43 protein-coding genes (2 of these 43 running past the window's edge) are annotated in these 57671 nt (G+C 58.0%); 18 read left to right on the top strand and 25 right to left on the bottom strand.

Features of this window, described 5'->3' with window-relative positions; translation table 11 throughout:
- Window positions 1–655, bottom strand: part of the annotated coding region (gene tssI / locus ACIF4X_RS01880; protein WP_397480700.1) for a type VI secretion system tip protein TssI/VgrG (this coding region is incomplete at its 3' end). 319 nt of the annotated region lie to the left of the window's left edge; 655 of its 974 annotated nt are in view.
- A 374-nt stretch (window positions 656–1029) separates the two neighbouring features.
- Between tssI and ACIF4X_RS01875 the strand changes: the two genes are divergently transcribed.
- A complete protein-coding gene (locus ACIF4X_RS01875) occupies window positions 1030–2331 on the top strand; it encodes an OprD family porin (protein ID WP_397480699.1) in 1302 nt (433 codons plus the stop codon).
- Between the two features lie 111 nt (window positions 2332–2442).
- Here ACIF4X_RS01875 and ACIF4X_RS01870 read toward each other — a convergent pair whose 3' ends face one another.
- The 13 genes from ACIF4X_RS01870 to ACIF4X_RS01810 all read right to left on the bottom strand — a co-directional run bounded on the left by ACIF4X_RS01870 (window position 2443) and on the right by ACIF4X_RS01810 (window position 19888).
- Window positions 2443–3063 (bottom strand): hypothetical protein, encoded by a 621-nt coding sequence (locus ACIF4X_RS01870; RefSeq protein ID WP_397480698.1) that lies wholly within the window; start codon window positions 3061–3063, stop codon window positions 2443–2445.
- Between the two features lie 45 nt (window positions 3064–3108).
- On the bottom strand, window positions 3109–4047 hold the full coding sequence (locus ACIF4X_RS01865) for a carbohydrate kinase (RefSeq protein ID WP_397480697.1): 939 nt from the start codon (window positions 4045–4047) through the stop codon (window positions 3109–3111).
- Between the two features lie 13 nt (window positions 4048–4060).
- Window positions 4061–5557, bottom strand: coding sequence for a xylulokinase (gene xylB / locus ACIF4X_RS01860; RefSeq protein WP_397480696.1), 1497 nt, complete (start codon window positions 5555–5557; stop codon window positions 4061–4063).
- Between the two features lie 248 nt (window positions 5558–5805).
- Complete coding sequence (locus ACIF4X_RS01855) at window positions 5806–7278, bottom strand: mannitol dehydrogenase family protein (RefSeq protein ID WP_397480695.1); 1473 nt, start codon at window positions 7276–7278, stop codon at window positions 5806–5808.
- 15 nt (window positions 7279–7293) lie between these two features.
- Window positions 7294–8397, bottom strand: a complete 1104-nt coding sequence (locus ACIF4X_RS01850) for an ABC transporter ATP-binding protein (protein ID WP_397480694.1) — start codon at window positions 8395–8397, stop codon at window positions 7294–7296.
- Between the two features lie 126 nt (window positions 8398–8523).
- Window positions 8524–9354 (bottom strand): carbohydrate ABC transporter permease, encoded by an 831-nt coding sequence (locus ACIF4X_RS01845; RefSeq protein ID WP_034154211.1) that lies wholly within the window; start codon window positions 9352–9354, stop codon window positions 8524–8526.
- An 8-nt stretch (window positions 9355–9362) separates the two neighbouring features.
- Window positions 9363–10289 (bottom strand): carbohydrate ABC transporter permease, encoded by a 927-nt coding sequence (locus tag ACIF4X_RS01840; RefSeq protein WP_397480693.1) that lies wholly within the window; start codon window positions 10287–10289, stop codon window positions 9363–9365.
- Between the two features lie 173 nt (window positions 10290–10462).
- Entirely contained in the window at window positions 10463–11773 is a 1311-nt protein-coding gene (locus tag ACIF4X_RS01835) for an ABC transporter substrate-binding protein (protein ID WP_397480692.1), read from the bottom strand.
- Between the two features lie 342 nt (window positions 11774–12115).
- Window positions 12116–13021 (bottom strand): AraC family transcriptional regulator, encoded by a 906-nt coding sequence (locus ACIF4X_RS01830; RefSeq protein WP_397480691.1) that lies wholly within the window; start codon window positions 13019–13021, stop codon window positions 12116–12118.
- Window positions 13022–13088: 67 nt separating this feature from the next.
- Complete coding sequence (locus ACIF4X_RS01825; RefSeq protein WP_397480690.1) at window positions 13089–13976, bottom strand: phospholipase; 888 nt, start codon at window positions 13974–13976, stop codon at window positions 13089–13091.
- Between the two features lie 117 nt (window positions 13977–14093).
- Window positions 14094–15404 (bottom strand): glycosyltransferase, encoded by a 1311-nt coding sequence (locus ACIF4X_RS01820; protein ID WP_397480716.1) that lies wholly within the window; start codon window positions 15402–15404, stop codon window positions 14094–14096.
- Window positions 15405–15530: 126 nt separating this feature from the next.
- Complete coding sequence (locus ACIF4X_RS01815; RefSeq protein ID WP_397480689.1) at window positions 15531–19355, bottom strand: hypothetical protein; 3825 nt, start codon at window positions 19353–19355, stop codon at window positions 15531–15533.
- Window positions 19356–19528: 173 nt separating this feature from the next.
- Entirely contained in the window at window positions 19529–19888 is a 360-nt protein-coding gene (locus tag ACIF4X_RS01810) for a response regulator (protein WP_397480688.1), read from the bottom strand.
- A 263-nt stretch (window positions 19889–20151) separates the two neighbouring features.
- Here ACIF4X_RS01810 and ACIF4X_RS01805 point away from each other — a divergent pair, with 263 nt between their 5' ends.
- From ACIF4X_RS01805 to ACIF4X_RS01785, 5 genes are read left to right on the top strand one after another with little or no spacing between them, the layout of a single operon-like run.
- The gene (locus ACIF4X_RS01805; RefSeq protein ID WP_397480687.1) at window positions 20152–23643 is read left to right on the top strand and encodes a response regulator; all 3492 of its coding nucleotides are present in this window, start codon (window positions 20152–20154) and stop codon (window positions 23641–23643) included.
- Entirely contained in the window at window positions 23643–24476 is an 834-nt protein-coding gene (locus ACIF4X_RS01800) for a CheR family methyltransferase (RefSeq protein WP_397480686.1), read from the top strand. The genes ACIF4X_RS01805 and ACIF4X_RS01800 overlap by 1 nt, the downstream gene beginning before the upstream one ends.
- Entirely contained in the window at window positions 24473–25066 is a 594-nt protein-coding gene (locus tag ACIF4X_RS01795) for a chemotaxis protein CheB (protein ID WP_397480685.1), read from the top strand. Before ACIF4X_RS01800 ends, ACIF4X_RS01795 begins: the two co-directional genes overlap by 4 nt.
- Window positions 25060–26274, top strand: a complete 1215-nt coding sequence (locus tag ACIF4X_RS01790) for an ATP-binding protein (protein ID WP_397480684.1) — start codon at window positions 25060–25062, stop codon at window positions 26272–26274. Before ACIF4X_RS01795 ends, ACIF4X_RS01790 begins: the two co-directional genes overlap by 7 nt.
- Window positions 26275–26318: 44 nt before the next feature.
- Complete coding sequence (locus ACIF4X_RS01785) at window positions 26319–26696, top strand: response regulator (protein ID WP_003225116.1); 378 nt, start codon at window positions 26319–26321, stop codon at window positions 26694–26696.
- Window positions 26697–26798: 102 nt separating this feature from the next.
- Here ACIF4X_RS01785 and ACIF4X_RS01780 read toward each other — a convergent pair whose 3' ends face one another.
- From ACIF4X_RS01780 to ACIF4X_RS01770, 3 genes are all read right to left on the bottom strand, one after another.
- On the bottom strand, window positions 26799–28469 hold the full coding sequence (locus ACIF4X_RS01780) for an ATP-binding protein (RefSeq protein ID WP_397480683.1): 1671 nt from the start codon (window positions 28467–28469) through the stop codon (window positions 26799–26801).
- Window positions 28466–29968, bottom strand: coding sequence for an ATPase domain-containing protein (locus tag ACIF4X_RS01775; protein WP_397480682.1), 1503 nt, complete (start codon window positions 29966–29968; stop codon window positions 28466–28468). The genes ACIF4X_RS01780 and ACIF4X_RS01775 overlap by 4 nt, the downstream gene beginning before the upstream one ends.
- A gap of 132 nt (window positions 29969–30100) precedes the next feature.
- Complete coding sequence (locus ACIF4X_RS01770; RefSeq protein WP_397480681.1) at window positions 30101–31156, bottom strand: tetratricopeptide repeat protein; 1056 nt, start codon at window positions 31154–31156, stop codon at window positions 30101–30103.
- A gap of 171 nt (window positions 31157–31327) precedes the next feature.
- Here ACIF4X_RS01770 and ACIF4X_RS01765 point away from each other — a divergent pair, with 171 nt between their 5' ends.
- The 3 genes from ACIF4X_RS01765 to ACIF4X_RS01755 are packed head-to-tail and all read left to right on the top strand — an operon-like array spanning window position 31328 to window position 34602.
- Entirely contained in the window at window positions 31328–33463 is a 2136-nt protein-coding gene (locus ACIF4X_RS01765; protein WP_397480680.1) for an FUSC family protein, read from the top strand.
- Complete coding sequence (locus ACIF4X_RS01760; protein ID WP_397480679.1) at window positions 33453–33653, top strand: DUF1656 domain-containing protein; 201 nt, start codon at window positions 33453–33455, stop codon at window positions 33651–33653. The genes ACIF4X_RS01765 and ACIF4X_RS01760 overlap by 11 nt, the downstream gene beginning before the upstream one ends.
- 10 nt (window positions 33654–33663) lie before the next feature.
- The gene (locus tag ACIF4X_RS01755) at window positions 33664–34602 is read left to right on the top strand and encodes a biotin/lipoyl-binding protein (RefSeq protein ID WP_397480715.1); all 939 of its coding nucleotides are present in this window, start codon (window positions 33664–33666) and stop codon (window positions 34600–34602) included.
- A gap of 117 nt (window positions 34603–34719) precedes the next feature.
- Here the strand turns inward: ACIF4X_RS01755 and ACIF4X_RS01750 are convergent, their stop codons facing one another.
- The 5 genes from ACIF4X_RS01750 to ACIF4X_RS01730 all read right to left on the bottom strand — a co-directional run bounded on the left by ACIF4X_RS01750 (window position 34720) and on the right by ACIF4X_RS01730 (window position 43360).
- Window positions 34720–36141 carry an efflux transporter outer membrane subunit gene (locus tag ACIF4X_RS01750; protein WP_397480678.1) on the bottom strand — a complete coding sequence of 474 codons (1422 nt, stop codon included), beginning with the start codon at window positions 36139–36141 and terminating at the stop codon, window positions 34720–34722.
- Window positions 36138–39317, bottom strand: a complete 3180-nt coding sequence (locus ACIF4X_RS01745; RefSeq protein WP_397480677.1) for an efflux RND transporter permease subunit — start codon at window positions 39315–39317, stop codon at window positions 36138–36140. The genes ACIF4X_RS01750 and ACIF4X_RS01745 overlap by 4 nt, the downstream gene beginning before the upstream one ends.
- Before the next feature lie 15 nt (window positions 39318–39332).
- A complete protein-coding gene (mexE, locus tag ACIF4X_RS01740; protein ID WP_122600450.1) occupies window positions 39333–40586 on the bottom strand; it encodes a multidrug efflux RND transporter periplasmic adaptor subunit MexE in 1254 nt (417 codons plus the stop codon).
- Between the two features lie 272 nt (window positions 40587–40858).
- Window positions 40859–42598 (bottom strand): dipeptidase, encoded by a 1740-nt coding sequence (locus ACIF4X_RS01735; protein ID WP_397480676.1) that lies wholly within the window; start codon window positions 42596–42598, stop codon window positions 40859–40861.
- Window positions 42599–42844: 246 nt separating this feature from the next.
- Complete coding sequence (locus ACIF4X_RS01730) at window positions 42845–43360, bottom strand: hypothetical protein (RefSeq protein ID WP_397480675.1); 516 nt, start codon at window positions 43358–43360, stop codon at window positions 42845–42847.
- Between the two features lie 215 nt (window positions 43361–43575).
- On the opposite strand from ACIF4X_RS01730, the gene ACIF4X_RS01725 reads away from it, so the two are divergent.
- Together ACIF4X_RS01725 and ACIF4X_RS01720 are read left to right on the top strand one after the other, a co-directional pair.
- The gene (locus tag ACIF4X_RS01725) at window positions 43576–43893 is read left to right on the top strand and encodes a helix-turn-helix domain-containing protein (protein ID WP_083182810.1); all 318 of its coding nucleotides are present in this window, start codon (window positions 43576–43578) and stop codon (window positions 43891–43893) included.
- Window positions 43886–45172, top strand: coding sequence for a type II toxin-antitoxin system HipA family toxin (locus ACIF4X_RS01720; protein ID WP_397480674.1), 1287 nt, complete (start codon window positions 43886–43888; stop codon window positions 45170–45172). The genes ACIF4X_RS01725 and ACIF4X_RS01720 overlap by 8 nt, the downstream gene beginning before the upstream one ends.
- Before the next feature lie 56 nt (window positions 45173–45228).
- Here ACIF4X_RS01720 and ACIF4X_RS01715 read toward each other — a convergent pair whose 3' ends face one another.
- The gene (locus ACIF4X_RS01715) at window positions 45229–46143 is read right to left on the bottom strand and encodes a LysR family transcriptional regulator (protein WP_007914920.1); all 915 of its coding nucleotides are present in this window, start codon (window positions 46141–46143) and stop codon (window positions 45229–45231) included.
- Between the two features lie 269 nt (window positions 46144–46412).
- Between ACIF4X_RS01715 and ACIF4X_RS01710 the strand changes: the two genes are divergently transcribed.
- The 4 genes from ACIF4X_RS01710 (at window position 46413) to pgm (ending at window position 52635) form a co-directional block, all read left to right on the top strand.
- Entirely contained in the window at window positions 46413–47435 is a 1023-nt protein-coding gene (locus tag ACIF4X_RS01710) for a zinc-dependent alcohol dehydrogenase family protein (protein WP_016983050.1), read from the top strand.
- Window positions 47436–47984: 549 nt separating this feature from the next.
- Window positions 47985–49436: a hypothetical protein gene (locus tag ACIF4X_RS01705; protein ID WP_397480673.1), complete on the top strand. Its 1452-nt coding sequence runs from the start codon at window positions 47985–47987 to the stop codon at window positions 49434–49436.
- Window positions 49437–49485: 49 nt separating this feature from the next.
- Window positions 49486–50883 (top strand): PLP-dependent aminotransferase family protein, encoded by a 1398-nt coding sequence (locus tag ACIF4X_RS01700; protein WP_397480672.1) that lies wholly within the window; start codon window positions 49486–49488, stop codon window positions 50881–50883.
- A gap of 105 nt (window positions 50884–50988) precedes the next feature.
- Window positions 50989–52635, top strand: a complete 1647-nt coding sequence (gene pgm / locus ACIF4X_RS01695) for a phosphoglucomutase (alpha-D-glucose-1,6-bisphosphate-dependent) (RefSeq protein ID WP_397480671.1) — start codon at window positions 50989–50991, stop codon at window positions 52633–52635.
- A 69-nt stretch (window positions 52636–52704) separates the two neighbouring features.
- On the opposite strand, the gene ACIF4X_RS01690 is transcribed toward pgm, so the two are convergent.
- Window positions 52705–53400, bottom strand: a complete 696-nt coding sequence (locus ACIF4X_RS01690; RefSeq protein ID WP_397480670.1) for a pirin family protein — start codon at window positions 53398–53400, stop codon at window positions 52705–52707.
- A gap of 279 nt (window positions 53401–53679) precedes the next feature.
- On the opposite strand from ACIF4X_RS01690, the gene ACIF4X_RS01685 reads away from it, so the two are divergent.
- Window positions 53680–56154, top strand: a complete 2475-nt coding sequence (locus ACIF4X_RS01685) for a UvrD-helicase domain-containing protein (protein ID WP_397480669.1) — start codon at window positions 53680–53682, stop codon at window positions 56152–56154.
- Between the two features lie 50 nt (window positions 56155–56204).
- On the opposite strand, the gene ACIF4X_RS01680 is transcribed toward ACIF4X_RS01685, so the two are convergent.
- Window positions 56205–56477, bottom strand: coding sequence for a DUF1652 domain-containing protein (locus ACIF4X_RS01680; RefSeq protein WP_034154176.1), 273 nt, complete (start codon window positions 56475–56477; stop codon window positions 56205–56207).
- Between the two features lie 263 nt (window positions 56478–56740).
- On the opposite strand from ACIF4X_RS01680, the gene ACIF4X_RS01675 reads away from it, so the two are divergent.
- Complete coding sequence (locus ACIF4X_RS01675) at window positions 56741–57556, top strand: helix-turn-helix domain-containing protein (protein WP_397480668.1); 816 nt, start codon at window positions 56741–56743, stop codon at window positions 57554–57556.
- A gap of 52 nt (window positions 57557–57608) precedes the next feature.
- On the top strand, window positions 57609–57671 hold the 5' portion of the coding sequence (locus ACIF4X_RS01670) for an NAD(P)/FAD-dependent oxidoreductase (RefSeq protein ID WP_397480667.1). Its footprint extends 1344 nt past the window's final position; 63 of the gene's 1407 nt are visible here — the first part of the coding sequence; the start codon lies at window positions 57609–57611; its stop codon lies beyond the right edge, outside the window.

Here is a 57671-nt window from a genome sequence, read left to right as displayed (position 1 = left end):
GGGTTTCCAGACGCAGGTTGAAACGCTTGATCACCGGTTTGTCGGCGGCCATGCCGGAGTCTTGCTGGTAGCTCACCGGTTTTAGCTTGCGGAACACGGTCTGGTCGTCGCCGAACACCAGTTTGTGGCCGCTGCTGCTGTGCTGGAAGTGGAAGTGAATGCCTTCTTCCTCGCACAGGCGCTGGATGAAATGCAGGTCGGATTCGTCGTACTGCACGCAGTAGTCGCGTTCCGGATATTCGGCGTTGAGCTGGAAGCTGTAGGCGTCGGCAAGAATGCCGCGATCTTCCAGCACCTGAGCGATGATCTTCGGCACGGTCAGTTGCTGGAAAATCTGCTGATCGTGGTTGTGCCGCAGGTAGGCCAGTTGTGGCACCAGGCTGAGGCTGTAACGGGTCAGGGTCTTGCCGGAGTCGCCTTGCTCGATGCGATAGACCAGACCGTGGATCTTGCCTTCGCCGGTCGGGCCGAAAGTCAGGACGCCGGGCTTGTGCAGCAGCTCTTCGAGCTTGAGGTCGGGGCGCGCGCTGACGAGTTCGAGGTCGAAACGGAACGGTTGGTTGAGGGCTTCGCGACCGGTGAAGCTGAGGACTTGCAGGTCGGCGTTGGCGCCTTCAAGCGTGAGGGTAATGTGGGTTGCGTTGGCGTCCAGCATGCCTTGAATTCCGTCCGTTGAAAAAGCAGGTGACGGATGATGGAGGATTCAGCGGCCTCGTTCAAGGCACAAAAGCCGTAGGTCTGGCAGGTTTGCGGTATAGGGAAAACCCTTAGGTGAGGTGTTTGGCTCAGTGAAACCGGGCATTTGTTGCGAATTGGCGTTGATTGCCGGCAACTTTTCCCACGACCCAGCGTTGAAGAATCCTCAGTCAGATTCAGACTAAAGTCGCCTGTAGCCCGTCAAAGCCATCTGCCATCATTGCCGCTCACCCCTGCGTGTTCACTTTCTCCTGGTTCAATCTGACCCGGGACGGGAGCTATTTTTCTGGCTTGTTGCGCACTTGCGCAAACGCTGCATTGTTGGAGTTTTTCATGCGTCCCCCATTTCCCCTCATCACCCCGCGCCAGTCGTTTGGCTTCGGAGCCTTTGTGCTGTGCGCAGGTTTTACCGCACAGGTTCAGGCCAGCGGATTCCTTGAAGACACCACGGCGAAAATCGAATCGCGCACGGTGTACTTCAACCGCGATTTCCGTGATGGGCACACCGCGAACGATCAGGGCGCGTCCAAGCGTGAAGAGTCGGCACAGGGCTTTATTCTCAACCTGCAATCGGGCTACACCGAAGGTACCGTGGGTTTTGGTATTGATGCGCTGGGCATGCTCGGCTTTCAACTCGATTCCAGCCCGGACCGCAGCAACAGCGGCTTGCTGCCATCGAGCGGCAACGACCCGCGCGGCTCGAAAGGTCAGTACGCGAAAATGGGCCTGACCGCCAAGGTCAAGGTCTCGGACACGGTGCTGAAGTACGGCGCGCTGCTGCCGGATCTGCCGTTGCTGAAATACAACGACGGACGTTTGCTGCCGACCATGTTCAATGGCGCCATGCTCACCTCTAAAGAGGTGAAAGACCTGACCTTCATGGCCGCGCGCCTGGACAAGTACACCGCGCGGGATTCCACCGATTCGCAAGACATCCGTGTGCACTGCAAGAACAAACGCTACGCGTGCAACACCACCGCCGACCATTTCGACATGTACGGCTTCGACTACAAGATCAACGATCGCCTGACCGCGCAGTATCACTACGCCGAACTGGAAGACATCTATCGTCAGCACTTCGTCGGGCTGTTGGGAAATCAGCCGTTAGCTGGCGGTGTACTTAAAGCGGATCTGCGCGTGCTGAAAAGTGCCGACAGCGGTGATGCCAAGACCGGTTCCATCGATAACCGCGCCTTGAGCGGCATGCTGTCGTATGCGCACAGCGGTCACACGTTCAGCGCCGGTTGGCAGCGCATGAACGGCGACAACTCGATGCCGTACCTCGATGGCAGCAATCCGTATCTGGTCAACTATGTACAGGTCAACGACTTCGCTGCCGCGCAGGAGCGTTCCTGGCAGTTGCGTTATGACTATGACTTCAAGGCCATTGGCATTAATGGTTTGAGTTTCCTGACCCGTTATGTGAACGGTGACCACATCAAGGTGTTGGGCAGTGATCAGGAAGGCAAGGAGTGGGAACGCGACAGCGAGTTGAAGTATGTGATTCAGACGGGCACGTTCAAGGATGTGAGTCTGCGTTTGCGTAATGCGACGTATCGCACCAACTATGAGAAGTTTGCCCGGGATGTGGATGAGACACGGTTGATTGTGAGTTATAGCTTTTCCGTTCTGTAACGGCTCCCAATGTAGGAGCTGCCGCAGGCTGCGATCTTTTGACGTTGATTGTTAAAAACAAGATCAAAATATCGCAGCCTTCGGCAGCTCCTACACGGGACCCCGGAACTACTACAACCAATGCCAGAACCGGCTCCAGAACCCCCGATTCAAATCTTCCTTACACCCGGCATATTGCCGCGCATACACATCCGAGCGGTTCTGCACTTTGCGCGCCGTCGGCATCAGCCAGGCTTTGCTCGCGTAGGTCTTGTTGCGAAAGCCGCCCCAGCCTTCGTGATAGTTGAGGTACTGGTTGTAGGCGTCGTACTTGTACACGCCGTTGATCGAGTAGGTCTTGTCCATGTACCAGCCGACAAAGTCGATGGCGTCGTCGAAGTCTTCGCGATCGGCTCCGCCGCGGCCAGTACTTTTCTGATAGTCGGCCCAGACTTCATCTTTGGCTTGCGCATAACCCGAGGCGGTCGAGACGCGGCCCCACGGGATCACCCACAGCAGGTATTTGCGCGGGGTTTTGGCATCGTAGCGGTAGCCGGATTCCTGATACATGATCGCGAAGGGCACCTGAATCGGCACGCCCCAGCGTTTTTGCGTGACTTGAGCAGCGTCGTACCAGTCGCTTTTTTCGCGGAAGATTTCGCAGATGTCTTCCGGCGAGCGGGGCGGCGAGGTGCCGCACCCGCTCAGTAGCGTTGCCAGTGTCAGTAGTCCAAGCGTCTGCCTGTAATTCAAAAGCGGTTATCCCGTCGTGCGCAAAAAGGCCGACAGTCTACGCGCTCAGCTCAATTGATGACGATAGGGCAGATCCGGGCCGGTCTTGCTGCAGGTCAGCGCGGCGGCTTGCACGGCGAACCTGAGCATGGCGTCGATCTGCTCGCGAGCGAGTTGCTGCACGCCTTCGACCGAATCCAGACCGTGCTCGGTCAGCCAAGTGATCAACGCGGCCTGGAAGGTGTCGCCCGCGCCAACGGTGTCGGCGATCTTTACCGAGGCGGCCGGGACTGACCATGTGCCGTGTTGGCGGCTGAACACTGTAGCGCCATCGCCGCCACGGGTGAGGAAGACGATCTGGCAGCGATGTTCAAGCCAGCCCTCGATCACGCGTTGCGGGTCCTGTTCGGGGTAGAGCAGGCTCAAGTCTTCGTCACTGACCTTGATCAGATCGGCCAGTGGCACCAGCGTCGCGATGCGCTCGCGCCACAGGTCGATGTTCGGCTCGGGATTGAGGCGCACGTTCGGGTCGAGGGTGATCAGGCGTTTACCGCTTTCGCGCTGTACCAATGTCAGCAAGGTGTCGCCGATCGGCTGCACCACCAGCGAGAACGAGCCAATGTGCAAGCCGCGCACTTCAGGACCCAGCGCCGGCAGATGCGCCAGACTCAACTGCCGGTCCGCGCAGCCTTCACCACGAAAGCTGTAGTGCGGCGAGCCATTGGCGCCGACGGCGACCATGGCCAACGTGGTCGGCGCGGCGAAGTCCACCAGATAGTCCGGGCACACACCTTCATCCCGCAGCACTTGCTGCAAGCGGCGGCCGAGGTAGTCGGTGGACAGCCCGCCAAACAAGGCTGAATCCACGCCTAACCGGCGCAAACCCACGGCGACGTTGAACGGCGAGCCGCCGGCAATCGCCTTGAAGTTCACTTTCGAGGCCAGACCACTGGCGTCGTCTTCACTGAAAAAATCGAACAGGGCTTCGCCACACACCAAATACATAATTGTTTGCTCTTTATAGGGTTGCGACATGCTGTTGATAGCGTTCATAGGCCTGCTGAAACGCCGCGACGTTGGCGGCGATCGGCAGGGTTTCACTGCTTGAATCGAGTTTCACGCAGCGCTCGCATAGATCGGCGAGGCTGTCCTCGTGGCCGTTCGACCAGGATTTGCACCACGCCGTTTGAATCGCTGCGCCCAAGGCTGCGGCTTCACTTTGTTCGGTGCAGATCACCGGGGTGTTCATGATGTCGGCAACGATCTGCCGCCACACCGCGCTTTTCGAACCGCCGCCGATCAGGCAAATGCTGCGGCTTTGTAAACCATTGTGGCGGAGCAAATCCAGCCCGTAACGCAAACCGAAGGTGGTGCCTTCGACGGCGGCGCGGCACAGATTGGCCTGGGTGAGGTTATCCAGGGTCAAGCCGTGCAGACTGCCGGTGACATGGGGCAGGGCGGGGACGCGTTCGCCGTTGAGAAACGGCAGCATGCTCACGCCGTCGGCGCCGATGGGAGCCTCGGCGATGAGGTCGTTGAACTGCTGCAGATCGAGGTTGAACAACTCGCGAATCGCGCCGGTGGCGTTGGTCAGGTTCATGGTGCAGATCAGCGGCAACCATCCGCCGCTGGACGAGCAGAACGTCGCGACCGAGGCGTCCGGGCTGACTTTCGGCACCTCGGAATAGGCGTACACCGTGCCAGAGGAACCGAGGCTCATGGTGATCGCGCCGGGCTGAATATTGCCGGTGCCGATGGCGCCCATCATGTTGTCGCCGCCGCCGCTCGATACCAACGCTTCGGGGTTGATGCCGAGGTGTTCGGCAATCGCCGGGAGGATTGTGCCGACAGATTGATGTGCATCGATCAGCTCAGGCAATGCGGCTTGCAGGCGTCCGCTGGCGTCGATGTCGCGCAGCAGTTGCAAGTCCCATTGGCGGGTGCGCACGTTGAAATAGCCGGTGCCGGAAGCGTCGCCGTATTCGCTGCAGGCGCGGCCGGTGAGCCAGAAGTTCAGGTAGTCGTGGGGTAATAGAATGCGTGCGATGCGCGAAAAGACCACGGGGTGCTGCTCTTTGGTCCAGAGCAGTTTCGACACGGTGTAGCCCGGCGCGATGACTACGCCGAGGCGCTCCAGCGAGCCTTTTTCACCGCCCAGATGAGTGAGCAGGCGGTCGTTTTCGGCGCTGGTTTCAGTGTCGCACCAGAGCTTGGCCGGGCGCAGGACTTCGCCTTGATCATCGAGCAGGACCAGGCCGTGTTGCTGGCCGGATACGCCAATGCCGAGGATTGACTGGCCATCGACATTCGCTGCCAGCAATGCCTGGCGGGTGGCGAGAGTGAAGGCTTCCAGCCATTGTTGGGTGTCTTGCTCGCGGCGACCGTTGGCGCCGCTGATCATCGTGTGGGCGGCGGCGCCTTGGCCGAGGACTTGACCGCTGGCGGCGTCGAGGATGATGGCTTTGGTGCCTTGGGTGCCGCAGTCGATGCCTAGGAACAGTTGTTGTGTTGTCATGTGTGAACCCGTTGGGTTGCGGTGAAGATCAAGAGCTTACCCCCTCACCCCAGCCCTCTCCCCCAAGGGGGCGAGGGGGAAAGGGAGCCGATCGGGGGATGTTCAAAACCTGAGTTCGACTGCGGTTATCGAAATCAGGGGTTGTTCAAATCCTGAGTTCGACTCCGGACGTTCAGGTCGATGTATTCCGAAAGAACAACTCGGTCAGTTCCCTCTCCCTCCGGGAGAGGGCTAGGGTGAGGGGCTTTTCAGGCAAGAATCCGCTCCAGAGTCCGCGTCACACCCTCTTCACGCAAACTGTTACAGCACCACTCAAACGCCGCGACAAACTCCGCCGAACGCGGTATCGCCGTGCCGAAAACCTCCTCAACCGCCAACAACCGCTGGGTCATTAAAGCATCGTCCGCCACCAATGCTTGAAAAAACGCCGCGCGTGGATCAGGAATCGAATAGGTATCACCATTCTCATCCACCCCCTTCAAATACAACGCCCACGCCGCCACCACCAACGCCGCACGCTTGGTCTCCTGCCCATCAGCAATCAACCTGTTGATCGTCGGAATGGTGAACTTGGGAAACTTCGACGAGCCGTCCGAACACACCCGCTCCAGCTGATCGGCAATCGCCTGATTGGAGAAGCGCGCAACCAGTGTGTCCTTGTAATCCCGCAGATCAATGCCTGGCACCGGCGCCAGTTGCGGTGTCACGTCCAGGTCCATATAAGCACGCATATAGCGCACGAACAGCGGGTCATTCATGGTTTCGTGAACAAACCGATAACCCTTCAAAAAGCCCAGATACGTCAGCGCCAAATGGCTGCCATTGAGCAGTTTGATCTTCATCTCTTCATACGGCGAAACATCGTCGGTGAACTGCACGCCGACCTTTTCCCAGGCCGGGCGACCGTTGACGAATTTGTCTTCCAGCACCCACTGCACAAACGGTTCGCAGACCACCGGCCAGGCGTCGTCGACGTCGTGTTTGTCGGCCAGTTGCAAGCGATGCGCGGTGCTGGTCATCGGTGTGATGCGGTCGACCATGGCGTTGGGGAAACTGACGTTGGCGTCGATCCAGCTGCACAAATTGCTGTTACGCAGCGTGGCAAACGCCAGCAGCGCCTTGCGCGTCACGGCGCCGTTGTGCGGCAGGTTATCGCAAGACATCACGGTAAACGCCGGGATGCCCGCCGCCCGGCGTTTTTCCAGGGCTGCGCACAAGAAGCCGAACACGGTTTTCGGGTCCTCTGGGTGGGCCAGATCATGCTGAATCTGTGGCAGGTGCGCCATGAATTCGCCGTTGCTGTCGTCAATGCAATAACCGCCCTCGGTGATGGTCAGCGAGACGATGCGGATCTGTGGGTCGGCGAGTTTATCGATCAACGCCTGAGCGCCGTCCTCGGCCAGCAGCATGTCGCGGATCGCACCAATCACGCGCACTTCGGTGTCGTCGCTGTCACCCAGTTCGAACAGAGTGAACAGGTAATCCTGCTCCTTGAGATCGTCGCGGGCGCGGCGGTCTTCAGCGCGCAGGCCGACGCCGCAAATCGCCCAGTCGAGGGCTTCGCCGGTGTTCATCAGCGCATCGGTGTAATACGCCTGATGCGCGCGGTGAAAGCCGCCGACGCCAATGTGGGCGATGCCTTGGCGGGTATCGCTGAGGCTGTAGGCCGGCAGTTGTACTTCGCTGGCCAGACGATGGAGATTTTGTTGATTGAGTTTCATCGGGAGTTCTCGAAATCAGGCCGCAGCGCGCAGCGGGCGGGTTAACGCGACACCTTCGGCATCGAATAAATGGCAGTGCACCGGGTCGAGGTGCAGGCTCAGTTGTTCGCCGTAACGGCTGGCCAGATCACCGCGTACGCGCATGGTCAGCGCTTCGCCGGCGTTGGTGGTGACGTGGCAGAAGGTGTCGCTGCCCAAGCGTTCACTAACGTCGGCGGTGACTTGCAGGGTGCAGTCGCCCGCTTGCGCCAGTTCCAGATGTTCCGGGCGAATGCCAAGGGTTACGGCGCTGCCGACACTCAGGTTCGCGGCGTTGAACGGCAGGGTGATGCGCGTGCCAGCGTCCAGTGACACTTCGCAGCTCTGGCCATCGACGCGGGCGATCTTGCCCTTGAGGAAACCCATTTTCGGTGTGCCAAGGAAACCGGCGACGAACAGGTTGGCCGGCTGGTGATACAGATCCAGCGGTGAGCCGACCTGTTCGATCTTGCCGCCATTGAGCACTACGACTTTGTCGGCCATGGTCATTGCTTCGACCTGATCGTGGGTCACGTAAATCATCGTCGCTTGCAGGTCCTTGTGCAGGCGCAGCAACTCCAGACGCATCTGCACGCGCAGCGCGGCGTCGAGGTTGGACAGCGGTTCGTCGAACAGGAAGATTTTCGGGTTGCGCACGATGGCGCGGCCAATCGCTACACGCTGGCGCTGACCGCCGGAGAGCTGTTTTGGCTTGCGCTCAAGCATCGGGCCGAGCTCGAGGATGCGCGCTGCCTCGCCGACTTTCTTCTCGACTTCGGCTTTCGGCACGCCGGCCAGATCGAGGGCGAACGACATGTTTTTCTTCACGGTCATGTGCGGGTACAGCGCGTAGGTCTGGAACACCATCGCCAGATCGCGTTTGGCCGGGCTGACTTCGGTGATGTCGCGACCATCGAGTTCGATGGTGCCGTCGCTGACTTCTTCGAGGCCCGCGATCAGGCGCAACAGGGTGGATTTGCCGCAGCCCGACGGGCCGACGAAGACCACGAATTCCTTGTCGTTCACCTCAAGGTCGATGCCTTTGATGATGGAAAAGCCTTCGAAGCCTTTTTGCAGATTCTTGATTTTCAGGTTGGCCATGATGATGGGCCTCCGCATTGTTGTTTTTTTAAGATCAAAAGATCGCAGCCTGCGGCAGCTCCTACAGGGGGACGGCATGCTTTATGTAAGAGCTGCCAAAGGCTGCGATCTTTTGCTTTTCAATCTTCATTTCACGGCGCCGAACGAGAGGCCGCGCACCAGTTGCTTCTGGCTGATCCAGCCGAAGATCAGAATCGGCGCACACGCCAGGGTCGAGACCGCCGACAACTTGGCCCAGAACAAGCCTTCGGGGCTCGAATACGAGGCGATCAACGCGGTCAGTGGCGCCGCTTTCGACGAGGTCAGGTTCAGCGACCAGAACGCTTCGTTCCAGCACAGGATCAGCGACAGCAACACGGTCGAGGCGAGGCCACCCTTGGCGATCGGCAGCAGCACGCGAACCATTTCCTGCCACAGCGTGGCGCCATCGAGGCGAGCGGCTTCGAGGATGTCTTTGGGGATGTCCTTGAAGTAGGTGTAAACCATCCAGACCACGATCGGCAGGTTGATCAACGTGTAGATCACGATCAGTGCGATGCGCGTGTCGAGCAGGCCGAAACTCTTCGCCAGCAGGTAGATCGGCATCAGCACGCCCACCGGTGGCAGCATCTTGGTCGAGAGCATCCACAGCAGCGTGCCTTTGGTGCGCTGGGTTTCGTAGAACGCCATCGAGTAGGCGGCGGGCACCGCGATCAACAGGCACAAAGCTGTGGCACTGAAGGAAATCACCACCGAGTTCCAGGCGAAGCTGAAGTAGTCGCTGCGCTCGTTGATGTGCAGGTAGTTCTCCAGCGTCGGTGTGAAGATGAACTGCGGCGGCGTGGCAAATGCATCGATTTCGGTTTTGAAACTGGTCATCACCATCCAGAAAATCGGGAAGAAAATCACGATCGCGATGGCCCAGGCCAGGGTGCCGAGCAGCAGGCTTTGCAGCCGGCGGGATTGTTGGAGAGTCATGGCAGGCCTCAGGCTTTGTCAGTCAGGTTTTTGCCGATCATCCGCACCAGAATGATCGCGGCGATGTTGGCGATGACCACGGCAATCAAGCCGCCCGCCGAAGCCATGCCGACGTCGAACTGCACCAGCGCCTGGTTGTAGATCAGGTAGGCGAGGTTGGTCGAGGCGTAGCCGGGGCCGCCGTTGGTGGTGGTGAAAATCTCGGCGAACACCGACAGCAGGAAGATCGTCTCGATCATCACCACCACGGCAATCGGACGCGCCAGATGCGGCAGGGTCAGGTGCCAGAAGATCGCGATCGGGCCTGCACCGTCGAGGCGCGCCGCTTCTTTTTGTTCCTGGTCGAGGGACTGCATGGCGGTCATCAGAATCAGGATCGCGAAGGGCAGCCATTGCCACGAGACAATGATGATGATCGACAGCAACGGATAGTGGGCGAGCCAGTCCACCGGTTGCGCGCCGAACAGTTTCCAGACGTAGGCGAGAATCCCCGAGACCGGATGGAAGATCAGGTTCTTCCAGATCAATGCGCCGACCGTGGGCATGATGAAGAACGGCGAAATCAGCATGACCCGGACGATGCCGCGCCCGAGAAACTCACTGGCCTCCAGCAAGGCACTGATCAACACGCCAAGGACCACGCTGATCAGCAACACGCTACCGACCAGCAACAGCGTGTTGGTCGCGCCGGGCATGAAGCCTGAGTCGGTCAGAAAGTAAGTGAAGTTTTCCAGCCCGACGAATTCGTTTTCACCGGGGTAGAGCAGGTTGTAGCGGATCATCGAAAAGTAGATGGTCATGCCCAGCGGCACGATCATCCACAGCAGCAACAGGGCCACCGAAGGGCTGACCAGAAACCAGCCGGGGTTGCGTACGCGGACTTTGCGCGCAGGTTGCGACAAGTCGAGGAGGGCTTTGGCAGTTGAAGTATTCATGGCGATCACAACCCATTGGGTGCAGAAACATGTTCAGGAAAGACAACATTCCTGACATCGGCGCGGACCCTGTGGGAGCTGGCTTGCCAGCGATAGCGATAGTTCAGCCGACAGCAATGTCGAAGGTGCCGGCCTCATCGCTGGCAAGCCAGCTCCCACAGGTTTAGAGGCGGTTACTTGGGATAACCGGCGCGCTTCATCTCGCGTTCAGTGGTTTGCTGCGCGGCAGCCAAAGCTTGATCCACGGTGGTCTGGCCGATCAGCGCCGCCGAGAACAGCTTGCCGACCTGCGTACCCACGGCCTGGAACTCAGGAATGGTCACCAGTTGAATTCCAATGTACGGCACCGGTTTCAGCGTCGGTTTGCTCGGGTCAGCCGCTTTCAACGATTCCAGGGTGACCTTGGCGAACGGCGCCGCGCTCATGTAGGCGTCGCTGTAGGTCGAGGCGCGAGTACCCGGCGGTACGTTGGCGATGCCGTCAGTTTTGGCCACCAGCTCGCCGTACTCTTTGGAGGTTGCCCAGGCGCTGAATTCCTTGGCGGCGTCTTTGGCTTTGGAACTGGTCGGAATCGCCAGTGCCCACGAGTACAGCCAGGCCGAACCTTTGTCAGTCACCTGATGCGGGGCGAAGGTGAAGCCGACGTGATCGGCGACTTTGCTCTGAGTCTTGTCGGTGACGAACGAGCCGGCGACGCTGGCATCGACCCACATTGCGCATTTGCCGCTGTTGAACAGTGCGAGGTTTTCGTTGAAACCGTTGCTGGAGGCACCCGGCGGCCCGGATTTCTTCATGGTGTCGACGTAGAAGTTCAGCGCGTTTTTCCACTCAGGCCCGCTGAATTCCGGTTTCCACTGCTCATCGAACCAGCGCGCGCCGTAAGCATTGGCGACGGTGGTGATCAGCGCCATGTTTTCGCCCCAGCCAGCCTTGCCGCGCAGGCAGATGCCGTATTGCTCTTTGTCTTTGTGGGTGAGTTTTTCGGCGAACCCGGCGATCTGCTCCCAAGTCGGCCGTTCCGGCATGGTCAGGCCGGCATCCTTGAACAGGTCGGTGCGGTAATAAGTGATCGAGCTTTCCGCGTAGAACGGCAGGGCGTACAGCGAACCCTTGACTGACAGGCCTTCACGCACCGACGGGAATACGTCGTCGAGGGCGTAACGGGCCGGCAGATCCTTCATCGGTTCCAGCCAGCCCTTGGCGCCCCACAGTGCCGCTTCGTACATGCCGATGGTCAACACGTCGAACTGACCGCCCTGAGTGGCGATGTCGGTGGTCAGGCGTTGGCGCAGGACGTTTTCTTCGAGCACCACCCAATTGAGCTTGATGTCCGGATGCTCGGTCTCGAAGGTTTTCGAGAGCTTTTGCATGCGGATCATGTCGCTGTTGTTGACGGTGGCGATGGTCAGGGTCTGGGCGCCAAGGCTGACGCTGCTGAGGGTCATGCAGGTGAGGGCAAGCAGAGCTTTTGCAGTGGGTTGCATCGTGCACTCCTTTTCTGCACCCGGTGCGAGGCAGAAGGACAGTTATTGTTTTTGTGTCTTCCTGTGCAGGAAGAATGTGCACTGATTACAGCCTTCAATCGCAGGGCTGACAAATCATCCCTAGCACTTTTATCGATACTTTTTTGCACTGGTGTTTGACGGCGAAAACGCAAGGAAGGGGTTTTCAGCGGTGCTTGGCTTTCGGTTGCGTATTGGTTTCAGCAGCAAATGCGCAAACCTGTGGGAGCTGGCTTGCCAGCGATAGCGGTGGGGCAGTCAATGAAGATGTCGGCAGTGAGGGCCGCATCGCTGGCAAGCCAGCTCCCACATTAGTCCGGAGTGTCAGTGGTGGTTCTGTTCAGTCAGGCGCTGCACCGCGAGCCTCCGGTAGTGCGACGGCGTCATGCCCTTGAGCTGCTGAAAGCGCCGATTGAAATTGGAAATATTGTTGAAGCCCGATTCGAAACACACCTCGGTCACCGGTTTGTCGCCATCGGCCAGCAGTTCGCAGGATTTGCTGATACGCAAGCGGTTGACGAACTCGATGAAATTGCGCCCGGTGGCCTGTTTGAACACCCGGCTGAAATAGGTCGGCGTCATGCCCAGGTGCTCGGCGACTTCCTCCAGTGAAATATCGCGGGCGTAGTGGCTGAAGATGTAGTCGACGGCCCGGTTGGTGCGATCGATATTGTGCTCGTCGGCCAGTTGCGGGGTGGTGGCGCCAGACAACAACTGGAAATCATCACTGGCCGCCAGCAGCTCCATCAGGATGAAAAAGTGCCCGAGGCGGGTGATGCCCTGGCTGTCGGCGATGCGCTGCATCAGCGTCATGGCCTGGCGAATGGTGCGCTTGCAGCGGAACTCGATGCCGTACTGCGCACGTTCCAGCAGGGGCGCCAGGGTCTTCAGTTCGGCAAACACCTGGTGGCCACTCTCGAACAACTCGTCGGTGAAGTTGACCAGCATGTCGCGCTTTTCAACGACCTCGTCCTCGGCCACCTGGCTGATCCAGTTGTGCGGCAGGTTGGGGCCGGTGAGGAACAGGGTTTCGGGATAAAAGTTGCCGATGTAGTCGCCGATGAACACCTTGCCGGAGCTGGCGACGATCAGGTGCAGTTCGTATTCCTTGTGAAAATGCCAGCGCACCAGCGGGCACGGAAAACCGTGCTGGCGGTAGATGATGGACAAGCCGTTATGGTCATCCATCAACTCGTACGAGGGGTCGGTCACGCGGGCGGTTCGGGTCATGGCGAGCTACTTTTTTATTATCGCCTGCCGATCATGCCTCGTTTTCCGTGGCTTGCGCCAGCTTCACTCAAACGGCCTGAGCGTCGACAGTGCTTCGCGACTTTTCGATGGCTTTTTCCAGATTGACCTTTTGGCAGAAAAGCACAATGTCCGAATTTTTAATAAAGTCGAAATTGATGATGTTGCACTTTTTTGCCCAATCCGATCTGGCCGGGTCAAACCAGTCGTCGAGTTCATCCAGAATTCGCTGTGGGCCACCAATCGAAAAACTGGTTGCCGACAGCGACCACGGGCGAAGTGTGCTGGTGGGTGTACTCAGTACTTCTTTGATGTAACTCTGCAGATCAAGAGAACTGACAAGCTGCTTACCGATCCACTTGTGGAGGATTTTTCCATAAATACGGTAGTCCTGAGTGTCCCAGGTCATGGGGGCTGCCACCATGATCCGTTGCAACGGGCTGATCGCTTTGAGTTGGCCGAGCGTCAGGTGCAGATTGCGGGTCGGGATCATTCGTTCGCCCAAGTGTTCCAGGATCAACGCCAGAAACTCCGAATGATCGAATGCGTCCTTGCCGCTGCCCAATTCATGAAAGTCCAGAATGATGAATTCATTGATGTTTCTTTCATAAAAAGCTTTTACATCACGCACAAGATCTTCAAACGTACGGGAAGAAAGGTAACCGTTGTGGTGGAAGCGGAACTTTGCCAGTCCTTGCGCTTTATTATCGTAAGTCAGGCGTACGTCGAGTGCTCGAGCACCACGATTCAGTTGTGAATAAAATGATACATCCTGGCAGGCGAGCCAGTTTTTGCCTGGTATAAGTGCATACCCCGCTTGCCAGTCACAGCCAGCATTATGGGCGCCCGGCAAACTCAGTTCGAAAAGCGACAAGTTGTCGATTTGTGGTGAGTCAGTCATCCATTGGTAAGTCTGGAAGTTATCAAGATTATTCATGTTGTACATCCTGCGGTTGAAAATTAAAGTTATTGGAGTTGCGCGCAGGATGTTTATAGCGGGTGTCGGGTTGTCCGCAAAGTTGGCTTTTAATGCAAGTCGTGTAGAAGGGTTTGGTTATATGTCTGGTATTTGCTGGGCGTGTCGGTTTTTAACTTCGATCCATTGAGCCATGTATTGAGTGCTTTTGTGCGAGTGATGACGAAGCATGCTGCCAATGAAGTTTTTGGCTCTGAGGTTTTGTAAGTCTTGTTGGCAATAACGCAGTTTTTCTATCAATGCCAAACCATGTACTGACTGTGAGTAGCGTTGACTCAGCAGCGTATATCCCGCCAGACGCGCCTCCTGCCAACGCGTCTCCTCCTGGTAAAGCGCAACGGCATTGTTGGCGAACTCGACTGCGCTGCTCGTCACAAAGCCCGGCCAGGTCTGATCGCCGTGCATGCCTTCGGCGCCAACCGGTGTGGTGACGCTGGGGGTGCCGCACAGCATGGCATCGACCAGTTTCCCCTTGATCCCGGCCCCAAAGCGCAAAGGTGCCAGGCACACTCGCGCGGCAGACATGACCTGCAACGCATCTTCGGCCCAGTTCATGATGTGGAAACCTTCGCTGGCGTTATGCAGCGCCGTGGCTTTCGGCGGCGTGTAGGCGCCGTAGATGTGCAGTTGTGCCCGGGGCAATTGTTGGCGAATCAGCGGCCAGATCGTGGTTTTCATCCATAGCACGGCATCCCAGTTAGGCGCATGACGGAAGTTGCCGATGCTCAAGAAGTTTGCCCTGTCTGCAAATGTGCCAGGTGCGGGCGCAGGCGGATCGATCATTAACGGACACCAGTGCAGCAACTGCTGAGGCAGGCCGAACTGTTCGATCAACAATTGAATTTCCACTTCGGAGATCATCAGGTTCAGATCGCATCGAAACAGCGCGGCAATTTCGCGTTTGGCCAGATCGGTTTCGGCCATCAGTTCGAACTCGTCGCGCAGGGCGGGGGCAAAAACATCACTGAAATCATTCTGGTCCGGATTGACCTTGAGGCGAGACTTGAGTCGCTGATGACGCGCATGCCGCAGACTTTGCAAGTCGGACGTTTCCAGTACGCGCAGGGCCTGAGGGCAGTGTTTTTCAACGCGCCAGCCGAACTGCTCCTCCATCATGAACTGGTCGAACAAAACGATGTCCGGGGCCAGTTCGCTGATGAAGTGATCAAAGCTGCTGTTGTTGAGTTCGATAGCGACTTCGCGGATGCCGAGTGCGGCAAGATCCGCCTTGTGCTCGCCTGGGCCGGCCGGGCTACTGAAAGTAATTTCCCAGCCTTGTTGAAGGAATGTTTCGAGGATCTGCATGACGTGCCCGCTCGCCGCTGAGGAGCGCGGCTCTGGCCAGACGTATCCGATGACCAGGACTTTGGTGGCGGCGGGTTGAATCATGGACAACATTCCTTCACAGCGACGAGGGGTAAAAAAGGGCGCAATTAAACCACAGGGGTGGGGTGTGCGCCCGATTGTGAACACTATCCCTCAATACCGCGGCTCGGCATCCTGCGCAAACCGACGTTAGCGTTTCGGGTGTGCCAGATTGAGCAAGAGCGGCCTTTCCAGAAACTTGCCCGCGTCTGTACCGTCTATGGCATGTCGAAGAGTGGCAAGGTTAGACACAAATATGTCCGGATGAGTCCGGTACTGATCGATCAGTGAAACGGCCACTGAATAGGATTCGGCATTGAGCAATGCGGGGTGGTCTTGCACGAGTTTCGGCCACTTGTTGAGGTTTGCCTCAAACTCTTCGAAGTCTGCAAGGTTCGCAAATGCGTGGTGAGGGTTGGCCAGGTTCTTTGGGTGTGCCTTGCGAGCGTTTCGCGCGAACTCCATCAAGCCTGACGCATCGTATTCTGCGGGTGTGATGCCGGCTCGGACTTCTCCGTAGTAGAAATCAAGTGTGCCTGGCGTGCCATGGGATATTTCGTGGACGAGAACATCGCCAATTCGGGCATCGTCATACTTGGCTACCTGGTACCACTCATCCAGGTTGTCAGGATAGATCGCCAGGAATTTCGTCGCGCTGTCATCCACCTGTGTGCCCGCATCAAGACTGGCTTTCCAGTGTTTATAAGTTGTGGTTTTCAACGCGGCGAGTGTATCGGTGCCACGTTGGCGGAAAGACATATGGTGTGGGCCCAGCGATCCGAGATCCTTGCGCATTGCCCGCAAATTCCTGCTCACGTAATTGATGGCTTCGTCCGCATTCGTGCCGAAAACGTATTTGACGATGGACCGAACGTCGTCATTGTCGATCTCTGACAGTAACTGGAGTGTGTTGTCCAGTTTGCTCTGAGCAAGGGGCGTGGCTTTTTTCAAGTACGCTTTTGTATAACTGAAAGGCGTCGCTCGTTTGAATAACCTGAAGAATGAGAATTTTTCTCGCGGCTTGATGTTTTTCAACGCCGGTCCCCAGGCCTGACCGCGTGTGTTCAGCGCGAACCATTCATCATTGTGTCGTGCGGACCAGACCTGAAAGAGGTCCTCAGACGCGTTTGCAGGCCGCCAGTCTGCGAGGCGAATGGTGTCTGTATCAATCACCGCGACCCAGTGGCGTTGCGGGGTGGGTGCCGACCATTTACGGGCATCGGACAACACATTTTCCAGTTGGGTGAAACCTTTATTGAATCCCTTGCGTAACAGTTTTCCGCCCTTGAACAGCAGATCAGGTACGCCGTCCAGCGGGTTGAACACATTATTGACCAACCCCAGCCCCACTTTTGCCAGCGCGCTGGCTTTGGTGGCCACGGTCATGGTTTTGGCAACGAGGCTGACAACCTGGGCAACGGCACCGACCACCAGCAAAACAGTCATCGCCGCTTCCAGCGCACATGCCCCGGCCCCTTGGACTTGTCGCTCAACGTCGTCCGAACTCAAGTCTTCGATACAGGATTTGAAGGGCACCACGAAATTGAGAAAGGTATCCAGATCCGCTTCCCGTTTTGCGCGCACAGCTTCCAGGCGAGTCTGTCCCCAACATTCTCTGACCAACTCGTCATAGGTGGCGATCGGTCGGTGCTTGAGTACGAAATTCGCCAAGGCGTCGAATTCGGTTGAGTAGAAACTCTGGTAGTAGCCTTTGATTTCCTCAGGGGCAGCAGACACCGGCAACTGACCGATTTTATCAATCACGCCCGAACTGGCTTCGATGAGGCCAGGCGGAACTCCATGGGTATAACACTCGATGTTGGTCGGCAGTGAATGCACTGTTGCCGGCAGCGAGTAGCCTGTTGCATTGCTGCGCACGCTGGTACTCAGCAGGTTTTCTTTTTCAATCAGCGCTGCCAACTGACGATTCTCGCGACAGGTGCCATGCAAAGTGAAAAGTTCGTAACAGGTCATCCGGTCTTCGAATTCGCTACAGAGGACGACACCATAGCGACCCATCGACTCCTCTATTTCTTTATGGCTTTCCGTCGGTTTGCGTGAGGTGGTACCGAAGATAGAGTAAAGGGTCGACGATATTGGATTGGTGGGTAGATTGGTGAGCGTCTGGAGTTTCGCGACGGAGGGTCTGAGACTGAAAATCGTCACCTTGCCTTTGAGCAAGCGCGTTCTATCGGCAATGGGCATCGCGCAAAACGCTTGCTTCAAGTGTGTACCCATTGCCTTCATATGCTTGAGGTAATCGCGATTGAACTGCCGGTGAAACTCTCCGTCAGGCGCAATCAGATTCGGCAGCATGCGAGGAAACGCGGTGTACATGCTTTCTCCTTTCCTCACGTCCCATTCCCGGGTTGCCAGGTCATTGGACATGTGCAGTTCCACAGGCGATAGATAAGCCCGGTCGCCAAAGGCATCCACCCACGCCACATTGTTCTTCTGAAACATGACGTCATGTTCCAGATAGTTGCACCCTTTGGCGACCTGCTTGAGGATGTCCAGCGAGATACTTCTGCGGGTAGGCAATGGGCGGACCAGTGTGTTGGCCGTCTCGGCCAGTGTCCTGGCAACCCGTTCGTAAGCACTGGACGCTTTTTCAAGGACGTCCGGGATGGATTTCGCTATCTCATCCGGCGTGATGATCTTGTTGAGTAACGCCCAATCAATCACAGCGTCTCCTGCCGCGAGTGCATCGATTGTCTTGTGGAATCCGGAAACTGCAGCCTGCTTCGACAGTTGGTGCAACCGGGTATAGGTCATCGAACGTGTCGATCCCGGCGCGAGGGTTTCCTGCACTGCAACGGTTCGGCAGAACTCGACCCATTGCGGGGTCCCCAAAGCCAGGGTCGCTGGTAGATCTTTCACCAGAAATTCCGGCGCAGCCTCGGCGAGTAACAAGTGAGCGGCCAATGCTGCATTTTTTTTGCTGATCCGGTGATGCTGGATGAGGTGCTGTTCGAATGCCGTCTGAACGTCAGCGAAGGATTTCTCAATGTGCTCGACGGCGTATAAATCGAAACCTGCCACCTGATTACGCGGCTCTGGTTCACCGATTCGAGGATGAAGGTCGAGCAGCAGAGCCGTCAGCATCACCTGCTTGAGCGATTCGTCTGGTTGCGGCTGATGGTCTCGCGCGCCGTACCAACCCAGATCCTGGATAAAGGTATTGGCCCATTGAAGCGCAATGGGGCTGGAAACCAGTCGTTCGAGCGTGTGTTCAGCTTCATCGCGTTTGAAGGGTGTCGACTGCTCGCCAAAGATGCTGTGCGAAAGGCGCTCCAGTAGCGACTGCCCCTGCATGTAACTGGTAATGAATAAACGGAACGCACTACGTTGATCTGCAGAAAGCGTGACCGAGTTGTCGACTCCAGACTTGATCATTTCCCAATAGTTGCCGAGCGGCGGTGTCACTATGGCCGGTTGCATCAAAAATGTTGTCAGGCTGGAACATTCAGTGGCAGTTTGGGGGATGAAGAAGTCATGAAACTTGAGCCATTGTTCCAGTTCGATTTGTTCAGACAGGGAAATGCTTCCCCCGGTAAATTCGGCCATTTCGTACAGCGTCAAAAGATCATCTTTGAGGCTGGGTGCAAGTTTGTATACGTTGGCAAATTGAACGGTACTGCCAGCGTGTTTTGCGTGTATTTCCCCTGCGGCGGTTACTGAAAACTCCGAACGGTCAGGAAGTTGCAAAGTGGCCGAAAGTTTTTTGAAGGCTTCTTGCTCGCACAGGTTTTGCAACATTTTCCTGCCAGGTTGCAAAGCGGCTTCAAGTGTAGAACCGGATTCGAGTGTAATGGAGGCGCCGGCCAGAGATATCGCCTGTGACGATCCGGTTGTGTTATTGCGCTGTTTTAATTTGTATATAACTTCCAGGCGTTCGGCGTGGTCAAGTTGAGTGTGGCGAGCTGGATTCGAAAAATCTTTATGGGTGGTCCAGTTTATATTTGTGATGTTCATGAGAAATCCGTTTGTCTGATGTGTCGGATATCCTCATTTGTTATGTGTTGTTCATCAAGCGCTGCTATGTAAGTGCATTGTTCGGCTGTTAATAAAGTCAGGCAGTTTGCGCTGTGGAGGCGGGCAGCGATACCCCTTCGTCATTGTTTGAAGGGGCGCAATAAAAGGCTGTGTTACTGGATAATACTTTTTACTTTGTCGCGTAACTGATCAATCGAAAATGGCTTGCCGATGACATGCATGTCTTTAGGCACGTCAATGGATTCGGCATAACCGCTGGCAAACAAAATCGGCAGGGCGGGACGTAGCTTGCGTGCTTCGGTCGCCAGTTCACGGCCATCCATGCCCGGCAGACCAACGTCGGTCATCATCAGGTCAATGTGCAGACTCGAATCGTTGAGCTTTTCCAGAGCCTGTTCGCCACCATCCGCTTCAAGCACCGTGAACTCCAATTCCTCCAGCACATCGACGATCAACATGCGCACGATGTTGTCGTCTTCTACGACAAGGATGGTGGAGGCGGGGGTAGACATAATAAGGCTCTCAAAAGTCAGTTCAGGGTCGCCGGTCGATCAAAAGTGCCGGGCTCTTTCATCAGTAAGTGGCGCAGTGCCACAAGTTCCCCGCCCGACGCAAAAAAAGCATAGCCGCAGAGGGAGCCGCAAGGATAACTGTTCAAGCCTGCAAACGTGCCAGCGTGCGTAGGAATTTGCTGCGAAAGGTGTGAGAAAAATGGATCCATGCCGCCGTTTTGGGGCAAACTGCCTATTTTTCAACAGTTCGACAAGGCTGCCCCATGTCCTCTCCGTCTACGGTTGATGAGCAACGGTTTCGCAAACTCCTGAGTCGCAACATCAGTCTGCCCTTGGGCGTCGGTGTGCTCAGTGCCGTGTTTTTCGTGTCGCTGATTACTTACCTGCTGTCGGTGATCCAGTGGGTGGAGCACACCGACCGGGTGATCAATAACGCCAACGAAGCGGTGAAGCTCACCGTGGACTTGGAAACCGGCATGCGTGGTTTTCTGCTCAGCGGCGACGAGCACTTCCTCGATCCGTACGAAACGGCCAAGCCGCGCATCACGGTGGCCCTCAATACCTTGCTCGAACTGACCGCTGACAACCCGGTGCAAACCGATCGTCTGCGCCGTCTGCAAGCCTTGCAGATTGAGTGGGCCAATTACGCACAGTCGATGATCGATCTGCAGCGCTCTAGCGGCGACTACAGGGGTGCGGTCAAGGCCGGACGCGGCAAGCGCCTGACTGACGAAATCCGCAAGCAATTCGAAGATGTCATCGAAACCGAACAGGTTCTGCGCACCACGCGCAATGAAGAGGTGCGCCGCACCACGATCTGGAGCATCAGCCTCTACCTCATCTTCATCGCCGGTATCAGTGGTTTGCTGGCTTATATCGGCCGTCGTGACCTGGTCAATCTTTCCGACAGCTACAGCGCCACGCTGGACGCTCAACAAGCCAGTGCCGAGCGTCTGGAACAACAGGCGTGGTTGCGTAATGGTCAGACCGAACTGGCCGAGCAGGTGCTGGGGCAACTGACGCTGAATCTGCTGGGGCGCAATATCCTGCAGTTCTGCGCGCAATACCTGGGCACCGCCGTGGCTGCGCTATATGTCCGTGAAGAGCACGGCGGCCTCAAGCGAGTGGCCACTTACGGTTTCTCCCGCGAGCAGGAAGAACAGGATCAGTCGATCTACAGCGGCGAAGGCATCGTTGGCCAAGTGGCGCAACAGGCGCGGTTGATTCGTCTCGATTCCGTGCCGTCCGACTACTTCAAAGTCAGCTCCGGGCTGGGCGAAGGCTTGCCGCACAGTGTGCTGGTGGTGCCCACCAGCGATGACGATCGGGTCAATGGTGTGATCGAACTGGGTTTCCTGCGCCCGCTCAATGATCGCGATATCGAACTGCTGGAGCTGATTGCCGCCAACATCGGTACGTCCATCGAAGCCGCGCGCTATCGCCAGCGCCTGCAGGAAGTGCTGGCCGAAACCCAGCAGCTCAATGAAGAGTTGCAGGTGCAGCAGGAAGAGCTGAAAACCGCCAACGAAGAACTGGAAGAGCAGTCGCGGATTCTCAAGGAATCCCAGGCGCATCTGGAAACCCAGCAAGTCGAACTGGAGCAGACCAACGAGCAGCTTGCCGAGCAGGCGCAGACCCTGGCCGAGCAGCGCGACGCCATGGACCTGAAGAATACCGAACTCAACCAGGCCCAAGTACAGCTCGAAGAACGCGCCGAAGAGTTGCAGCGCTCGAGCAAGTACAAGTCCGAATTCCTCGCCAACATGTCCCACGAACTGCGCACGCCGCTGAACAGTTCGCTGATTCTGGCCAAGCTGCTGGCAGAAAACCCGCAGGACAACCTCAGCGCCGAGCAGGTCAAGTTTGCCGAGTCGATCTACTCCGCCGGCAACGATCTGCTCAACCTGATCAACGACATTCTGGATATCTCCAAGGTCGAGGCAGGCAAGCTTGAAGTGATTGCCGAAAATACCAGTGTCGCGCGTCTGGCCGAGGGGCTGCGTAATGTCTTCGAGCCTTTGGCCGCGGACAAACAGCTGAGCTTCAGTGTCGATTTGCAGCCTGGCGCGCCGGGCATGCTGTACACCGACCGTCAGCGTCTGGAGCAGGTGATCAAGAACCTGCTGTCCAACGCCATCAAGTTCACCGAAAAGGGCACCGTCAGCCTGACCATCGCCGGCCAGCCGGAAGACCGGATTGCGTTTATCGTGCGTGATTCAGGTATCGGTATTGCTGTCGATCAGCAGGAAAGCATTTTCGAGGCGTTCCGCCAGGCCGACGGCACCACCAACCGCAAATACGGCGGCACCGGACTGGGCCTGTCGATTTCGCGGGATCTGGCGACCTTGCTCGGCGGTTCGATCAGCGTCAGCAGCGCGCCGGGGCAGGGCAGTGTGTTCACGCTGGTGTTGCCGCAGCAGTTCGACGAGTCCAGCGACGTACCGTTCGCACCGTTGACCTTCACGCCGCCAGCCACGATGGTCAGCGCACCCGTGGCGCCGGTGGTTTCGCCGTTGGCACCGGTACACATCCCGCGCTTCGCCGATGACCGCAACAAGGCGCCATTCGCCACGCGCTGCATTCTGGTGGTGGAAGACGAGCCGAACTTTGCGCACATCCTTTACGATCTCGCGCACGAGCTCGGCTATCAGTGTCTGGTGGCCCATGGCGCGGACGAGGGTTATGACCTGGCGAAAGAGTTTGTGCCGGACGCCATCCTGTTGGACATGCGCCTGCCGGATCACTCTGGCCTGACCGTGCTGCAACGCCTGAAAGAACACGCCGAAACCCGGCACATCCCGGTGCATGTGATTTCCGTCGAAGACCGCGTTGAAGCGGCCATGCACATGGGCGCGATCGGGTATGCGGTCAAACCGACCACCCGCGAAGAGCTCAAGGACGTGTTCGCCCGCCTCGAAGCCAAACTGACGCAAAAGGTCAAACGCGTGCTGTTGGTTGAAGATGACGATTTGCAACGTGAAAGCATTGCCCGGCTGATCGGCGACGAAGACATCGAAATTACCGCCGTCGGTCTTGCGCAGGACGCTTTGGAGCTGCTGCGCACAACGATCTACGACTGCATGGTCATCGACCTGAAATTGCCGGACATGCTTGGCAATGACCTGCTCAAGCGCATGTCCACCGAGGACATTTGCTCGTTCCCGCCAGTCATTATCTACACCGGGCGCAACCTGACTCGCGATGAAGAAGCCGAACTGCGCAAGTATTCGCGCTCGATCATCATCAAGGGCGCACGCTCGCCTGAGCGTTTGCTGGATGAGGTCACACTCTTTCTGCACAAAGTCGAATCGCAGTTGTCCCATGAACGGCAGAAGATGCTCAAGACCGCGCGCAGCCGCGACAAGGTCTTCGAGGGTCGCAAGGTGCTGCTGGTGGACGACGATGTGCGCAACATTTTCGCCCTCACCAGTGCGCTGGAGACCAAAGGTGCAGTCGTGGTGATCGGCCGTAACGGTCGTGAGGCGATTGAAAGACTCAATGAAGTCGAGGACATCGATCTGGTGTTGATGGACGTGATGATGCCGGAAATGGACGGTTTCGAAGCCACCATTGAAATCCGCAAGGATCCGCGCTGGCGCAAGCTGCCGATCATCGCGGTGACGGCCAAGGCCATGAAGGACGATCAGGAGCGCTGCCTGCAGGCGGGCGCCAATGATTACCTGGCCAAGCCCATTGACCTGGATCGCCTGTTCTCGCTGATTCGCGTGTGGTTACCGAAGATGGAACGCATTTAGTGGAAAGCAGTACGCCAGCCGAACGAAACAGTGAAATCGAACTGCGCTTGTTGATTGAGGCGATTTACCTCAAGTACAGCTACGATTTTCGCGATTACTCCGGCGCTTCGATCAAGCGCCGGGTGCAGCATGCGCTGAGTCAGTTCGAGTGCGCGACCATTTCGGCATTGCAGGAAAAAGTCCTGCATGACCCGACGGCATTCATGCAATTGCTGCAACTGCTGACGATCCCGGTCAGCGAGATGTTTCGTGATCCGTCGCATTTTCTCGCGATTCGCAAGGAGGTGGTGCCGTTGCTGCGCACCTATCCGTCGATCAAGATCTGGATCGCCGGGTGCAGCACGGGCGAGGAGGTCTATTCGATGGCGATTCTGCTGCGCGAAGAGGGCTTGCTCGATCGCACGATCATTTATGCCACCGATATCAACCCGCGCTCGCTGGACAAGGCCAAGCAAGGGATTTTCTCGATGGAGAATGTTCGTGCGTACACGGCCAATTATCAGCAGGCCGGTGGTCAGCGATCGTTTGCCGACTACTACACTGCTGCGTACGGTTACGCGATTTTCGACAAGAGCCTGTGCGAGAACGTGACCTTCGCCGACCACAGTCTGGCAACCGACAGTGTGTTCTCCGAAACCCAATTGATCTCCTGCCGCAACGTGCTGATCTATTTCAACAAGAAGCTGCAGGATCGGGCGTTTGGCTTGTTCCATGAATCGCTTTGCCATCGCGGCTTTCTGGTGCTCGGCAGTAAAGAGACGCTGGATTTTTCCAGTTATGCCAACCAGTTCGAAGCGCTGGTGAAACAAGAACGGATTTATCGCAAAACATGAACGAGGCCGTGGATTTACCTCGCGTCGAGGCGATTGTGGTCGGTGCTTCCGCCGGTGGCGTTGAGGCGCTGCTGAGCCTGCTCGTGCCGCTGCGCCGGGGCTATGGGTTGCCGATCATTGTTGTCCTGCATCTGCCTGAAGAGCGCCGCAGTCAATTGGCCGAAGTCTTCGCCCGCCGCGTGGACATGCCGGTGCACGAGGCGGCGGACAAACAGGACATTGTCGCTGGCAATGTGTACTTCGCGACCCCGGGTTATCACCTGTCGGTCGAGCAGGATCGCAGCCTTTCGCTGAGTCTTGAGGACCGCGTGCATTATTCCCGGCCTTCGATCGACTATCTGTTTGAGTCGGCCGCCGACGCTTACGGTTCCTCACTGGCCGCCGTATTGCTGACCGGCGCCAATCACGATGGCGCGCGAGGGCTGGCCGAAGTCAAGCGCTGCGGCGGTTTGACCATCGTTCAGGATCCCGAAGAGGCGCAAGTCGCCACCATGCCCCGGGCTGCACTGAAAATTCAGCAGCCGGATCATGTCCTACCCATTCACGGCATCGGCCGTCTGCTTGTCGAGCTGGAACGAATCGCATGCTGAGTAATATCCAAGCCAAACTGCTGATCGTCGACGATCTGCCGGAGAACCTGCTGGCGCTCGAAGCGCTGATCAAGCGTGAAGACCGTACCGTCTATAAAGCGTTGTCGGCGGACGAGGCGCTGTCGTTGCTGCTGCAACACGAATTCGCCATGGCCATCCTCGACGTGCAGATGCCGGGCATGAACGGCTTCGAACTCGCCGAGTTGATGCGCGGCACCGAGAAAACCAAGAACATCCCGATCATTTTCGTCAGCGCCGCCGGCCGTGAACTCAATTACGCGTTCAAGGGTTACGAGAGCGGGGCGGTGGACTTTCTGCACAAGCCGCTGGATATCCATGCGGTGAAGAGCAAGGTCAACGTCTTCGTCGATCTGTACCGCCAGAGCAAGGCGATGAAACAACAGCTCGAAGCGCTGGAGCAGGCCCGCCGCGAGCAGGAAGCGCTGTTGCAACAACTGCAAAGCACCCAGTTGGAACTGGAGCAGGCGGTGCGCATGCGCGATGACTTCATGTCCATCGTCGCCCATGAAGTGCGCACGCCGCTCAATGGTCTGATACTGGAAACCCAACTGCGCAAGATGCACCTGGCCCGCGACAACGCTGCGGCGTTCACCCTCGACAAGATGCACGCCATGGTCGACCGCGATGAACGGCAGATCAAAAGCCTGATCCGCCTGATCGAAGACATGCTCGACGTCTCGCGCATTCGCACCGGCAAGTTGTCGATCCGGCCGAGCCGTTTCGATCTGGTACAACTGGTGAGTAATCTTCTGCAAAACTTCGCGGCACAGATCGATGCTGCTGAAACTGAAGTGTCGTTCACCGCGCCAGCGCCGGTCGAAGGTAACTGGGATGAGTTCCGCATCGAGCAGGTGGTCACCAATTTGCTGACCAACGCCCTGCGTTACGGCGGTCGGAGCCCGATTCAGGTGCGTGTTTACCGTGAAGGTGATGAGGCGCGGGTCGAGGTGCAGGACCGTGGCATCGGCATCAGCCAAGAGAACCAGAAACGTATTTTCCAACAGTTCGAACGGGTTTCCGCCAAGACGGTAGTGGCCGGGCTCGGGCTGGGTCTGTTCATTTCCGAGCAGATCGTCGCCGCCCATGGCGGCTCCATCGTCGTCGAGAGTGAAATCAACGAAGGCGCCCAGTTTCGCGTTTGTCTGCCAATTCAGGAAAACGGCACATCCGACGCAACCTCTGATTGACCGTACGGTCGTATCAGCAGCTATTGACCGAACAAAGGCTTCCCATGAGCGTAGATGCACAAGATGTAGTACTCGTCGTCGAGGACGAACCGGTTATCTTGATGGTCCTGACGGATTACTTGTCAGGGCAGGGGTATCGCGTGTTGCAGGCCGAAAACGGCGAGCAGGCGTTCGAGATTCTGGCGAGCAAGCCGCATCTGGACATGTTGATCACCGACTTCCGCTTGCCCGGCGGGATCTCCGGCGTGCAGATCGCTGAACCGGCCGTCAAATTGCGCCCGGACTTGAAGGTGATTTTCATCAGCGGTTATCCGCAGGAAATCCGCGAAACCGGCAGCCCGATCACACGCAAGGCGCCGATCCTGGAAAAACCGTTCGATCTGGATGTGTTGCAGGAAAAGATTCAGGAACTGCTCGCCTGATATCTGTGTAGGAGCTACCGCAGGCTGCGATCTTTTGATGTTGATCGTTAAAAACAAGATCAAAAGATCGCAGCCTTCGGCAGCTCCTACAGTTTCAGCGTTTCAGCTTTTGATCATCTCCCGCACCTTGGCGGTCAGCAGGTCGAAAGTGAACGGTTTGGTGATCATCTGCATCCCTGAATCGAGGAACCCGCCACGCACAGCCGCGTGCTCGGCGTATCCGGTGATAAACAGAACCTTCAGCCCTGGCCGATACTGTCGACCAACCTCCGCCAGTTGCCGGCCGTTCATGCCCGGCAGGCCGACATCGCTGATCAGCAGATCGATACGCTGCGTCGAATTCAGAATCGGCACGGCGCTGTCGGCATCCCAGGCTTCGACGAAGGCATAACCCAATTCCCCAAGCACCGCGCAGACCAGCACGCGCACGGCCGGGTCGTCTTCGACGATCAGCACGGTTTCGCCGTCCAGCGCATCCGGGGCTTGTTGAATAGCGGAGTCTGGACTGGACAGTTCTTCGCCGCGAAAGCGCGGCAGATAAAGTTTGACCGTGGTGCCCTCATCGATCTCGCTGTGAATGGAGACATGGCCACGTGACTGCTTGCTGAACCCGTAGATCATCGACAGGCCGAGGCCGGTGCCCTGGCCAATCGGTTTGGTAGTGAAGAAGGGATCGAACGCGCGGTTGATGACACTTTGTGGCATGCCGCTGCCGTTGTCGGTGACGCTGAGCATCACGTAATCACCGGGTTCGAGATTGCTGTAGGCCTCGGTGAATTCGCGCTTGAGCACCTGATTGCTGGTCTCGACCACCAGTTTGCCGCCGTCGGGCATGGCATCGCGGGCATTGATCACCAGGTTGAGCAGGGCGCTTTCCAGTTGATTGGGGTCGGCCTCTGCTACCCACAGCTTGTCATTGAGGCGCATGTCCAGTTGGATGCTTTCGTTGAGGCTGCGTTGCAGCAGTTCACCCATCGACAGCACGAGCGTGTTCATCTGCACGGCTTTTGAATCGAGCGATTGCCGGCGCGAGAACGCCAGCAGACGGTGAGTGAGGCTCGCCGCGCGGTTGGCCGAAGTCACGCCCAGATCAATCAGGCTGTCGAGGTCATCCAGACGTCCACGGGCCAGACGCCGACGCAGCAACTCGAGGCTGCCGATGATGCCGGTCAGCATGTTGTTGAAGTCGTGGGCGATACCGCCAGTGAGCTGGCCGACTGCTTCCATTTTCTGCGATTGACGCAGCGCTTCTTCATTGTGGCGCAGTTGCGCGGTGCGCTCCTCGACCTGTTGCTCAAGGGTTTCCAGCGTCGATTGCAGGCGCCGTTCGCTTTCGCTCAGGTCGATCAGCCGATCGCGAGCCTCGTATTGTCGTCGTCGGCCGCGCAACGCGGCCGAGACCATACTGACCAGTGTCGCCGGATGAAACGGTCGCTCAAGAAATGTCACGTTGCCCAGCAGATCGCTCAAGCGTGATGAGGGGCCTTGTTCCTGACCGCCGTGATGGGTCAACAGCACAATCGGCAGATCCGACCAGGCAGGTTGCTGTTCCAGATGCAGGAACAGCGCTTCCAGTTCCGGCCCGCGCAAGGCTTCGGCAGCGACCAGCACCAGACCGGCACCCAGCTCGAGTTCCGTACACAACGACCCCAGACCGGGGGTGACCATTCCTTCGTAACCGGCCTCGTTGAGGATCATCAGCGCAATCTGGCTGTCGCGACCCACGGGCGCCAGAATCAGCGCCCGTTCGGCCAGCGGCACCTGGACCGTCACAACTTCTCTTCCCGCAACAACGGGTTGCTCGCGCCGAGGTAGGTGGGGACGCCGCGCAGCACGCCCTGAAAGGCTTCCAGCGGTTCGCCGATGGTCATGCCTTGCGTGGAAATGCGGTATTCACGAATGGTCGATTCGTGGCTGCCGGTGCGTTTCTTGATGATCGAGATCGCGCGGCGGACTTTGCCCAGTGCTTCGAAGTAGCGCAACAGAATCACCGTGTCAGCCAGATAAGTAATGTCGACCGGCGCTTGCATATCGCCGACCAGGCCATGCTGGGCGACCGTCATGAACGTCGCCGCGCCTTTGCGGTTGAGGTACAGCAGCAACTCGTGCATGTGCAGCACCAGCGCGTTTTCTTCCGGCATGGCTGCTTGATAGCCGTTGATGCTGTCGATGACTACGGTTTTGATTTGACCTTCATCGACGCAGCGACGCACGCGATGGGAGAACTCGCCCGGTGACAGTTCAGCGGCGTCGACTTGTTCGATCAACAGATTGCCGGTGGCTTGCAGCGCTTTGAGGTCGATACCGATGTTGTTCATACGCTCGAACAGCAGGCCGAGTTCTTCATCGAAGATAAACAACGCGGCCTTTTCGCCACGGCCCACGGCAGCGGCGGCAAAAATCATCGAGATCAGCGACTTGCCAGTACCGGCAGGGCCAAGGATCAGAGTGCTGGAACCGGTCTCGATGCCGCCGCCGAGCAGGGCGTCCATTTCCGGGATGCCGCTGGTCAACTGCAAGCGCGCGTATTCGCCGCGGTGTTCAGCCGCCACCAGCCGTGGGAACACATGCACGCCGTCGCCCATGATGGTGAAGTCGTGGAAACCGCCGCGATACTTTTGTCCTCGGTACTTGACCACCCGCACGCGTCGCCGCTCGGCGCCGTAGTTGGGCGTCAGTTCTTCGAGGCGAATCACCCCGTGTGCCACGCTGTGCACGGTTTTGTCGAGGGATTCGGTGGTCAGGTCGTCGAGCAGCAGCACGGTGGCGTTATAGCGCACGAAGTAATGCTTGATGGCCAGAATCTGCCGGCGATAACGCAGCGAGCTCTGTGCCAGCAAGCGGATCTCCGACAGGCTGTCGAGCACCACACGCGTAGGTTTGAAGCGTTCAACCGCTTCGAAAATCTGCTTGGTGGCTTCGCCCAGTTCCAGGTCGGAGGAGTACAGCAGGCTCTGCTGGTGCTCGGCATTGAGCAGGCTTTCCGGAGGCGTAAGCTCAAAGATCTTGATGTTGTCATCCAGCGTCCAGCCGTGGGACAGCGCCCCTTGCCTTAATTCACGCTCGGTTTCCGAGAGCGTGATGTACAACGAGCGTTCGCCGGCTTTCGCGCCGGCCAGGAGAAAATGCAAAGCGACCGTGGTTTTGCCGGTACCGGGTTCACCCTCCAGCAAGAAAACATGACCGCGAGACAAGCCACCGGCCAGGATGTCGTCCAGACCTACAATGCCGGTAGCGGCTTTCGCACTGATCAACTCGTTAGAAGTAGACAAATAATGCCCTCTCATGACTAGGGGAAGTGAGGCCGCCGGGAGAATCGAGCGGCCTGATTAACTTGACCCTTTGGCGTGAAGGCAGTTCCGAAATTCCTTGCGAGATGTGTCGAGCGAGCTGTCGAAAGTGGGTCAGAGGCCCTGCTGCAACGCCGGATCATCTGGATTGAGCTGCTCCAGCTGCGCCAACAGGATCTGCACATTCTGCAATTGACCGCTTTCTTTCCAGTAGTTGATCAACAAGACCCGCGCTTTGCGGTCAGCGGGGTGGCGCTGGACGATTTCCTGCAATTGCTTTTGTGCCGCATCCAGTTCTTCGGCGCTGTGCAGGGTGGTAGCGAGGTCGTAGCGGTAATCCTTGTTATCGGGTTCCAGCTCGACGGCTTTGGACAAACCGAGCAGGGCGTATTCCCGTTGATCGTGGTGCAGCAACCAGAGACCCAGGGCATGTTGCAAATAGGCAGAATCAGGTTGCGCCTTGAGTTGCTGGCCCAGCACTTGCCGGGCGGCGTCGGTTTGGCCCTGGCGATCGAGGACATCGATCTGCATCACCAGCGCCTGCAGATTGCCGGGTTCCAGGCGCAGGGTATTGTCGAGTGCGACCTGCGCCTCCTTGAGTTCGGCGTTGTGTAGATGCAGTCGGGCGAGTTGCGCGTAGTTGGCGGCGCTTTCCGGTTGGGCCTTGAGCGTTTGTTCCCAGCCGTCGATTGCTTGTTGCAATGGCGCGAAATACAGACCCAGTTCATCCGGGGTCAAGCCGAGCAGGGCGTTGATGGCGGCAAAGCGCACGGTTTGATCTTCATCCTCGAGCATTGGCCCGAGCAACAGGCTGCGTTGCCCGCCTGGCACCAGTCCCACCACGCTTTTGATCGCCGCCAGCCGCACTGCGGGGGCTTCGTTCTGTAGGTCAGTGTCAGCCAGTTTCAATGCTTGCGGGCTCGGGTAATTCGGCAGTTCACCATGCAGCCACACGCGACGCTTGATCGAGATGTCCGGACGGCCCAGTTGCTGATACAGCTGACGCGCCGCGCCCGGCTCGCCGGTGCGGGCGGCATTCAGCGCTTCGCTGTAACCGTGTTTGATCGCATCGGGTATGACCGGGACGGTACTGCGCACAGATAACCACGCCACGATGATGACAAGCACAAGGCCCAGGCTGATAAGCAGGTAGCGGCGAGACTGAGGCATGCAGGTTTCCGAAACAGGCGTTCTTGAGCAGAGCGGCAAGCTTCGGTCAGCTCGGGCCACGAGTCAAACCCTGTGCATGCGAATCGCCCTACAAGGCGCGTCGACTCAGTTACCCGTCAGGCTTTCGATGCAGTGTCTACGCTTGCAGAAGTCGCTTCGATGAGTGTGCCCATGCAAGCCCTGTTCAATTACTTCAAGGCCGTGATCCACCCCGGTCAACCCGCTCTGCTGTTTGCCCTGCGAACCATTGTGGCGGGGTTGCTGACGCTGTATCTGGCGTTCTTGTTCGATCTCGATCAGCCGAAATGGTCGATCATGGCGGTGGTCATCGTCAGCCAGCCGTTGGCCGGGATGGCGCTGGCGCGCAGTTTCGGCCAGGTGATCGGTACGACCCTCGGGGCGGCGGTGGCGGTGTTGATCATGGCCATTTTTCCTCAGGCACCGCTGCCATTCATTGCCACTCTGGCACTGTGGCTGGCGCTGTGCACGGCAGGCGGTACGTTGCTGCGCTACACCAGCTCTCAAGCATTTGTGCTCAGTGGTTACACTGCCGTGGTGGTGGCGTTGCTGGCGATTCCGGATCAGGACGGTACGTTTTTACTGGCGGTTACCCGCGTGACCGAAACCTTGCTGGCCGTGGCGTGCGTGTGTGTCGTCAGCCTGCTGACAGCGCGCCCGCAAGCGGTGGCCAAGGGGTATTTCGCCAAAGTCGATCAAGTGATCAAACTGGCCGCCAGTCATGCAGCGGCGGTGCTTCGCACGGAAGAAAGCGAGGCCGATTTCCAGCGTCGGCAAATGCAATTGCTCGGCGAGATCAGTGCCCTTGAAGGTCTGCGCCGGCATTTGTATTTCGATGCGCCACGATTACGCAGCGCCAACCATCTGGTGCTGCTGCTGGGTAATCAACTGATGCTGTTGACCTCGCGATTGACCGCGCTGCGCCATCAGCGCGAATTGCTCACCGAACGTTGGGAGGGTGATCTGCCGCTGGACATCCAGCGACTGCGTGCGGACGAACTGGAGCTTCTCGATCAGTTGGCGGAGCAGGGGCGATCGCTGCCCGAGCCCACACGTCACCGGTTTATCACGCTGCAGCAACAATTCGAGGCTCTCGCTTATCAGGCCGAACAACTGACTGAAGACATGAGCGCCACGTTGCGTTCACTGGCCTGGGCGTTGCGCTGGGAGCAAGCGCGGCTGTTGCAGCAACTCGAGCAGATCCTCGAATTGAGCGATGCCATCCAGGAAGGGCGCGAGGCCAGTTGCCTCTATCGTGGTCAGGTCAGCCCGCTGCATCTGGATTTTACTCTGGCGTCGATGAATGCGGTCCGCGCTTTCACTGCGTTGCTGGTGGCCGGGTTGATCTGGATCGAAACCGCGTGGGACGGTGCGCGGGGCGGGATGATTCTGGTGGGAATCCTCTGCTCGCTGATGGCTACTTTCCCGCGTCCACTGATAGCCGCGCAGAGTTATGCACGAGGCTTGGGGCTGGCGCTGGTGGTCTCGGCGTTCTATCAATTCATGCTGGTGCCGGCGGTCAGTGATTTCGAACTGTTGGCATTACTGCTGGCGCCGCTGCTGTATGTGATCGCAATTGGTCTGGCCAGCCCGGCGACGGCGGGCATCGGCATGGGGCTGGGGTTGTCGAGTTTCCTGATGCTCGGCCCGCAGAATGTCGGTACCGGGCAGAACACGGCGATTCAATGGTTCGAATTCGCCGGAGCCTACGTCAGTGCGGCCATGCTCGCCCTGATCGTTTATGCGTGGATTTTCCCGTTTCGCCCGGCATGGCGCCTTCGCCGTTTGTATAAAGAAGCGCGCGAGCAGGTGTATGCGCTGAGCAAAACCGCGGCGACCGATGAACAACAGTTCGCCTTTGAAAGCCGCATGGTGGATCGCCTGACCAGCATGCTCGGCCTGCTGCCGGCGGTGAATAGCCGCGCGATGCAGCAACTGTACGAAATCAGCCTGGCGTGCGTTGCGCTGGGTGTGGCGATGCATCAGCTGCGTCAGCAGGCGCACAACAATGCGCTGCTGACAGACACCTTCAATCAGCGTCTGGCTTCGGCCGTGCACAAAACCGGGCGTTTCGTCGCAGGGCGTCAGGATGTGCAATTGGCGCCACTGCTGACCACGCTGCAGACACTGGGCGACGAACTGGATGAACTGCACGTCGCCAGTCATGAGCATGTGTGGTCGTTGTTTCGCATGCGCGTGGCCCTGTTGATCGTTGTGTCGTTCCTGCAGCGCCACGGTGACACCATCCAGCGTTCCGTCCCGGAAGGAGAAGCAGCCCTTGCCCATTGATTTCGAGATTGGCGGTGCCTACCTGCCGCCCATTGCCCAGGCGCTATTGTTGGCCATACCGATATTCATGCTGCTCGACTGGGGGTTGCGGCGTCTGGGTGTGCTGCGCCTGGTCTGGCATGAAGCGCTGTTCGAAGGCGCCTTGTATGCCTGCGTCTGTGCCACGCTGATTCTGCTGATGGGAGGCTGATGCCTTGAAAATGTTATTCACGCGATTGATCACATTGGCAGTGGTGCTGCTGGCGATCGTGCTCGGCTGGTTCGCCTGGGAGCATTACACCCGCGCACCATGGACTCGCGATGCCCGGGTCAGAGCAGATGTGGTGACGTTGTCGGCGGATGTCTCGGGGCGCATTGTCAGTCTGGCCGTGCAGGACAACCAGCATGTCGACAAGGGGCAACTGTTGATGGAGATCGACCCGGCGCGTTACAGGTTGGCGGTGGAGCATTCGCGACGTTCAGTGGAAGTCGCCAAGGCAACACTGGGCCAGTCGCAAGCGGCCATCGTTGCCAGTGAAGCCTTGCTCAAGCAGCGGCAAAGCGAAGAGCGCCGGCGGCGTACGCTCAAGCAGGGTTTTGCGATTTCCGGGGAAGAGTGGGAGAAATCCAGTACCGATGTGGCGGTGGCCCAGGCGGATCTTCTACGTAATCAGGCCAATCTCGGCCTGGCCGAAGCCAACGTGCAGTTGGCGATTGCCGCGATGACTCAGGCCGAACTGGACTTGCAGCGCACCCGCGTCGAGTCCCCGGTGAGCGGCTATGTCACCAACCTGCTGACCCGTGAGGGCGATTACGCGGTGGCCGGTGGCGCGTTGTTGGCGCTGGTCGACAGTGATTCGTTCTACATCAGTGGTTATTTCGAAGAAACCAAATTGCCGCGAATTACAGAGGGCGCTCGGGTACGCGTGCAATTAATGAGTGGGGAGACCTTCGGGGGCACGGTGCAGAGCATTGCCTTCGCCATCGCCGACCGGGAAAACGCCCCGGGAAGTCGGTTACTGGCCAACATCAACCCGAGTTACACGTGGGTAAAACTGGCACAGCGAGTACCGGTGCGGATCGACATTGATGGCGACTATGCCGGCAAGACCCGCTTGCGTGCAGGCACCACAGCCACTGTCACCGTCCTGGAAAACTGATCCCTTACAGAAGAGGGGGGATTTTCGAGGCACAAAAAAAAGCCCCGCGACCGAATGATACGCGGGGCAAAAAATTTGGTTGGTTGCGGCCAACCAAAGGAGCTCTTTAACAATCGATTACTTGCTGGCCACTGTCTCCGGTTGCCAGCCGCCGCCGAGGGCCTTGTAGATCGCAACGATGCCGCGATACAGGTCGACTTCGGCCTGAGCCTGACTGTCTTCGGCATTCAACCGTTCACGTTGAGCGTCGAGCAGCACGAGGAAGTCAGTCGTGCCTTCGCGATAGCGGATTTCAGCCAGGTCGGCAGCCTTGCGGCTCGATTCGCTCTGACGGATCAGCGAGATCAGGCGTTGCTGACGCTTGCCGTAATCGCTGAAGGCGTTTTCCGACTCTTCCAGTGCCAGCAGCACTTGTTGCTCGTAAGTCGCCAGGGCGCCTTCGGCATCGGCATCGGCGCCACGCAAACGGGCGCGCACGCTGCCAAGGTCGAACGCGGCCCAGGTGATGCTCGGGCCGAGTGCCCAGGCGTTGGCCGCCGAGGAACCGATCTGCGAGCCGCGCCCGGCCGTCCAGCCGAGGAAGCCGCTAAGGCTGACCCGTGGGAACAGATCGGCTTTCGCCACACCTATGCGCGCCGTGGCCGAAGCCAGTTGGCGTTCCGCGCTGAGGATGTCCGGGCGACGTTGCAGGAGTTCGCCCGGATCACCGATCGGCAAGGCTTTGGCAATCGCCGGCAAGTCTTTAGGACTCAGATCGACGGTCAGCTTGTCCGGACGCTCGCCCAGCAGGGTGGCGATACGGTTTTTCTGCCGAACCTGTTCTGCCTGCAATTGCGGCACGCTGGCTTCGACCGAGGCCAGACGCGCATCGGCCCGTTCGACGTCGAGTTGATCGCCAACGCCGGCATCACGCAGGCTGATGGTGATCTTGCGCGACTCGACCTGGTTGTTCAGGTTAGCCACGGCGATCTTCTCGCGCAGCTGGGCACCACGCAGTTGGCCGTAAGCGTCCACCAGTTCGGCAATCATGGTGACTTGCAGTTGGTAAAGATCGGCTTCGGCGGCCTGTTGGTCGGCGTCACTGGCTTCCAGATTGCGCTGGATGCGCCCGAACAGATCAAGCTCCCAGGCCATGTCCAGACCGAGGTCATAGCGTTCGCTGTTGACCCGGTTGGTGGTCTGGCCGGGAATTTGTCCTTTGGCCAGATCACTGCTGGCGCGGCTGGTGATGGTCGGCATCGCATCGTTGCTGGCATCGTCGCGGATCGCGCGGGCGGCTTTCCAGCGGGCGAACGCCACGCGCAGTTCACGGTTGCCTTGCAGCGATTGGGTCACCAACTGGTTGAGGGTCGGATCGTCGAATTGCTGCCACCAGATCCCTTCGAATTTCGAACGGTCGAAGTTCTTTTGCCCGGCGGCGCCGTCGGTGACGGCCGTGATGTTGGCCGCCTCCGTGGCTGGGGTCTTGTAGTCGGGGCCGACGGCGCAGGCACTGAGGGCCAGCACCAGCAGACTCGGCAGGAAGACTTTCAGACTCATTGTTGCGCCTCCAGTTTCATGGCCTTGGCCGCTTTGCGGGCTTCGCCGCGTTCGACAAAGTTACGAATCAGTACGTAGAACACGGGGGTCAGCAACAGACCGAAGAAGGTCACCCCGAGCATCCCGGAGAACACTGCCACACCCATGGCGTGACGCATCTCGGCACCGGCACCGCTGGAGAACACCAGTGGCACCACGCCCATGATGAACGCGAAGGAGGTCATCAGGATCGGCCGCAGACGCAGACGGCAGGCTTCCAGTACCGCAGCGAGCGGGTTGAGGCCTTCTTCCTGTTTGTCCTTGGCGAACTCGACGATCAGAATCGCGTTCTTACAGGCAAGTCCCACCAGTACGATCAAGCCGATCTGGGTGAAGATGTTGTTGTCACCGCCCGAGATGATCACGCCAGTGATGGCCGACAGCAGGGTCATCGGTACGATCAGGATCACCGCCAGCGGCAGGCTCCAGCTTTCGTATTGAGCGGCGAGCACCAGGAACGCCAGCAGTACGCAGAGCGGAAACACGAACAGCGCGGTGTTGCCGGACAGAATCTGCTGGTAGGTCAGGTCGGTCCACTCGTAGGTCATGCCGTTTGGCAGTTCATCTTTCAGTAGTTTCTCGATGGCTTTCTCGGCCTGGCCGGAGCTGTAACCGGGAGCTGCCGCACCGTTGATTTCTGCGGTGATGAAGCCGTTGTAGTGCATCACGCGATCCGGGCCCGAGGTGTCGCTGACCTTGATGAAGGTCGCCAGCGGGATCATTTCGCCTTTGTTGTTGCGTACTTTCAGCTGGCCGATCTGGTCGGATTCGAGACGGAACTGTTGTTCAGCCTGAACGTTGACCTGATAGGTGCGCCCGAAACGGTTGAAGTCGTTGGCATACAGCGAGCCCAGGTAGATCTGCAGGGTGTCGAAGATGTCGCTGACGGCCACACCGTGGGTTTTGGCTTTTTCACGGTCGATGGCGGCATCGACCTGTGGCACGTTCACGGTGTAGCTGGTGAACAGGCCCGCCAGTTCCGGCACACTGTGGCTCTTGTTGATGATGTTCATGGTTTCTTTGTACAGCTCGTCGTAGCCCAGGTTGCCCCGGTCTTCGATTTGCAGGCGGAAACCACCAATGGTGCCCAGACCTTGTACCGGCGGTGGCGGGAAGATCGCCATGTACGCTTCTTGAATGTTCGCGTATTGGCCGTTCAAGGCACCGGCGATTGCACCGGCGGACATGCTCGGGTCTTTACGCTCGTCGAACGGTTTCAGGGTCACGAAGACGATGCCGGCGTTCGGGCTGTTGGTGAAGCCGTTGATCGACAGGCCCGGGAACGCTACCGCACTTTCCACGCCAGGCTGTTTCAGCGCGAGGTCGGACATGCGCTTGATCACGTCTTCGGTACGATCCAGGCTCGAAGCGTCCGGCAGTTGCGCGAAAGCTACGAGGTATTGCTTGTCCTGGCCAGGTACGAAACCGGTCGGGGTGTTGGCGAAACCGAAGAAGGTCAGCACCATCAGACCGGCGTAGAGCAGAAGGGCGATGCCGCTGCTGCGGATAACCCGGCCCACCGTACCGACGTAACCATGGCTGGCACGGTCGAAGAAGCGGTTGAACGGACGGAACAGCCAGCCACCGAAGATCTTGTCGAGTGCCTTGGAGAAGCGGTCTTTCGGCGCGTCATGGCTTTTCAACAACACAGCGGCCAGTGCTGGCGACAGGGTCAGCGAGTTGAACGCCGAGATCACCGTCGAGATTGCAATAGTCAGTGCAAACTGTTTGTAGAACTGCCCGGTGAGGCCCGAGATGAACGCCGCCGGAATGAACACCGCACACAGCACCAGAGCCGTGGCAACGATCGGGCCGGTCACTTCACGCATGGCGCGCTTGGTGGCTTCGACCGGATTCAATCCGAGTTCGATGTTGCGCTCGACGTTCTCCACCACCACGATGGCGTCGTCCACCACGATACCGATCGCCAGTACCAAGCCGAACAGCGACAGCGCGTTTAGCGAGAAGCCGAACAGGTGCATCACCGCAAACGTACCGATCAACGACACCGGCACCGCCACCAACGGAATGATCGAGGCGCGCCAGGTTTGCAGGAACAGGATCACCACCAGCACCACGAGAATCAGCGCTTCAAAGAGGGTGTGAACCACCGCCTCGATCGAGCCGCGTACGAAGATCGTCGGGTCATAGACGATGCTGTAATCCATGCCTTGCGGGAAGTTTTTCTTCAGCTCGTCCATCTTTCCGCGAACTTCGTTCGAGATGTCGATGGCATTGGAGCCTGGGCGCTGGAAGATCGGGATGGCCACCGCCGGTTGGTTGTCCAGCAACGAACGCAGGGCGTATTGACTGGAACCGAGTTCAACGCGTGCGATGTCTTTGAGACGAGTGATCTCACCATTGTCGCCTGCGCGAATGATGATGTTCTCGAACTCTTCTTCGCTGACGAGACGGCCCTGAGTATTGACCGACAGTTGGAAACTCTGGGCATTCGGGGCAGGGGGCGCACCGAGTTGGCCGGCAGCCACCTGACGGTTCTGCTCACGGATCGCGGTGACTACATCGGTCGCGGTCAGATTGCGCGAAGCGGTCTTGTTCGGGTCGAGCCAGACACGCAGCGAGTAGTCGCCCATGCCGAACAACTGCACGTCACCGACACCACCCAGACGAGCGAGCTCATCCTTGATGTTGATGATCGCGTAGTTGGACAGGTAGAGCATGTCGTAGCGCTTGTCCGGCGAGGTCAAGTGCACAACCATGGTCAGGTCGGGCGAGGCCTTGTCGACGGTGATACCGATACGCGTCACTTCCTCTGGAAGTTTCGGCTCGGTACGGGTCACCCGGTTCTGCACCTGCACCTGCGCGTTGTCCAGGTCAGTGCCCAGGGCGAAGGTGATGGTCAGGGTGATCTTGCCGTCGGCGGTCGACTGCGAGGACATGTACAGCATGTTCTCGACGCCGGTGATGGCCTGCTCGAGCGGAGCAGCCACGGTTTCACCGATGACTTTAGGGTTGGCGCCCGGGAAGTTGGCACGTACCACCACGGTAGGTGGCACGACTTCCGGGTATTCGCTGATCGGTAGCTGGAACAGCGAGATCGCACCGGCGATCAGGATCAACAGCGAGAGCACCGCTGCGAAGATCGGCCGTGAAATGAAGAATTGGGAAAAATTCATCGGAGTTGTCGTCCCTTAACCGCGTGGGGTCGTAGCAGCCAGCTTCACAACCGAACCGGACGCACCTTTGGCAGGGGCGACTTTGGGCAGGTTGCTGGCTTCCAGCGCTTGACGTTGTTGAGCGAGTGCCGCGATCGTTTGTTCGCTGGCCATCGGCACCACTTCAGGGGTGACCGGTGAGCCAGGACGAACCCGTTGCAGACCCTTGACGATGATCGTGTCGTCCTTGTTCAGGCCGGTACGGACGATGCGCAGGCCTTCGATTTTCGGACCCAGTTCGACGGCGCGGTAAGCGGTTTTGTTGTCCGCATCCATGACCAGTACGAACTTCTTGCCCAGGTCCGTGCCGACCGCTTCGTCGTTGATCAGCATGGCGTTGTAGGTGCCGCTGCCGACCAGTTTCAGACGTGCGTACAGGCCCGGGGTGTAGGTGCCATCGCTGTTGTCGAACACCGCGCGACCACGGATGGTGCCGGTTTTCGGGTTGACCTGGTTGTCGACAAAGTTCATCTGGCCGAGGTGCGGGTTGCCGTCTTCATTGGACAGGCCCATGTACACCGGAGTGGTGGCACCGCGCTGACCGTTCCGGGCGAGCTGGGTGTATTTGAGGAACACACGCTCGTCGGCATCGAAGTAGGCATAAACGCGGTCGGTAGACACCACACTGGTCAGCGGGGTGGTGTCGGCGGTCACCAGGTTACCGGCGGTGATTTCGGCGCGGCTGACGCGGCCACTGATCGGTGCGGTGACGCGGGTGAAGCTGAGGTTGAGTTTGGCCAGGTCCAGTTGCGCTTGCAGGGCACCGACGGCGGCGCGGGCTTCTTGGGCGGCGCTGGTACGCGAGTCGGCGAGTTCGGCAGAAATGGCGTTGCTGGCGCGCAGACGCTCACCGCGACCGGCTTCGTTCTCACTGCGGGTGGCGTTGGCGCGGGACTGGGCAACCAGTGCTTCGAGGCGGCGCACCTCAGCCTGGAACGGACGCGGGTCGATCTGGAACAGCAGGTCGCCTTTCTTGACCAGTGCGCCTTCAGTGAAAGCGACGTCGTCGATCTGGCCGGAGACCCGTGGACGGATTTCAACGGTTTCCGGTGCTTCGAGGCGCCCGGTGAATTCGTCCCACTCGTTTACCGGTTGTTCCAGCACCTTGGCCACGCTGACTTTGGCAGCAGGCGCGGTGGCGGCAGTCTCCGGAGTCTTGCCGCAGGCGCTCATCACCAGTACGGCCAACAAGGCCAACGGGAAGCGCAAATGTTTGAGTGACTGTTCCATGGATGCATCCGCCAATGTATTGAAGATGGGCGGATGATGCTCGGCGGGGTGTGATGGCACGAATCGAATGAAGCAAAGGTAACTATCATTCGGAATGATATAAGACCCAAACGAGCCCTCTAGCATGCACCTTTCGTTAGGTGGCTATCAATCTCTCACGGGACAATTCTGTGTTGCCCGTTATGCAAAAGTCAGGGGCGAGGCTGCGCGGCGGGGATTATGCGGGGATTAAAAATGCCGAACCCGCCATGGCGGCGGGTTCGACAATCTGATCAGAGTTTCGGCAACTGGCCGATGCGTCCGATCATTTCAGTCACGATCTGCAGATCCAGCTGGAATTGCTCCACAGTCTTGAACTCGCCATCGGTGTGACCGGTGTACTTCACGTTCGGCATCGCCAGACCGAATTGCACGCCGTTCGGCAGTTCATGTACCGAAGTCGCACCGGCAGAAGTACCAAACTCGTGCTTCATGCCGAGGTTTTCCGTCGAGACAGCCAACAATGCCTTGACCCACTCGCCCTCAGGATTGCGGTACATCGGCTCGGCGATCGAATAGTCGAAGGCTACAGCTACGTGGCTTTTCTTGTCCCACGCCGCCAGTTTATCGGCGATTTCAGCCTTGAGCTTCTCCGGCGACTTGCCCTTCGGCACGCGCAGATTGACCGCGAGTTTGAAGGCTTTTTCGTCCATGCCGACGTAGGTCAGCGAAGTCGTCAGTGGCCCCATGAAGGCATCCGAAAAACCGACACCCAGCTTGTTGCCCAGATAATCCAGGCCCCAGTTGTCGGCAGCGTAACGGGCCGCATCGGTGATGTGGTTGTGCTTGAGCGCGACTTTGCCATCAAGACTATTAATGAAGACCAGCATGCGCGCGACCGGGTTGATACCGGACTCGGGTTCGGAGGAGTGCGCGGAAACGCCGGTTACTGTCAGCTTGACGTCTTTGCCGTCGACTTTGGCGCTCACCTGGAAATCGCCGCCATTGCGCTTGGCAAACTCGTCACCGGCCTTTTGCAGGCTGACAGCCAGTTCAGCAGGTTTGTCGGTGATCAGGGTGGCGACCGACGCCGAAGGAATCTGGTTGGTCGCCAGGCCACCGGTCATCGAGATGATTTCCGCGCCTTTGCCTTCACCTTTGCGCTTGGCAAAGTTGGCCATGACGGTGCCGTAGCCTTTCTCGGCAATCACCACCGGGTAACCGCCGTCCAGCGCGAGGTTGTAGTTTGGTGTCGGATTGCGTTCGAAGTAGTAGGGAATCGCGTCGCCCGTGGTTTCTTCAGTGGTGTCGACCAACAGCTTGAAGTTGCGCGCCAACGGCAGCTTTTCTTCCTTGATGACTTTCATGGCATAGAGCGTGACCACGATGCCGTTCTTGTCATCCTCGGTGCCGCGACCATACATGCGGTCGCCGATCAGGGTGATCTTGAACGGGTCGAGGCGGGTGCCATCCTTGAGCACCCAGTTTTCCGGCGTCACCGGCACCACGTCGGCGTGCGCATGAATACCAACCACTTCATCACCGCTACCGTCGAGGGAGATCTCGTAGACGCGGTTGTCGATGTTGCGGAATTTCAGATTGAACGACTCGGCAAGGCTCTTGATTTTCGCCGCGATCTTGATGAATTCCGGGTTGTCATGCTGATCGACGCCGTCTTTGCGATAAGTCGGGATCTCGACCAGTTCGCGCAGGGTTTCGGTGGCAGCAGCGCTGTATTTCGCTCGCGTGTAGATACCCAGCAGACGATAGATTTCGTTCTGCTGATCGGCCGTCAACGTCTTGTTATCGAGATAAGCACCGATCGCCGGGCCGATGTCGGCGGTTTTCGCCAAATCGCTCTTGCCCAGGCTGCCAAGGAACTGGCGGAAGTCCGTGGCTTTGTCTGCGCTATAAGTCTTGAGGATTTCAGCGCTCTGCTGCGGAGTGATATTGGCTTGCGCGGGCGCTGCGAACACGGCAAGACCGGCGAGCATCAAGGTGGTGGCAGCCAGTTTTTTGAAAGGGGCATTCATTACGAAGGGCATTCCTTTGCAGGGCAGTGAGTAAGGCGTGTCTCAACGCTGAGACACATACATTTACAAACTAACACCGTGCCAGAGCCTTGCGGGAGTCTTGAAAGGGGATGTGTCGCACAAAAATGCATAAGAGGCGCACAAATGAAAAAGCCCGGGGGAGGGTTCCCGGGCTTGTTTTATGGCTGAGATCAACCGACGACCAGCGCTTCTGCAAATCCCGGCGCCAGGTTCAGCGAAGGGTGGCTATCTGAAAATCTGTTCAATCATGACTCGGGATGGGATGAATAACGTGTTCGTGTAATAGGCCTCATACCCATTGGCAGTTATGCGAACTTTGCACGGGATTGAAGCTTGCGATGTCAGCAACGGTTTGATGGCGTCGTAGTCATTCAAGTCGCGTTGCGTGCCATTCGGATTGGTGTAGTAAAAAATCAGATCAGAGGAAAACTTGTAATTGGGTTTGGCTTGACTGCTTGCGGTCACCCGTCCTTCGGCTTTTATCGCGATTGAATGCTCAGACGAAAATTCCATGTCACGATTGAGGGAGCAGATCAACGTCGGTATGAGCTGATTGGATTTTTCGTAATCATTGAACGCGTTCTGCAAATCCACGGTGGAGCTGAAGTACGCCGTGAACAGGTTGTTGGAGCTCAGTGCGAACGACGATAGCGTGAGGTCTGCAGGTGGAATGCCCGCCGTTTTTACACAGCCAGTGCACAGAAGAATTACAAGATAAATGGCACTGCGCGATCTGCTCATTGGCCGAAGATACCGTTGATTGGGAAGATTCCAAGCCCCGCCCAATCGCTGTGCGTGCGGTTCGGCTTCATGGGTGGTAAGTCCAGTATATTGTGGCTAGAGAAAATAATTACGCATTAAGACCCAATTCAAGGGAATTAAGTGGCTTGTTAGTGTTGTGGCTTAATTCTATAATTTTGGGAATTAACCGGCACAGAATGGGCTAGGCACACACTATGTTGGATTTAAGCTTCAGCAAGCCGAGCGAAGTCGTTAAGCGCCTCTGCGATCGCTTGCGCACAGAGCGCTTGGCGCTGGACATGACACAAGCCGACCTGGCCGGGCGTGCCGGCATCGGCACAAACACCGTGTCCAATCTTGAAGCCGGGCGCAATGTCGGATTCGAAAATGTCGTTCGGGTGGCGATGGCGCTTGGCCGGACCAAGGAACTTGAAGGCCTGTTCCTGCCAAAACTGGACACCATCGAGGATATTCGGCGCTATGAAAACAGCGCCAATCGTCTCCGTACCAAGAGGAAGTCCGGCAATGCTTGAGCAGGTGAACGTCTTCTACGAGGGCTGGGGTGAGCGATGGCAATGGGGCACGCTGGTTTCCACGACGGCCCTGACCGGTCGCCCTCTGATCGTGTTCGAGTACAGCAATGAAGCCAGGCAACGGGGCTTGGAACTGTCTTCCTACACGCTGCCGTTGGAGGGGACTCAGTTGCGCCGAGATTTTCCAGACCACCAACTGTACTTGCCAGGGCCTGTTTACGACGCCTTGCCGGATGGCTGGGGCATGTTGCTGATGGATCGCATGTTCAGGCGCCGCGGGCTGACCACGGCGCGTATCGGTTCACTGGAACGGCTGGCCTACATCGGTAGCAATGCAATGGGCGCCATGACGTTTGAGCCAGTGGCACCCGAAGGACAGGCGCCTGAAGTCCATATCCCGCTGGAGCAGCTTGCCGCCGAAGTGCAGGAAGTGCTCCATGGAGACGGTGGCGAGTTCTTGCAGAGGTTGCTGCTGGTGGGCGGCTCGCCTCAGGGGGCAAGGCCTAAGGTCCTGGTCTATCGCGATCCCGAAACTGGCCGGTTTACTACTGCCGTCACGCCGGGCTTTGAAGCATGGCTGGTCAAGTTCCCGGCTAAAGAAGAACATGCCGAAGTGTGCGCTATCGAAATGGTCTATGCCGAATGCTTGCGCATGTGCGGTATCGAGACCCCTGACACGCAGTACTTCAGTCTGCCGGATGGGTTGGCGGCGTTTGCCAGTAAGCGATTTGATCGTCGGGATGGCCTGCGCGTCCCGATGCAAAGCCTCGCGGCGTTTACAGGGGCAAATTACCGATCTCCAGGGGTGGTCGACTACGTCAACTTCTTGCGAGCAACACAGATGTGTACCAACGACGTGCGAGAGATGGCGGTGGCCTTCGAACGAGCTGTCTTCAATGTTGCTTTCAACAACAGAGACGATCATCCGAAGAACTTTGCCTACATCATGTCGCAAGACGGTCAGTGGAGGCTGTCGCCGGCTTACGACGTGACGTTCTGCGAGGGGCCAAGCGGTTATCACCAGATGGATGTGATGGGGGAAGCCCTGTCGATTTCCCGCACGCAGATGCTTCGGCTTGCCGAAGAAGCCGAGGTGCCGCAGGACGTTGCAGGCGCAATGATTGACGGCATTTGTGACGTGGCGAGCCGGTTTGCAAGCATCGCCGAGGAGCTGTTTCCACAGGTGATTACTCCAGACACCTTGCGCACGATTCAAGACCGCATCGATCAGAACGTAGCTCGATTACACCGCGGTCACGCGAGTAGCGGTCGCGGTTAAAGATCGGAAGGAGCGGGGGAGCTCGTAATCGATGCTGCCGTGTGCTTCGAAGATGCCTACAAACTGTCCGGATCCCCAAAGAACATCTGAATCCGCGACCGCAACCACCGCTCACCCGGGTCATTATCCTGCGACCCACGCCACGCCATATGCAGTTCAAACGTGCGCGTCGGCAACGGCGGATCTTCCGCGCGAACACCGCCAGCCGCCGTCAGCGCCTCCGCCGTGTAATCCGGCACGGTCGCCACGATGTCAGTGCCCGCCAGCAACGTACTCAAGCCATTGAACTGCGGCACAGCCAGCACCACATGACGCTTGCGCCCGAGTTTTTCCAGCTCTTCATCAATGAAGCCACTGAGGTCGCCAGCAAACGACACCAGCGCATGCGGCCGCGCGCAGTAGTCGTCCAGGCTCAACGGTCCCGGTACGGTATCGGCGCGCAGCAGTTTTGGTGCGCTGCGACGCAGGACCTTGCGCTTGGCGTTGGCCGGCAGGTCTGTGGTGTAGCTGACGCCAATGGAGATCTCGCCGGAGGCCAGCAGGCCCGGCATCAATATGTAGTTGACGCGGCGGATCACCAACACGATGCCTGGCGATTCGGCGCGCAGGCGTTTGAGCAGCATCGGCAGCAGGGCAAACTCGACGTCATCCGATAAACCGATCCGAAATACCGAAGTGCTGGTGGCCGGGTCGAATTCGGCCGCGCGGCTAACGGCGGTCGAAATCGAATCGAGGGCCGGTGAGAGCAGGGCGAAGATTTCCACCGCGCGGGCGGACGGCTCCATGCTGCGCCCGGTGCGTACAAATAGCGGGTCATCGAACAGGCTGCGCAGGCGCGACAGCGCCGCACTGATCGCCGGCTGACCGAGAAACAGCTTTTCTGCCGCCCGGGTCACACTGCGTTCGTGCATCAATGTTTCGAATACGATCAACAGGTTCAGGTCGACACGACGCAGGTCATTACGATTCATCTGGAGTCCTGGCAGAGTCATCAAGCTTGACGAGAGCGGCCATATGAGAACAATGGCCGGCATGAATATTACGGGGAAAGGCTGGTACTCTGCACCGGAAAATTCAGCTTTACTGAGACGGTGGCAGCAGTTTTTCATGGATTTTGCCACTGCCGCCCCTGCTGCGGAATCAATGACAGGCATGTCGACTATTAATAGCCACTGATAGTCTTGGGTCAAAAGCCCAGATAGAGTTCATGGCATTAGAGGTTACTTTGACGAGGTTTGCGATGTCCCGCACGATCCGTTTTCACAAGTTTGGTCCGGCCGAGGTGCTCAAATGCGAAGAGCATGCGGCCGCTCAGCCAGGTCCTGGCGAAGTGCAGGTGCGTGTCGAGGCGATCGGCATCAGCTGGTATGACACGCTTTGGCGTCAGAATCTGGCCTCGTCTCAGGCGCGACTGCCTGCGGGGCTTGGTCACGAGATGGCCGGTGTGATCACCGCTGTCGGCGACGGTGTCGATGATCTGGCAGTGGGTGACAAGGTCGCCAGCTTTCCGGCCGAGAGTGCGAACGACTACCCGGTCTACGGCGAGTCGATCGTATTGCCGCGTACCGCGCTGACCCGTTATCCGGACGTGCTTAGCCCAATCGAAGCCAGTGTGCATTACACACCGTTGCTGATCGCCTATTTTGCCTACGCCGATCTGGCGCGGGTCAAGCCGGGTCAGTTCGCGCTGGTCACGGACGCCAGCCATTGCGCCGGTCCTTCGTTTGTCCAGTTGGGCAAGGCAATGGGCGTGCGGGTGATTGCCGCCACCAAAGAAGCCGAGGAGCGCGAGTACCTGCTGTCCCTTGGCGCAGAAAAGGTCATCGTCACCGAAGAGGAAGATCTGTTGATGCGAATCAACAAGATCACCGACAACCGTGGTGTCGACGTGGTGTTCGACGGTCTCGGCGGCCCACAGATGTCGCTGCTTGGCGATGTACTGGCGCCGCGTGGCAGCCTGGTGCTGTATGGCTTGCAGGGCGGCAACCAGACGCCGTTTCCGGCCTGTGCAGCGTTCCAGAAGAACATTCAGTTTTTCGTGCACTGCATCGGCAACTTCACCGGCAAGCCGGAACTGGGCATCACTCAGGATCACGTCGCTTTGCAGCGTGCCTTGCGTGACATCAACCAGTTGACCGCTGACCGTGTGTTGCTGCCGCTGAAGACGCGTGTATTCCCGTTCAACGAGTTCGTCGAAGCGCATCGCTACATGGACGAATGCCCATGCCGCGAACGGGTCGCCCTGCAAGTCGAACCGGCGTAAGCCCTGTCATCAGAGTCCGTGGCCCCACGGACTCTTGTGTGTTTAGCCTCCCTCCTGAAAAGACAGAGCTTCCTGGTACTGCACCGGGAACCGTTCAGCAACTGAACTGGTTTTTGCTCTCGATCTGTATCTTCTAATCACAATGTAAGCCCTGATAATTGAATGATTACTTTCATCTCAAGGAATGAGCCATGGGTGTGCATTCAATTTGTCCTGCGCGATATCAAACGAATAAATCGATTGATCAAGCCAACTTTTGTTTAATTGTTGTAGGGCTATTCCGAAACAGCTTCTCTTTTTCTTGTACTCACTTGTCGTGGGACCTTGTGGGAAGTTTCCTAGGACAGCGTCCAGAAAAAAATATCCCTGCAATTACAGCGGCTTGAGGCTATTGGTCGGTCGCTGAATGGGTTTTTACAGCTCAAGTGTTTCAAATAACTACAAACTTGTAAGTGTTAGCATTCGAACGTCTATTACTTATTGATGAATTGTCGCCAGACTGATTTTCAGTCCGCGCGGCATGAAACTTTCGATACCGGGTAAATACCGATGAGCACGATCCATGATCAGGCAATGAACTATGTCTACCAGCAAGTATTGCAACGTTTGCTGAGTTTCTTCTCTCGCGCAGAACGCACGGCGTTGCAGTTGCTGATCCAGCGACTGGCAGTGGCTGCCGGCGGTATGGAGAACATCGGTCATTTCAAGGTTCTGGTGAACCAGTCAGGGTCGCGCGACAGTTGTTATACGCTGGCCCTTTTACGGGCCGCACAACTGACCATCGCTGGCCGCTCGCCCGCGACCTTTCAGTTGCGGGTCGCCAACCTGCGCTGGAGCGGCAGCAACCAGGCGTCCCTGCAAAACATGCACCGCAGCTACAGTGCGCTGTTCCTGTATGACGATCCACGAGTCGAACTGGTGATGGTGGATCACCGCGAGGTCCTGCCGTTTGACCATGAGGCACCCATTGGCGAGGCGGGGCGTGAGGCCAATCGCATCAATCTGCTGCTGATCGGGCATCGTCGAACCTGGAACGAACCGCTCGAGCTATGGGATGACGCTTATCTGGCCACGGCCGAGTTCTATGGGCAGGTTGCCCGCTGGAACAATGGCGTCGATGCGATGATCGGCAGTGAATCCGTGCGCCGTCAGGGTTACTTCCTTGAGGGATTGGGGCGCGCTGCGCAGAAAGCCGCGATTGCCGGGCCGCAGGTGAGTTCTGTCGGCTTCGACATGCTGTTCCCGCTTCTCGATGGACTGGGTGGCGATTATTACCGCGAGTTTTATCCCGAAGAAGAGCGGGTAGCCTGGCGTCCCGAAGGTCAATTCGAGGAATGTCGGCGCACCAGTTTCATCAGTATCAACGACATGATTGTCGGCAAGCTCGAAGAACGCTGGCCCTTGTTGAGTGATTTTCTGGGTTTCCAGGCTGATGACCTGACGCTTTATCAAGGTGATAACGAACATGTGGAACCTCTGGTAGCCGCGCATCTGCGGGGCTTGCAGGCGCACTTCATCGAGGGGCTGACCTACGAGGCTGGCGTCAGCGATTACCTGAAAAACAGCCTGATATCCATGCGACAAAAACAGGTTCCCGAACCTGTTTGCGAACAGTTGCTGGCGAGTTTCGGCAATTTGCAGGAGCCCGAGTATCTGCGTAAGCAGGCAGAAAGCACTCTGCTGGCCAATTTTGAATTGAATGAAATCCAGCTGACGTGCCTGCTGTTTTCACCGTTCATCAATGCTGGCGCCGGGCTCGAGCGGTTCTTGCGCAATTGTCACCCCGGCATGTTGGTGGCTTTGCCGGATCTGCACCGGGCGATGCAGGGCCTGCATGCGCCGGAACAGGTCATGAAATGGATGACGGATGTCAGTGGATTACCGGTCAGGCTGATTGTGCGCCTGTATGCAATGGGGCCCGTTCATATGCCTGCTGCCAGTGAAAAAGCCTCGCAGGATCCGGGCGTTGAACCGGCAGCTGATCGATCAGCGGAGGGGTGAGCGTGAGCCTCGTGCAGGGAGATGGAGCCATGCAAGCGGATGTGAGCTTGTGAAAGCGGCGAGGCAGAATGACTTTGTCTATCAGGCGGTATATCGATACCTCACGCTGCTGATAGACGAGGCGGGCAGCGGCTCGGCGGTGCGCTTGCCATCACTGCGACAATTGGCGGATCGGCTCAATGTGTCGATCTCGACGGTTCAGTACGCCTATTCGCTGCTGGAAAAGGAAGGTAGGGTCTATTCAATCGCCAAATCTGGATACTACGCGCAAGCGCTACACGTATCGGACTCACCCGACAGCGGCAGTGATTTGCTGGAAACCGTTTACGTCAATGCCAGGCGCCCGGGCATGTGTGTGCTGAGTGCCGATGAGCCGGCCTCTCTGCAACCGCTGGACAGTCCATTATTGATGCTGGAGCGGGAACTGCTGCGTCAATATCCGCGCCAGCCGCAAGCGCTCGTGCAACCTTGCGGAGAGCTTGAGCTGCGCACGGTAATGGCCGCGCGTTATACCTCGTCTACCGCCAATTACTGGCGTGCGGATGACGTCTACATCGGCGCTGATCTGCGCGGTGTTCTGGACATTCTGATTTCCGTGCTTGAATTGCGTCGCGCCACCGTGGTCGTCGAATCGCCCTGTGACTGGGTGATCTTGCGTCTGCTGGAAGCCGCCGAGGTGCGTGTTATCGAACTGCCGTTTGACGGCGGCGTGATTGATCTGCAGCGGCTGGAGTCGGTGCTCAAGAGTGAGTCGGTGCGTTTGATCCTGTTGTCTTCGGCGTTGAGCATGCCACGGGGCAGCCTGCTACCGCTGAGCAACCAGCAGGCAGTCGCGCATTTGCTCGGGCGTCATGGCACCTGGGTGCTGGAAAACGATTGTTACAGCGAACTCCACGAAGGAGGGGGCGCCCAACGATTGCGCGACTGGCTGGACCCTGATCGTCTGCTGGTGTTTTCCACGTTCGAGAAGTTTATCGGTGCCGAGGCACCTTTCGGCATATTGCTCTCACGGCAGTGGCGCAACGAGTTGCAGCGGCATTTTCTGTTGCGCGCATTTCGCTTGTCGCCGATCCGTCAGAAGGCCGTTGCCAGGCTGATGGCGGGTGGTCGGCTGGATCAGCATTTGTTGATATTGCGACGAATGCTCAAGGAGCGTCGCACGCAACTGATCGAGCTGTTGCGTGAGCGTCTCGGCGATGCGTTGCAGGTTGTCGAACCACAAGGTGGCGCGACCGTGTGGGTGCGTTCTTTGCGGCCGGTCAACATGGCGCAGGTGTTCCAGCGCCTGTTGAGGCAGCAGATCATTATTGCGCCGGGCGAGCTGTTCAGCCTGCAAGGTCTGCATGCGCAGCATGTGCGGTTGAGCCCGCTGAGCCACGGCGAGCATGACCTGACCCGCGTGGTCGGCCTGCTCGGTGACGCCTTGCGCCTGGCACCCGGTGAATAACGTTAAAAAACATCGGGAGCGTCCCGGATAGATCCCATCGCACTGCGGTCAAACTGCCAGTAAACTGCGCTCTATTCCTGAACCACTCTATTTCAGAGGTTTTGCATGACACTCAGTCCTTTTGCGGGCAAACCGGCACCGGCAGAATTGTTGGTCGATATCCCGCGACTGGTAACGGCTTACTACACCGGACAGCCCGACGCCTCGATTTCCACTCAGCGTGTGGCGTTCGGTACATCCGGGCACCGGGGCAGCTCGTTCGACTTGAGTTTCAACGAGTGGCACGTTCTGGCCATCAGCCAGGCGATCTGCCTGTACCGCGAAGCCCAGGGGATCACCGGGCCGTTGTTCGTCGGCATCGACACGCATGCACTGTCGACCCCGGCCGGAGCCAGCGCGCTGGAAGTTCTGGCCGCCAACGGTGTGACCGTGATGATTGCCGAAGGTGATGAATACACGCCGACGCCGGCCATTTCCCACGCCATTCTCTGCTACAACCGTGGCCGCACCTCGGGACTGGCGGACGGCATCGTCATCACGCCGTCGCACAACCCGCCACAAAGCGGTGGTTACAAATACAACCCAACCAACGGCGGGCCGGCCGACACCCACATCACCAAATGGATCGAAGCCAAGGCCAATGAACTGCTGGCCGCCAAACTGGCCGGTGTGAAACGCATCAGTTACGAGCAGGCGCTCAAGGCCAGCACGACGCATCGCCACGATTACCTGAACACCTACGTAGCCGACCTGATCAATGTGATCGATTTCGACGCCATTCGTGACGCCAAACTGCGTCTGGGCGTTGATCCGCTGGGCGGAGCAGGGGTGCGCTACTGGTCGGCGATTGCCGACCATTACCGCCTCGATCTGCAAGTGGTCAACAAGGAAGTCGACGCAACGTTCCGTTTCATGACCGTCGACTGGGATGGCCAGATTCGTATGGACCCGTCGTCCAGCCACGCGATGCAAGGCCTGATCGGCCTGAAAGAGCGTTTCGACGTCGCTTTTGCCTGCGACCCAGATCACGACCGTCACGGCATCGTGACGCCGTCTGGTGGTTTGCTCGCGCCAAACAACTATCTCGCCGTTTCGATCGATTACCTGTTCCAGAACCGCCCGCAGTGGCGTGCGGACGCCGGCGTGGGTAAAACCGTGGTCAGCAGCGGTCTGATCGATCGCGTGGCCAAGCGCCTGGGTCGTCGTCTGTACGAAGTTCCAGTCGGTTTCAAATGGTTCGCCGACGGCCTGTTCGACGGCTCGCTGGGTTTCGGTGGCGAAGAGAGCGCGGGCGCATCGTTCCTGCGCAAGGACGGCGGAGTGTGGAGCACCGATAAGGATGGTCTGATCCCGGCGTTGCTCGCCGCCGAAATGACCGCACGCACCGGTCGCGATCCGAGCCAGGCCTACAAGGCACTGACGGATGAGTTGGGCGAACCGTTCTCGGTGCGCGTCGATGCCAAGGCCAATCCGGAGCAGAAAGCGTTGCTGAGCAAGTTGTCGCCTGCGCAGGTCACCTCGACTGAACTGGCCGGCGAGAAAATCCAGAGCATTCTCAGCCACGCTCCGGGCAATGATCAGGCGATCGGCGGTCTGAAAGTGATGACTGAAAATGGCTGGTTCGCTGCGCGTCCATCGGGCACCGAAGACATCTACAAGATCTACGCCGAAAGCTTCATCAGTGACGACCACCTCAAGCAATTGGTCGTTGAAGCGCAGACCTTGGTGGATGGTGCCATCTCCAGCAAGTGATGTTCGCAAGCGCATGAAAAAAGGGGCAACCATGATGGTTGCCCCTTTTTTTGCCTGCCATTTACGCTATCAAGCCAGATCCACCAGGACGATTTCACTGTCCTCAATGGCCGTGACGCTCAGCAAGCGCTCATGCGCTACCGCCACGCCGTCCCGAGCTTGTGCGCGCAAGCCGTTGACTTCAATCACGCCAGTGCTCGGTACCAGATACGCGCGACGGCCTTCATCCAGATGATATTCGGCAGTTTCACCCGCCTTGAGGTTGGCCGCGACCAATCGCGCATCAGCGCGAATCCGCAGGCTCTGGTCATCGCCGTCCTTGCCGCTGGCCAAGGTGACAAAGCCTTCGCGCTGGCCTTTCGGGAACGGTTTGGCACCCCACGAGGGTGGTGCGCCGGTTTCCGTCGGCAAGATCCAGATCTGGAAGATCTTGGTGTCTTTCGCTTCCAGGTTGTATTCACTGTGAGCGATGCCGGTGCCGGCGCTCATCACTTGTACGTCGCCAGCCTCGGTGCGGCCCTTGTTGCCCAGGTTGTCCTGGTGAGTAATCGCGCCTTCACGGACATAGGTGATGATTTCCATGTCGCGATGCGGGTGCTGCGGGAACCCGGTGCCTGCCGCGATCACGTCGTCATTCCACACCCGCAAGTTACCCCAGCTCATGCGCTGCGGGTCGTAATACTCGGCGAACGAAAAATGGTGATGGGCATCCAGCCAGCCGTGATGGGCGCCGCCCAGCGAGCTGAAAGGTCTGAGTTCAAGCATGATCGTCTCCTCAAAAGGTTCGTCATGGGGTGGGAATGGTGGGCACCCGACGCGACACCGGTGGTTTATGACAGGCATCATCTATCAGTTAATAATCGATAAAAAGCGTAAAAAATGCGGCGTTATGATCGAAATGGCTGATAAGAAAGAAGCTCGAAAGGGTCTCATCCCACCTTCAGTTCATCGCCTAAACCAATGACCTGTAAGCATTTCGCTAGAACTGAACGGCAAATACCGCCACCATAGCCGCAACAGCCTCACACACTGGAGCCCCTCAGCGTGGCGCAAGACACTCCCGATCTTCCTCCCGAACTTCGTCCCTTGGCCGAGATGCCTTGGTTCAAACGCCTGGCAGCACGCTTCTTCGGCCATGGTTTGACCCGTTTGCGCGCGCAGCACCGCGCATCGTGGTTGCACGGTCAGGCCGATGGCTTTCGCAGCGGCCACACCGCTGGCGTCGAATATGGCTTCAAGGAAGGCAAGCTGGAAGGTCTGGAGGAAGGTCGGCAGGTATTGCTGATCCGTGACAGCCGCAACACGGAACATCGTCCGCCTAGCGTCGACAATCATTTGTTTGACGACTGGCGCCTGCCGCTGACGGCCGAACTGAAAAAACGCATGAAGGCCGATGTCGCCCGTTTGTTGCCTGAGCATGCTCAGCCAAGCGCCGCGCAATGGAAGATGATTTTCAGCGAAACCCCGTCGACCTCAGTGGTTGCCGGCGCGGGTGCGGGGAAGTCGACCACATTGGTGCTGCGTATTCTGTTGCTTAACCACTATCTGGGTTTTGAGCTGGATTCGATGACCGTGGTGACCTTCACCCGCGAGTCGCGCAAGGATTTCATCAACAAATTGATTGAGCTGTTCGCGCTCTGGGGCCAGACGTTGAATCTGCGCCAGGCACGCGAACTGGTGCGCACCTTCCACTCGCGCATTTTGCCGATGGTGCGCAGCCTGCCGGGTTTTGAACGCTTGCAGGCGTTTGAGAACCTGAGCAATCGGCTACAAAGTGCTGACGAGGAGGCCGACAGTAATCCGTTCGACCTGCGCATCAACGATGCACAACGCCAGCAACTCAACGCCTGCTATCACCGCTTGTTCAAAGAGGACGAGCGTTTCCGCCAGTTGATTCAGCCACTGTCGCGCGCAGGTTTACAGCTCAAGGAGCTGGAACGTGATCACCCGGACGTGCAAAAACGCGTTGCCGTGACGGAGCTGGCCTCCCGGCGCGACGAAGAGCTGTGCGATGCCATCGAAGATTTGTGGTTCCGTGCTGGCGCTTGGCCGATCAAGGGCATTGAGCCGAACCGCCAGAGTTTCGATATCAATGGCGCAAAATTCCATTGCCACGGCTACATTCCGAGTCTGGATGCCTGGGTGGTGCTTGGTTTTGATCCACGGGAAAACCCGCAGGTCAGCCGGCCAAATGCCAAGCTCAGCGTGCGCGCAGAGTGGGCAGTGAAACGCACCCTGTTTCAAGCTTTCTGCCGTAAACCATTGATATGGATAGATAGTTACGAGTCATCGAGGCGTGTTCTGGCGACATTGGCCGGTGATGCCAGTGCCGGGCCGGGCTTCGATTACAAGGTCAAAGGCGAGTTGGCCTCCGCGCCGTTGCTCGATTGTTTTGTCGCGGCGGCAGGCTTCATCGAGAATCTGGGCCTGGATGTGCCTGACGCCGTCAGCCGCATGAGCTTTGCCAAGGACGACCCGGACCGGTTTTTCTTTGAGGCTTTGAGTCTGTTCTGGCGGGCATTTGAAGATCATCTGCTGGATCAAAAGCCGCCGGTCATGACCTACAACCGCATGTTCGCGCTGTTCAGCGAGCACTCGCCGGAAAACCTCAAGCTATTGAGCGATGAGTTGCTACGGCCGCTGGCGCATCTGATGATCGATGAGTTTCAGGATGTATCGCCGCAGATTGTTTCGTGGATACGCGCGAGCCTCAGCGAAATCCGCAGCCGAGGCCCGGCCATGCACGTCGGGCGGGGCGCGCAGCGTTCATCTTTGCTGTGCGTCGGTGATGACTGGCAGTCGATTTACGGCTGGCGCGGCAGTTCGCCAAGTTACTTCATGGCATTCGACAAGGAGTTCCCGTCGCCGAGCACCACGCGGGTGATGCTCAGTGACAATTACCGCAGCCATCAACACATCATTGATGCCGCTGAGCACATCGTCCGCGCGGCGCCGGCGATCCCCGGCAAAAAAGCCAAGGCCAGCGGCGCGCCTAAGCCGTTGCAGCCAGTCAACGTGTTGGAGCGCGATGATCAGGCCTTGGGCCAGCGCCTTGCCGAACACTATCGTCAAGGCCATTCAATCTTGATGCTTTATCGAAAAAGCAGCGATAAGTCATTGATTGAAGAGCATATTCAGTCTGTAGTTAATGTGGATTCGAGTTTGCCATACGAGGCGCGGCGCCTGAAACAACTGACCTACCACAGCGCCAAAGGCTTGCAGGCGGATGCAGTGTTTTTGCTCGGTGATTGCCAGCACCTGACCAGTTCGCCCTACAAGAATCAGGTCTATCGCATGGCGGGACTGGGCAAGTCGGGCGACAGCGAGCCGTACGACACTGCGCAAAAGGATGAGATCCTGCGCCTGGCCTACGTCGGTATTACGCGGGCGGTCAGCCATTGCTACTGGTACGTCGAACCGCAGGAGGCGCAAGCCGTGAACATGCCCCGGGCATCCGACCGGGTGGCCAAGGGCAAGCCGTTCTTCGTTGATCACCGTGTCAGCAAACAAACCGCATAGGCACAAAAAAGCCCACAGAAATGTGGGCTTTTTATTTTTAAATCATAAGCTTATGCGTAACTCCTGAGAGACTCCGGAGGTATGAACGCTTCCAGCTCATCCTCCACAGCCTCGATGATTCGCTCGACATCCGCTGCATTCATCACCGTCGCACACGGGATACCAGCGATGGCGATCATGGTTTCGCCACTGGCGCGATCGAACAGACGGGCGATCATGCTGCCCGGCGCATCCATCGTTGCCTCGAAACCCATGGGATGAAAATGCCAGCGCATCAGCTGGCATGCATTGGGGAACGTGACTTTGCTTGACCCTTTATTCATATGTTGCCCGCCTTCTTCATCGAGCGCTTCCGTTTGCTCATGTTAGGTGGGAAGAGCCTTCATTGGCTCAACCGGTGACTGACATTAAAAGTAGCATCTGGATGTGAAATTCCTGTGAGATTTTTCAGTTCATTTTGCGATTGCTTCGCATTTTTTGATGTAAGTCACGGCCTACGCAAACGTCGCCAAAATGCCACTACGGATTAATCGTTGAAGGCTGTGGCGAACTTGGGCAAGCTCGGTTCTTTTGCGCCGAGCCCTTTATGTACGCCGACGACGACGGCCCAGAACAGACCCAAGCCACGGCGGCCACGGTGATGCGCTATCACCTGAGCTGGAAGCACCGTGATCTCGACAGCGTCATGGCGCTCTATCACCCGGACATCCAGTACAACGATTTCTTCCAGAACCGCGTGCTCGGCCTCGACGAGTTGCGCGAGTACGTGCGCGTCAGCATGCCGCGCGAATCCGACGAATTGCTTGAGCATTGCGACCGCATTCGCGTCGACGGCAATACCGCGTTCATTCAATACGAAGTGACCTTGCGTGGCGGCGACGGGCTCGTGTCGTTTCGCTCCAGCGAGGCGATCACGGTCAGGGACGGGCTGATCTGGCGCGTCAACGAGTACGCATCACTGGTGCATACACAACCCGACGGCACGAATTCGCCAAGTCAGCGCCCGGCGGTCAGTCGTCTGGGCCTGTCGCCGCGTCAATTGAGCTTCATGGCTGAAGATCTGCAACAGTATTTCGAAAAGCAGCAGCCGTACCTCGATCCCGAACTCGACTTGCAGCGGGTGGCGAAGGAGTGCGGATACAGCCGCAATCAGATTTCCTACCTGCTCAATCAGGTGCTCGGACAAAGTTTCTATCGCTACGTCAATCAGGCGCGCCTGCAACATCTGCTGCGCTCGCTCGATCACGCCACGCCGCCGGTGCGTATCGATGAACTGGCCTTCGCTGCCGGATTCAACTCGTTGTCGGCGTTCTATAGCTGTTTTCGTCAGCACACCGGCCAGTCGCCGAAGGCTTACGTTAAACAAATTTCTTTGCGGACACGCGCGCAAGACTTCTCCTGACCCTGCGCACTAGGATCGACGCCATCGAAGAATTTCAGTGGCGGAGTCTTGCATGCCAGCGTGGCGCACTATCAGTTTGTGGATGGATCAACTCGACGAGCCGCTGACCGCGCGG

It is taken from the genome of Pseudomonas sp. NPDC085632 (genome assembly GCF_044541255.1).
In the GTDB taxonomy this organism is placed as follows: Bacteria; Pseudomonadota; Gammaproteobacteria; order Pseudomonadales; family Pseudomonadaceae; genus Aquipseudomonas.
Note: the sequence above shows the minus strand (reverse complement) of the source record. Positions and strands in the feature narration are given on the sequence as shown.

Bases quoted from the DNA above. Each gene is read 5' to 3' on its own strand.
- ACIF4X_RS01875 (WP_397480699.1), top strand. From the start codon at position 1,030: ATGCGTCCCCCATTTCCCCTCATCACCCCGCGCCAGTCGTTTGGCTTC.
- ACIF4X_RS01865 (WP_397480697.1), bottom strand. From the start codon at position 4,047: ATGTATTTGGTGTGTGGCGAAGCCCTGTTCGATTTTTTCAGTGAAGAC.
- xylB (WP_397480696.1), bottom strand. From the start codon at position 5,557: ATGACAACACAACAACTGTTCCTAGGCATCGACTGCGGCACCCAAGGC.
- ACIF4X_RS01855 (WP_397480695.1), bottom strand. From the start codon at position 7,278: ATGAAACTCAATCAACAAAATCTCCATCGTCTGGCCAGCGAAGTACAA.
- ACIF4X_RS01850 (WP_397480694.1), bottom strand. From the start codon at position 8,397: ATGGCCAACCTGAAAATCAAGAATCTGCAAAAAGGCTTCGAAGGCTTT.
- ACIF4X_RS01845 (WP_034154211.1), bottom strand. From the start codon at position 9,354: ATGACTCTCCAACAATCCCGCCGGCTGCAAAGCCTGCTGCTCGGCACC.
- ACIF4X_RS01840 (WP_397480693.1), bottom strand. From the start codon at position 10,289: ATGAATACTTCAACTGCCAAAGCCCTCCTCGACTTGTCGCAACCTGCG.
- ACIF4X_RS01835 (WP_397480692.1), bottom strand. From the start codon at position 11,773: ATGCAACCCACTGCAAAAGCTCTGCTTGCCCTCACCTGCATGACCCTC.
- ACIF4X_RS01830 (WP_397480691.1), bottom strand. From the start codon at position 13,021: ATGACCCGAACCGCCCGCGTGACCGACCCCTCGTACGAGTTGATGGAT.
- ACIF4X_RS01825 (WP_397480690.1), bottom strand. From the start codon at position 13,976: ATGAATAATCTTGATAACTTCCAGACTTACCAATGGATGACTGACTCA.
- ACIF4X_RS01820 (WP_397480716.1), bottom strand. From the start codon at position 15,404: ATGATTCAACCCGCCGCCACCAAAGTCCTGGTCATCGGATACGTCTGG.
- ACIF4X_RS01815 (WP_397480689.1), bottom strand. From the start codon at position 19,355: ATGAACATCACAAATATAAACTGGACCACCCATAAAGATTTTTCGAAT.
- ACIF4X_RS01810 (WP_397480688.1), bottom strand. From the start codon at position 19,888: ATGTCTACCCCCGCCTCCACCATCCTTGTCGTAGAAGACGACAACATC.
- ACIF4X_RS01805 (WP_397480687.1), top strand. From the start codon at position 20,152: ATGTCCTCTCCGTCTACGGTTGATGAGCAACGGTTTCGCAAACTCCTG.
- ACIF4X_RS01795 (WP_397480685.1), top strand. From the start codon at position 24,473: ATGAACGAGGCCGTGGATTTACCTCGCGTCGAGGCGATTGTGGTCGGT.
- ACIF4X_RS01790 (WP_397480684.1), top strand. From the start codon at position 25,060: ATGCTGAGTAATATCCAAGCCAAACTGCTGATCGTCGACGATCTGCCG.
- ACIF4X_RS01785 (WP_003225116.1), top strand. From the start codon at position 26,319: ATGAGCGTAGATGCACAAGATGTAGTACTCGTCGTCGAGGACGAACCG.
- ACIF4X_RS01770 (WP_397480681.1), bottom strand. From the start codon at position 31,156: ATGCCTCAGTCTCGCCGCTACCTGCTTATCAGCCTGGGCCTTGTGCTT.
- ACIF4X_RS01765 (WP_397480680.1), top strand. From the start codon at position 31,328: ATGCAAGCCCTGTTCAATTACTTCAAGGCCGTGATCCACCCCGGTCAA.
- ACIF4X_RS01755 (WP_397480715.1), top strand. From the start codon at position 33,664: ATGTTATTCACGCGATTGATCACATTGGCAGTGGTGCTGCTGGCGATC.
- ACIF4X_RS01750 (WP_397480678.1), bottom strand. From the start codon at position 36,141: ATGAGTCTGAAAGTCTTCCTGCCGAGTCTGCTGGTGCTGGCCCTCAGT.
- ACIF4X_RS01745 (WP_397480677.1), bottom strand. From the start codon at position 39,317: ATGAATTTTTCCCAATTCTTCATTTCACGGCCGATCTTCGCAGCGGTG.
- mexE (WP_122600450.1), bottom strand. From the start codon at position 40,586: ATGGAACAGTCACTCAAACATTTGCGCTTCCCGTTGGCCTTGTTGGCC.
- ACIF4X_RS01735 (WP_397480676.1), bottom strand. From the start codon at position 42,598: ATGAATGCCCCTTTCAAAAAACTGGCTGCCACCACCTTGATGCTCGCC.
- ACIF4X_RS01730 (WP_397480675.1), bottom strand. From the start codon at position 43,360: ATGAGCAGATCGCGCAGTGCCATTTATCTTGTAATTCTTCTGTGCACT.
- ACIF4X_RS01725 (WP_083182810.1), top strand. From the start codon at position 43,576: ATGTTGGATTTAAGCTTCAGCAAGCCGAGCGAAGTCGTTAAGCGCCTC.
- ACIF4X_RS01720 (WP_397480674.1), top strand. From the start codon at position 43,886: ATGCTTGAGCAGGTGAACGTCTTCTACGAGGGCTGGGGTGAGCGATGG.
- ACIF4X_RS01715 (WP_007914920.1), bottom strand. From the start codon at position 46,143: ATGAATCGTAATGACCTGCGTCGTGTCGACCTGAACCTGTTGATCGTA.
- ACIF4X_RS01710 (WP_016983050.1), top strand. From the start codon at position 46,413: ATGTCCCGCACGATCCGTTTTCACAAGTTTGGTCCGGCCGAGGTGCTC.
- ACIF4X_RS01705 (WP_397480673.1), top strand. From the start codon at position 47,985: ATGAGCACGATCCATGATCAGGCAATGAACTATGTCTACCAGCAAGTA.
- pgm (WP_397480671.1), top strand. From the start codon at position 50,989: ATGACACTCAGTCCTTTTGCGGGCAAACCGGCACCGGCAGAATTGTTG.
- ACIF4X_RS01690 (WP_397480670.1), bottom strand. From the start codon at position 53,400: ATGCTTGAACTCAGACCTTTCAGCTCGCTGGGCGGCGCCCATCACGGC.
- ACIF4X_RS01680 (WP_034154176.1), bottom strand. From the start codon at position 56,477: ATGAATAAAGGGTCAAGCAAAGTCACGTTCCCCAATGCATGCCAGCTG.
- ACIF4X_RS01675 (WP_397480668.1), top strand. From the start codon at position 56,741: ATGTACGCCGACGACGACGGCCCAGAACAGACCCAAGCCACGGCGGCC.